This window comes from Streptomyces sp. NPDC005925 (assembly GCF_040638805.1).
Lineage (GTDB): Bacteria > Actinomycetota > Actinomycetes > Streptomycetales > Streptomycetaceae > Streptomyces.
In genome coordinates this window covers 1-57,671 of record NZ_JBEXVL010000011.1, presented here as the reverse complement: position 1 = coordinate 57,671, position 57,671 = coordinate 1, and the positions used below count along the sequence as shown (strand labels likewise).

The following is a 57,671-nucleotide window of genomic DNA, read 5'->3' as shown; positions in this document are numbered from 1 at the left end:
GTCAACGGGCCGCACGTCTACGCCGACGGACTCGCCATCGCGATGGACGGCGGGGTGACCATGGCCGGGAAGCTGCTGGTCCAGCAACTTCCCCTGGACATCTGAGCCCTCGCCGGGCCGACGCCCGGCACGGCTGGCCGGCGCGCCGACCGCGCGGGCCGGGACCCAATTTCTGCAAACCCCCTGTCACCACGCGCCGTCACCGCTCTACCATCGGCTTATCCGTAGCAGGCTCCCCTCCGTTTCTGCCCGACGGCTCGTCGGCATGCGAGCCCCAAGCCCTACGGAGCATCGGGGGATGCACATGAACAGCGTTCCGCAGCACCTGCTGAGCGAGGACCGCCAGGAGTACGAGCGGCTCCTCGATGAGGCGCTGCGCTCCGCACCACACCGCCCGGATCCGGCCGCTGGGCTCACCCCCGAACAGCTGCGCACCATGGCGCTGGGCGCCACCGCCTTCATCACGGCGGCCGCGGCGACCGAGTACCAGCACTACATCAAGGTCCGCGAGGAACTGCGCCGCCCGGTCCCCTCCGCCTCGTCATCCGGCCGCGACTCCGGCTCCGCCGAGTCGGGCTCGGCCGGCGTGGGGCCCAACACCGCGATGGGCGACGTCGCCGAGACCACCGGTGCGGGCGCGGCCGCAGTCGTCGCGGTTCTGGCGCCCGTCCTCGCGGGCACCGCCGCAGCGATCTTCCTGCTCGTCGGGTACCTCCTGAAGATGCTCACGCCCGAACCTGCGTTCGCCCGGACCATGCTCACCACCGGGTGGGTCTTCGGCGCCCTGACCGCGATCGCGATCCTCGTCGCCGCCGCGGGGCTGCTGCTGACCGCGCTGCGCAACAGGCCGCCGGACGACGCCGGTCTGTACGGCGCGCCGGACGCGGAAGTGACCAGGGCCCGGGAGGCATGGCTCGCGGCCCTGCTGGAGCGCGGCGTCCTGCCGTTCCTCCAGGAGGCCCTGACCGACCCGGGCTCGACGACCGTGCCGCGCGGTACGGCACCGCCCGCACCGACCAGCCGCATGCCCCGCCTCGGCTACGACCGTCCCGGGTTCAGCAGCCCCGGCGACGACGGAACCGGCCGACGCCCGCGCTTCTCCAGCCCGGACTACACAAGCCCGGACTTCGGAGGCCCGGACCATCAGCCGGAGTAGCCGTGACCGGCGCCGCCCGGAGGCCCTGAACGCCCAGGAACCTCCGGAACCGCCGCCGTCTCAGTCCGCTATCGGCAGGTACAAGCGGTTACCCGCTGCCGCGAACTCCTCCGACTTCTGATCCATGCCCGCCTCGATCTCGGTCCTGCTGCCGCCGTGTTCGCGCCGGATGTCCTGCGAGATTTTCATCGAACAGAATTTCGGCCCACACATCGAGCAGAAGTGGGCCGTCTTGGCCGGTTCGGCCGGCAGCGTCTCGTCGTGGAACTCCCGTGCCGTGTCCGGGTCGAGAGCCAGGTTGAACTGGTCCTCCCATCGGAACTCGAACCGGGCGTCGGACAGCGCGTCGTCCCACTCCTGCGCGCCGGGGTGCCCCTTGGCGAGGTCGGCCGCGTGCGCCGCGATCTTGTAGGTGATGACCCCGGTCTTGACGTCGTCCCGGTCGGGCAGGCCCAGGTGTTCCTTGGGCGTGACGTAGCAGAGCATTGCCGTGCCCCACCAGGCGATCATCGCGGCGCCGATGCCCGAGGTGATGTGGTCGTACGCCGGCGCGACGTCCGTGGTCAGCGGGCCGAGGGTATAGAACGGAGCTTCATCGCAGATCTCCTGCTGAAGGTCGATGTTCTCTTTGATCCTGTGCATCGGGACATGTCCCGGGCCCTCGATCATGGTCTGTACGTGAAAACGCTTCGCGACCCGGTTGAGTTCCCCGAGCGTGCGCAGTTCCGCGAACTGCGCCTCGTCGTTGGCGTCCGCGATCGAGCCCGGCCTGAGGCCGTCACCGAGGGAGTACGTGACGTCGTAGGCGGCGAGGATCTCGCAGAGTTCCTCGAAGTTCTCGTACAGGAACGACTCCTTGTGGTGTGCCAGGCACCAGGCGGCCATGATCGAGCCGCCGCGCGAGACGATGCCGGTCTTGCGGTGGGCCGTCAGCGGCACGTACGCCAGGCGCACCCCCGCGTGGACCGTCATGTAGTCCACGCCCTGCTCGGCCTGTTCGACGACCGTGTCCTTGTAGATCTCCCAGGTCAGCTCCTCCGCCCGGCCGTCGACCTTCTCCAGGGCCTGGTAGAGCGGGACCGTGCCGATCGGGACGGGGGAGTTGCGCAGGACCCACTCGCGGGTGGTGTGGATGTTGCGGCCGGTGGAGAGGTCCATGACCGTGTCGGCGCCCCAGCGGGTCGCCCACGTCATCTTCTCGACCTCCTCCTCGATGGAGGAGGTCACCGCCGAGTTGCCGATGTTGGCGTTGACCTTCACCAGGAACCGCTTGCCGATGATCATCGGTTCGGTCTCGGGGTGGTTGATGCTGGCGGGCAGTACGGCGCGGCCTGCCGCGATCTCCTCGCGGACCACCTCGGGTGACACGTTCTCCCGGATGGCCACGTACTCCATCTCGGGCGTGATCTCACCACGTCGCGCATACGCGAGCTGGGTGACCGCCCGGCCGTCCCGGCCGCGGCGCGGTTGGCGTGGACGGCCGGGGAAGACCGCGTCGAGGTTGCGCAGTCCTCCGCGCGGTGAGGTGTGCTTGATCCCGTCGTCCTCGGGACGGACGGGCCGGCCCGCGTATTCCTCGGTGTCCCCGCGGGCCACGATCCAGTTCTCGCGCAGCGGAGACAGCCCGCGGCGGACGTCGGTGTCGACGTCCGGATCGGTGTACGGGCCGGACGTGTCGTACAGCGTGACGGACTGCCCGTTGGTGAGGTGCACCTGACGGACCGGCACCCGCAGGTCGGGGCGCGAGCCCGCGACGTACGCCTTGTGCCCGCCGATGGGTTTCCCGGTCTGCGTGCCGCTCGATCCCTCGGCCGGTCCGACGGCCGCACCGTCGGACCGGGGCTGCTCGGAGGCAGGCGTGCGTGCGTCCTTGTCGGTCATGAGACCTAACTCCCTACGCCGGCATTACCCGGTAACAGGTTCGGCGGTCGACGCAGCGGTTTCCGTCTGCCGACGCTTCGTGGGGAACGTCACCCGACTTCGGTGATGTTTCCCGTGAAACATCGCTGGGACGGAGGTCAGCGCCCTCTCAGCCCGGTGCTCCGAGCTCCCGCGTGTACAAAAGGTGCCCCCACGCTAGCGGCAATTCGGGCGCGGTGAACAGAAGGGTCCCTTTGTTTCTTGCGATGATCGGTCGGTGACCACGACGCAGCATCCTCCGTACCCACCGTCCGAGCCCCCGCGCGGCACCGGCGGCGGCCGAGGCGCCAGCCCCGGACACGGGCACGGCTCAGGAGGTCACGGACACGGTCCCGAAGGACCCGGTCCGGGGGCCGGTGACGACGGCAAGGAGCCCGGGGCCGGGTCCAGTGCCGACGGGAACGGCCACGGCCACGGGCAAGCGCACAGCCATGCGCACGGTCCTGCGGCTCCGGCGTCCCGTCAGCTGCGCAAGGTCATCGCGGCCGTCCTCATCCCGTTCGCCGCGGCGGTGCTGGTCGGGCTCGCGGTGCTCTGGCCCGGTGGCGCCCCGCCGCACGAGCGCACCGGTGTCGGCTTCGACCGGCAGACGCAGCAGGCCACGGTCACCACGGTGGACAAGGTGAGCTGCGAGTCCGTCAACGTCTCGGGCGGCACGCCGACCGGCGACACCTCCACGGCCGAGGGTTCCTCAGCCCAGCAGCAGGCGACCGGCACCTGCAAGAAGGCGACCATCCGCATCGACTCGGGCAAGGACAGGGGCCGTACGTTCATCGAGATCGTGCAGCCGGACCAGTCACGGCAGTTGGAGCAGGGCCAAGAGGTCGTGGTCGCCTACGAGCCTTCCGCTCCGAAGGACCTGCAGTACTCGGTCACCGACGTCAACCGCCGATTCCCGATGGCGCTGCTCGCCGGGGTCTTCGCCCTCGCCGTCGTCGCCGTCGGTCGGCTGCGTGGCGTCATGGCGCTGGTCTCGCTGGCCATCAGCTTCCTGGTGCTCAACTTCTTCGTGCTGCCGGCGATTCTGCAGGGTTCGAATCCGCTGGCCGTGGCGGTGGTCGGGTCGAGCGCCATCATGCTGATCGCGCTGTACATGTGTCACGGTCTGTCGGCCAGGACGTCGGTCGCGGTGCTCGGCACCTTGATCTCCCTGCTGATCATCGGGGTCCTCGGCTCGCTGTTCATCGGCTGGGCCGCGCTCGCCGGCAACACCGACGACAACACCGGTCTCATCCACGGTCTCTATCCGTCGATCGACATGAGCGGCCTGCTGCTGGCCGGCGTCATCATCGGTTCGCTCGGTGTCCTGGACGACGTGACGGTCACGCAGACCTCGGCGGTCTGGGAACTGCACGAGGCCAACCCGTCGATGGGCCGGCGCGGGCTGTACCGCGCGGGCATCCGCATCGGCCGGGACCACATCGCGTCGGTCGTCAACACGCTCGTCCTCGCCTACGCGGGCGCCGCGCTGCCGCTGCTGCTGCTGTTCTCGATCGCGCAGAGCAGTGTGGGGACGGTCGCCAACAGTGAGCTGGTGGCCGAGGAGATCGTGCGCACGCTGGTCGGTTCGATCGGCCTGGTCGCCTCGGTGCCGGTCACCACGGGTCTCGCGGCTCTGGTGGTCTCCGCCGACCGGACGGAAACGGGCGGCGTCCCCCCGGCGCAGACGGCTGTTCCGGTCGCGGCCCGCAGCGGCGGACGGGGCCGGCGCCGCAAGCGGTGACGGCGGCCGGGCCCGTGACGCGGTCGCGGTGTGCGGTCGCGGTCGCGGTGACGGACCGCCCGGCGCGCGCAAACGGTGAGAGTGCCGGGACCGACCCGTGTCGGGCCCGGACGCTGACACGGATGCCGCAAGGAGCGGGGCGGGCGGTGGGCGGCCGGGGGGCGAGGCGGGTCACTCGCCGCCGGAAACCGTCCTGCCGCCCTTACCCACCCCGGTCTGATCGTTCCGTGCGTCCCTCCACGTCTGGCGAAGCGTTACGCCAACGCCAGGCTGTCGGGCGCCCTCAGCCGGCGCCCTGGTCCGCCAGGATGCGGTCCAGCGCCTCGTCGAGGTGGGCGTCGAAGTCGGCGAGTGCGCCCTCCTGTCCCAGCGGCACCAGCTTGTCGGTGCGGTCGAGGAAGGCCACCAGGGGCGCCGTGGACGAACGGAAGACCGCCTGGTCCCCGCCCACCTGAAGCCTGATCAGGACCTCGCCAAGGGACTCCGGTTCCGCCGGCGCGACCCGCACGTCCCCGTCCCCGCACGGCCGTCCCACCCCGTCGATCAGCAGCTCACGACCGAACGCCCACGTGACCGGCGCATCACCGGGCAGATGGAACGTCAGGCGGATGGCGTAAGGATCACAGGTCTCGTAGCGCAGCTCCACCGGGATGCGGAAGGAGAGCTCCTCGGACACGAGAAAACTCATCATGACCTCTGCCTGTACGGACTCACGCATCGTCTACCCCGTCGGTTGCCGTCGACTGGCCGGGAAGGAAACCCTGATTCTTATGGAATCTTGCTCAACGTACACGGCACATCACAAGGAGTGAGTTTTCAGATGCTGATAGAGATGGCCATCGAGCCGAAAAGCCGCCCCAGTCCACGCTGAAGCCGCTGCGTCAGGGGCAGCAGCCGGTCGGACTGATGAACGGGCATCGAAATCGCCATCGTCGCGGCCGTGGTGGCGACGGTGATCGGGACGGCGGCGCCCACGGTACCCAGCGCGTACTCCTGCCGCTCGTAGACGGGCTCCATGCGCCGGATCCGTTCCAGGCGCCGCAGCAGGCTGTGGCTGTCGCGCACGGTGTACGGCGTGAGCGGCCGCACCGGGTAACGCTCCAGGTGGTCGCGGCGGGCGGGTCCGTCGAGCTGGGACAGCAGGCACTGGCCCATGGCGTGGGCGTGCCCCGTCTCGCGGAAGTCGGCCCATTCCTGCACCGCCGGGCTGGACGGGGAGTCGGAGACGCACATGACGTCGATCTCGCCATCGCGGTACATGGCGTAGTACACGGGGACGCCGAGCACGTCGCGCCAGTGGGCGGTGGCTTCCACGATCGTGCTGCGACGTTTCTGCCGGGCCGCGCTGCTGCTCAGGCACTCCGTGGCGGGGCCGAGGAAGAACAGGCCCTTTTCCCGGCGCAGGTAGCCCTCGTAGACCAGCGTGCGCAGCAGGTGGTAGGTGGTGGGCAGGGCCAGGCCGGTCTCGCGGGCCAGTTGTTTGGCGGGGGCGCCGTGCTCGTGGGCGGCGACTCTCTCCAGCAGTCGTACGGCGCGCTGCACGGAGCCGATGAGGGTGGTGGAGGGCGGCTGTGTCGAAGCCGGTGCCGGGTCGGACGGAGCGGATGCCCGCGCGGGGGCCGGCTGAAGTGGGAGCCCCGGCCGCCCCGGTGATTCCGGCGGTACTGCCAGTCCGGTGTCGACCATGGCCAAGGGTCACTCCCGTAGCGCGAGGGGGCAGCCCGTGCGAGGTGACACGGGGGTGTACGCCGCTCACGGGGCGGTTCGACCCCGCGTCGAGTCCGGACTCTAACCGTCCGCCACCGCTCGCCGTCGTGCCTGCTGGGAAACTTCCCTCGCGCGAGGGAACTGGTGATTCCCGTTACCGGTCACCGGCTCCCGGCGTGCTCACCAGTCGCCGCGCGACGAGGAGCCCGCAGTGAACTTCCGTACGACGTAGATCAGGCCGCCGATCAGGGCCACGAAGATCAGCAGCTTGAAGAGGAGTCCGATCACGAAGCCGACGACGCTGGCGATCAGCCCGCCGAACACGACGAGGGCGACGACCGGCACCACGACCCATTTCACCCACCACGGCAGTCCCGCGAAAATCTCTCGCATCGCCCTTGTCCTCATCTCTCAGCCCGTCCGCAAGGCCGGGTTCCGTCGATCGGTCTGGCGCTCGAAGGGCCGTCAGTGTGCGCAGTCGGCCCCGCGAACTCCCGAAAGCCCTGGTTGTCCGGGCTTCCCACACTCGATGCTAGGGCCGCGAGGTGCCCGGTGGGGGGCCGCGCATCCCTTGTCTGCCCCTGACTGATCCCCTAGGGAACGCCGGGGCCGCGGCTCAGCTCTCGGGTGGAGAGAACACCACCAGGACCCTCAGGTCCTCGCTGATGTGGTGGAACTTGTGGGCGACGCCCGCGGGCACGTACACGACGCTGCCGCGTGCCACCTGCGTCGTCTCCATGCCGACGGTGATCGCGGCCCGGCCGCTGACGACGAAGTAGACCTCGTCCTGGTGGTGCGGCTTCTGCGGGTCCTGCCGGCCCGCGTCGAGGGCGTAGAGGCCGACCGACATGTTCCGCTCACGCAGGAACTGAAGGTAGGCACCCTCGTTGGCGGCCCGTTCGGCCTCCAGTTCGTCCAGCCGGAATGCCTTCACTGTGTCCGCCCTCGCCCCACTGATGGTTTTCGATCTCGTCTGCCACGATCAGACACATGATGAATTTCCTAGTCAAGACAATCGCCAACGCGGGCGCCCTGGCGGTCGCGGTGTGGCTGCTCGACAAGATCACGCTGACCGGTGACAGCACCGGCAGGAAGGCCTTCACCCTGCTGGTGGTCGCGCTGATCTTCGGCCTGGTGAACTTCCTGGTCAAGCCGCTGGTGAAGCTCTTCAGCCTGCCATTGCTCATCCTGACGCTCGGCCTGTTCACGCTGATCGTGAACGCGCTCATGCTGCTGCTGACCTCGTGGCTGGCCGACACGTTCGACCTGAACTTCCACGTCGAGGGCTTCTGGACCGCCGTGCTGGGCGGCCTGATCATCTCGGTCGTGTCGTGGGCTCTCAACGTCGTGCTGCCCGACGGGGACTGAGCGGGGATGCCCTACCGCGTCTGCTTCGTCTGCGCCGGCAACATCTGGCGGTTCCCGATGGCCGAGTCGGTCTTCCGGGCCCGCGTCGAGGAGGCCGGGCTCGATGGCCCGGTCGAGGTCGACAGCGCCGGCACGAACGGCTGGCACGAGGGGGAGGGCGCCGATCCGCGAACGGTCACCGTGCTGGCCGGGCACGGCTACGGCGCGGCTCACACGGCCCGCCGGTTCGAGGCGTCCTGGTTCTCCCGCCTCGATCTGGTTCTCGCCCTCGACGCCGGGCACCTCGGGGCGCTGCGGGGCCTGGCGCCGACGGAGCAGGACGCGCGGAAGGTCCACCTGCTGCGCTCCTACGACCCCGCCGTCGACAACGGCACCGACTTCGACGTACCGGATCCGTACTACGGGGGCGCGGCCGGTTTCGAGGAGTGTCTTGAGATGGTGGAGGCGGCGAGCGACGGTCTGCTCGTCGCGGTACGTGAGCAAGTGAGAGGACGGGCGGCATGAGCGATCCCGCTACGGGCAACGGGGGTGCCGGGTCCGCGGACGCCGGTGACGGCACGCGCGCGGTACGGGCGGGACTGCCCGAACCGGTCAAGCACGAGCCGACGCTGCCGGGGCCGGTTTTCGCCGCCCACTTCCACCTGCCGGGCGACCCTACGGGCCCGTACACCTACGGCCGGGACGAGAACCCCACGTGGACCCTGCTGGAGCGCGCCATCGGCGAGCTGGAGGCACCCGGGCAGGACGGTGCCGAGACACTCGTGTTCGCTTCCGGCATGGCCGCCATCTCGTCGGTGCTGTTCTCCCAGCTGCGCGCCGGGGACGCGGTCGTCCTTCCCGACGACGGTTATCAGGCGCTGCCGCTGGTGCGCGCCCAGCTCGAGGCGTACGGCGTCGAGGTGCGCACCGCGCCCACCGGCGGCAACGCCCAGCTCGACGTCCTCGACGGCGCGAAGCTGCTGTGGATCGAGACGCCGTCCAACCCGGGGCTCGACGTGTGCGACATCCGGCGGCTCGCCGAGGCGGCCCACGCGTGTGGCGCCCTGGTCGCCGTCGACAACACGCTCGCGACGCCACTCGGCCAGCGTCCACTGGAGCTCGGCGCCGACTTCTCGGTGGCCAGCGGCACCAAGCAGCTCACCGGCCACGGCGACATCCTCCTCGGTTACGTCACGGGCCACGACGCCGAGACGATGGCCGCCGTACGGCGCTGGCGGAAGATCGTGGGTGCCATCCCCGGGCCCATGGAGGCCTGGCTGGCGCACCGCTCGATCGCCACCCTCCATCTGCGCGTCGACCGGCAGAACACGACCGCTCTCAGGGTCGCCGAAACGCTGCGGGGGCGCCCCGAGGTGACGGGGCTGCGCCACCCGGGGCTGCCCGACGACCCCTCGCACGAGACCGCCTCGCGGCAGATGCGGCGCTACGGGTGTGTGGTCTCGTTCACTCTGCCCTCCCGCGCGCGGGCCGACCGTTTCCTCGACGCGCTGCGACTCGTGGACGACGCGACCAGCTTCGGCGGGGTGCGGTCCACGGCCGAGCGGCGCGGACGCTGGGGCGGCGACGCGGTGCCGGAAGGCTTCATCCGCCTCTCGGTCGGCGCCGAAGATCCTGAGGACCTGATCGCGGACCTGCTCCGCGCCCTCGACGAGTCGGTGAGCTGACCGGCTCCGGAGCCGGCGCCAGCAGACCGTGAGACCGCGCGAGCCGAGTGGCACAGCGTGCGGTAACGAGAAGGACGTTCCGAGTCACCGGCGGGAGCCTCGAACCGTCCGTCACGCCATCCGGGCGGTTGGTGGTCTGGCGGTCTCACGAGTCGGCTGGTCTCATAGGCTCGGTGATCGGGGTGATCGGGGTGATCGCGGTGATCGCGGTGATCGCGGGGTTCCGAGGTCCCGTGGGCTCGCGTGGTCGCTCCGGGCGGCGGTCGACGGGCGCTGGGCAGGGCCCGTGCGGCTCCCGGGCCGAAGGGCGCTCAGCGCGGCCCGCGAGGTTCTTACTCTCAGGACGCGTTCCGTGACGTTTGGCGATGTTTCACGTGGAACCAGCCGGGCCACATTCCTCCCATGACCGTCCGACCCGTGGTCAAGCGCACTGCCCGCGCCGTCCTGCTGGACGGTGACGACTTGATTCTGATCAAGCGCACCAAGCCCGGCGTCGATCCTTACTGGGTTACTCCTGGTGGCGGGGTCGAGCCGGACGACCCGACCGTCGTCGACGCCCTGCACCGCGAGGTGTACGAGGAGCTCGGCGCCAAGATCACGCATGTGGTGCCCTGTTTCGTCGACACCGTCGAGCACATCGGGGAGGACGAAGGGGCGACCGGCGTGAAGGTGCAGCACTTCTTCGTCTGCAACCTGGAGTCGATGGACCCGGCTCTGCGGCACGGTCCGGAGGTGGAGGAGCCCGCCGGCGAGTACGAGATCGTGCGGGTGCCGTTCACCCGGGTCGGCATCGCCTCCGTGCACCTCGTACCGCTGTCCCTGCGGCACTACCTCGACGGCAACATCGAAGGTGTGCGCGCCATGCACGCGCCCGACCTGGGCTGATCCCAGCCGCGCGCGTCAGGGGCCAACGAGTTCCTCGACCCTGTCGTGCCGTATGCGCTCCGTGGGGATGCCCATGTTCCTGAGGGAGTTCACGCCGCTGCGGATCATGCCGGGCGGGCCTGAGACATACGCGTCGTACTCGTACCACGGGCCGTAAGCACGGATCGCGTCGGGCAGTCGGCGGCGCGCCGGTTCGTCGATGACGGCGCGGACGGACAACCAGGAGTGGGCCTGCTGGAGTCGGAGCATCGTGTCGAGTTCGTACAGGTCGTGGTCGGTGCGGGCTCCGTAGAACACCTCCACCGGGCGCCGCTCACCGTGCCCGGCGACCTCTTCGACCAGTGCTTTGATGGGCGCGATGCCCGTGCCCCCGCCGAGGCAGAGCAGGCCGCTGTCGGTGGTGTGGTCGACGGTCATCGAGCCGGTCGGCGGGCCGAGCCGGATGATGTCGCCGGGGCACGCCCGGTGCACCAGAGCGTTGGATACCCAGCCGGCGGGAATCGCCTTCACGTGGAACGCGAGCAGTCCGTCGGAGCGGGGCGCCGAGGCGAAGGAGTACTGCCGCCACACGCGCGGCCACCAGGGAGTCTCCAGGCTCGTGTACTGCCCGGCCAGGAAGGGATAGGGCTGGTCCGGTCGGACCGTGATGACGGCTACGTCCGGGGTCCTGAGCTCGTGTGTGACGATCTCGGCGTGCCACCAGGCCGGGGCGCGCAGCTCGTCCTCGGCCGCCGCGTCGATCATGACCTGCGAGATCGTCGTGTACGTCCGGATCCAGGCCGCCTCCGTCTCAACGTCCCAGACGCTGGAGGCGTACGTGCTCAGTGCGGCGATGAGGGATTCGCCGAGGGCGGGGTAGTACTCGGGGCGCGTGCCGTACTTACGGTGTCCTCGGCCGAGTTTCCCCAGGTAGTCGACTAGGGTCTCGGTGTTGTCGATGTACTCGGCCGCGGTGAGCAGGGCCTTGAGCAGCCGGTCCCGCTGAATGTCCATCGCCGCCGGAAACAGCTCCCTCAGACCGGGATGGCGCACGAACAGCAGGGCGTAGAAGTACGAGGTCACCTCGTCGGCGACCGGGGTGACCTCCGCCAGGGTACGGCGGACGAGGATCGCATCCGGGGATCCCTTCTCGGCGGCGGACACTGATGGCAGTGCCGGACGCTGGGCGGCCACCCGAAGCTCGATGTCTGTCCCGACATCCCTTCCAGGGCTTCGCACTCCGCGGGGCATCGGCCTGCCCACCGGTCGTAAATCCACCGGCCTCAAATCCACCGGCTTTGAATCCATCGGTCGCAGGTCCACGGGTCGCAGGTTCGCTGGATGGCCTTGCCTGGTGCCTGCTTCAATGCCCGGACCCGTCGGCGGCTGGTGGCGTGATGTGAACCAGCCGCCCCCTTCGCCCGCGCCGTCGTCGGCCGACCTGGTGGTCGGAGCGTCCATGGTGTGCCTCGCCTCGAACATCTTTCGGTCGGTCTGCGCGTTTCTCAGTCGGAAGGTGCCTGCGCTCATCCGGTGGGCGGATCGCGTTCCGCCCGGATTCTCGGCCCATGCGGCCACAATCGCCCCGTATTTCCCCTGCAACCCGCGTTTCTGCCCCGTACGGTCAAGTGGGCGAGAGCGTGACGTGGCCGCGGCACCCGTCGCTGGTCCGCGCGGATGCGTCCCGTCCCTCCCGACGCGAACCGGAGTCGACCATACCGGGCGCCGCGGCGCACACAAGTCCGGTTGGGTTCTCACGATCCGACAACGCGAGGCTTACCTCGGTGTCAGCCAACTGCGAGTCTCGGCATGAGACCGAGGCGAGGACGCCCATTGCGGCCACGACCTGTTTCCGGGCCTCGGCGGAGCGCCCTCTGCGAGGCGGAGCGGAGTCAGCGCTCACCGTTCCTGGATGTTTCACGTGAAACACCCTGTAGCCGTAACCGCGGAACCCCGACCCGCGAGCACATGACCAAAACTCATGCGGATAGCCGGAAACAGGTGGACGCCGAAGGCTCGCTTCGTACAGCCTGACCTGCGTGCCGACTCCTTCCCTCGCCTCTCTTCCCATCCGCCGTCTGACGTTCCGCGATCTCGCCGCCTGCGCCGACTTGTCCGAGAATCGGGGGTGGCCACGCGAGGAGCAGAAGTGGAGCTTCCTTCTGACGGCCGGGACGGGCTACGGCATCGACGACCCCGAGGGCGGGCTCGTCAGCGCCTGCGTCGTCACTCGGTACGGGCCGCTGGAGCGCCCCACGCTCGCGGCCCTCGGCATGGTGCTGGTCGCTGATCGGCACGCCCGTCGGGGGGTGGGACGCCGACTTATGCGTCACGTCGTCTCCGAGTTGGGCACGACGCCTCTCACCCTGCACGCCACTCCGAACGGCATGCCACTCTACGAGGAGCTCGACTTCAAGGTCGCAGGGCGGGCCGAGATGGTACGCGGCCACTTCACACCCGAGGACCGGGAACCCGAGGTGGCCACCCGCCCGGCCACCGCCGAAGACCTCGGCGCGATCCTCCGGCTGGACGAAGAGGTCTTCGGCACCGACCGGACGCACATCATCACCCGGCTTCCCGCCTTCGCCGACCAGCTGCGCGTCGCCGTGGCCGACGGCCGACTGACCGGGTACGCGGCCATCTGGCCCAACATGCAGACTCACGTCGTGGGTCCGCTGATCGCCCGGGACACCGGCACCGCGAAGGCCCTCATCGCCTCGCTGGCAGCCCACACCGACCGCCCGCTGCGCACCGACATCGACGTACGGCACGAGGAGTTGCTGGTCTGGGCGAAAGAGCGCGGGCTGGAGTCGGTCGCCTTCAACGCGGTGATGACCCACGGGATCACGGAGCTGCCCGGGGATTGGCAACGGCGGTTCGCGCCGCTGACGGTGGCGGCCGGGTGACGCGCGTCGCGGGTCGTCGCTGAGACGCCACGCAGGCCGCCGCTCAGTGGCGGATCGCGGTGACGGGCTCGGCCGGGCGCGGAGCCCGTCACCACCGCGAGGGGGACACGGTCACGGCGCTCCAGAACGCGCACAGGACCGCGAGGAGCAGCGCTCCTCCGGCGACCGCCGCGCCGATCCCGTTGGGGGCGGTGTAGCGCAGGCCGGCCGCGGAGACGAGGCCGCCGAGCCAGGCGGGCCGGGCGTTGCCCCAGTAGAAGGCGCCGAGGTTCACAGCTGACGCGGGCGTCGGCGTGCCGTGTGCCCGTGAAGCACCTAACAGCGCCACCGCCAACCGGACTCGCCCCGACGGTCCCGCGCCGTTGAGTCGTGGAGTGCTGAGTCGCCGCACGTGTCCGCTTAGGGTCGAGGCATGACAGACCTCGACATACGCCCCGCCGTGGCTGACGACATTCCCGCCATCGTCGCCTTGCTCGCGGACGACCCGCTGGGCGCCCAGCGGGAGTCCCCGGACGACCTGACCCCGTACAGGGCGGCCTTGGAGCGACTGGCCCGTGATCCCAACCAGAAGCTCGTCGCCGCCGTACGGGAGGACCGTGTCGTCGGCACACTCCAGCTGACCATCGTCCCCGGGCTGTCCCGACGTGGTGCCACCCGCTCGATCATCGAAGCCGTACGCGTCCACGCCGACGAGCGGGGCAGCGGTCTCGGGACTCAGCTCATCGAATGGGCGATCGAGGAGTCGCGCAGGGAAGGGTGTCAGCTGGTGCAGCTGACCTCCGACAGCACCCGCAAGGACGCCCACCGCTTCTACGAGCGACTCGGATTCACAGGCTCGCACGTGGGCTTCAAGCTCTCGCTGTAACGCGTGAAGGGCCTGTTTCACGTGAAACAGGCCCTGGCGGGGCTTCAGGGAGACAGCGGCGGCTACCCGATCCCCCGCCAGCCCTCAGGGTCCACGCCGCCGGGCACAGGAGCGTCCTCGTCATACGGCAGGCGCGTGAACGTGAAGGAGCCCAGATCCAGGTGGCTGACGGTCCCGTCGGCGCGTCGCACCGCCTTCAGCAGCTCTCCGGCGTAGTACCCCTCCAGCCCGGTCCAGGTGCCGTCGCCGTTGGCCCGGAACCGCGAGGTGCGCCCGTTGCCGGACAGGGGCCCCAGGGACAGCAGGCCGTCGGCCATGAGCCGTAGGGCGAAGGAGTGCGTGCCCCAGTACCACTGGCCGGCAAGTTCAAGGGCCGGTCTGTCCGCCGCGCGCATGGGCCGCCAGGGCTCGGGGATGCGTGGTTCGGCGTCGGCGACGATACGGACGAGGTCTGCGGCGACCGTCGCCACGAGCGGCCCGGAAGTGCAGTTGGTCAGCACGACCGCCGCCACGTCGTCCTCCACACTGATCGTGAGGCCGGCGAGGAAGCCCGGCAGCGAGCCGCCGTGCCCGACCAGGACCCGCCCGTGCGAGTGACGCAGCTCCAGGCCGAGGCCGTACGCGTAACCGGCCCCCACGTCTGCGGCTTCGGGCGCCGGCGCCGAAGGCGTTCGCATCTCCCGCAACGACTCGGCGCTCAGCACACGCTCGTCGCCCCGGACCAGAAACACGGCAAAGCGCGCCAAGTCATTGGTCGTCGACCACAGTTGTCCGGCCGGCGCCATGCGCCCAAGGTCCTCGAGGGGTTCGGGCAGCATCACGTCCGCCCACGGGTGCACGGCCCAGCCAACGGCATGCGGTGCCAGGGGCTGCCCGCCGGTCCGGTCGAGGCCGAGGGGTTCGAGCACTTCCCGCCGGAGGACGTCCTCCCACGGAGCGCCACGCAGCTTTTCGACCAGCGCGCCCAGCAACGTGTAACCGGGGTTCGAGTAGTGGAACCGCCGACCGATCGGATGACGGTACGGCTGTTCACCGAGGACGTCGGCAAGTTCGGGACGCAGCGACCCGGGGGTGCGCTCCCACCACGGGCTCGGCGACTCGGCGGCCAACCCCGCGGTGTGCGACAGCAGTTCGGCGACCGTCGCCTCCCCCGCGCCGCTGTCCGGCAGATGCTTCTCCAGGGGGTCCGTGAGGTCGAGCAGGCCGTCGTCCCGCAGTCTCATCACCAGCACCGCGGTGAAGGTCTTGGTGATGGACCCGATCCGGTACTGCACCTTCTCGTCCGGCCCGTGCCCGTCCACCGAGGTGCGTGACCCGTGCCAGACGGTCCGCCCGTCCCGGACGACAGCCGCGACCAGTGACGGCGCCCGCCCTTCGGCCTGCGCGACGGCGATCCGGTGTGTCAGGGCACGACGGGTGCCCGGTAGGAGGTCTTGCTGGGTGGTCGTCATGCCCCCAGTCCACCCCGCGCCGGCCACGACGTCGAGCCCATTCCTGGAAGCGGGGCAACGGCACCCGCGGCCGTGACGCGGGATCTCAGCCGCCGCTGCACTCCCCCCACTCCGGTTGATCGGCCCGTCGCCCAACGACCAACGACGCTGTGAGGGCGGGCGCCGTGACCGTGGGGCGTCCTCAACGGCTGCTCAGCGGCTTGCCGTACTTCTGAGCCGTGGAAAGGTACGGGAGGCCGAGCGAGCGGGGCGAGAAGGCCGCCGAGCCGCCGGCCGAGCCCCTGGGGAGGAGCCATACGGCGCCCAGGGAGGCATTCTCGCCAGGGGATCCGACCGTGACATCCGGGACGCCGTCGGCGTTGCCGTCACCCGAGGCGACCGCCGCGCCGAAGGTGTCGCCCGCCTCGGCGACGCCCGGGACGCTGTCCGTGTCCTGGTTCCAGGCGACGGACAGGGCAGCGCCGTCGGCGTCGAGCAGGCCCTGAGCGCCGCCGTGGAGCAGCCAGGCGGCGCCCGCCCCCGCTTCGCTTCCGATGGCCTCACCGGGAGCACCCACGACCAGATCGTCACGGCCGTCGCGGTCGACGTCGGCGACGGCGAGGGCGGCGCCGAAGCGGTCGCCGTCCTCGCTCACGCCCGGGACACCCTCCGTGTCCTGGTTGAGAGTCTGGGCGCGGCCGCCGAACGAGCCGCCCGCCTGGTCTCCGTAGTGAATGTGGATGCCGCCGCCCTTGGCGAGTACTTCGGGGCCGCACGGGTCGTCGATGTTCTCGTCGGCGATCTCACGGCATTCGCCGAGGGCCAGGTCGTCGTGACCGTCGCCGTCGAAGTCGCCGGCGGCCAGGGTGCTCACACCGGCGTTGTCCGTGTTCCAGAAGTTGGCCATCGCGGCCTGGTCGGCGTCCCACTTCCACAGGCGCACGTGGGACTGCGTGGAGGGGTCGCCCGCCGTCCAGTACGCCACGGCCAGGTCCGCGGTGCCGTCGCTGTCGAAGTCGCCGGTGGCCAGGACCGGGGCGCGGCCACCCATGGGGGCGGAGACGACGGTGGTGACCATGCTGTCTTCACCCTGGGCGACACGAGCGACGACCTTGTCCGTGCCGCCGATCACGATCTCCTTGTTGCCGTCGCCGGTGAGGTCGGCTGCCGCGGCCGATCTGCCGTACGCGGCCGACGGCGACGGCCCGGTGAGCACCGTCGCCCCCGGCCCCGGCCCGTCCTTGGAGCCGCCTATGACGATGACCATGCCCGCGTCCGTACCGCGGTCGGTGACGTCCTCGCCGGGAACACCGACGAGCAGTTCCGCTATGCCGTCGCCGTTGAGGTCCGTCAGGGCCACGGATGCGCCGAAGCGGTCCCCCGCCTCCGGGCTGCCGGGAACCTCGGGGGTGGCCTGGGTGACACGGATGCTTCCGTAGGCGCCGATGCCCTTCGATCCGCCCCAGACGACGTTCACGTACCCGGCCTTGGCCTGGCCGCCAACCGTCCCGTCCGGGACGCCGACGGCGAGGTCCGCGTAGCCGTCGCCGTTGAAGTCGCTCGTGGCGGCACGGGGTGCGGCAGCGGTGGCACCGGACGGGAACACGAACCCGGCGGTGGCCGCAGCGGTGGCTGCGATGGCGTACGTCAGGATGCGGCGGCTGTATGGCACGGAGGCTCTCACTCGGTCGACGGGGCGCGGGTTGTCTGGTGTGACCGTCGAGGGGTGGAGCTGGTTGTACGGAGTTCGGCGGAGGTTGGCGCCGGGTTCGTGGTGGGCGGGCAAGGCACCCGGAACCCCCGCACAAGCCGGAGTTACGTCTGCGCCATGTCCACGAAGCGCGAGTAGTGCCCCTGGAAGGCGACCGTGATCGTCGCCGTGGGACCGTTTCGGTGCTTGGCCACGATCAGGTCGGCCTCGCCCGCGCGGGGCGACTCCTTCTCATAGGCGTCCTCGCGGTGCAGCAGGATGACCATGTCGGCGTCCTGCTCGATGGAACCGGACTCACGCAGGTCGGAGACCATGGGCTTCTTGTCGGTGCGCTGCTCGGGACCGCGGTTCAGCTGCGAGAGTGCGATGACCGGGATCTCCAGTTCCTTGGCCAGCAGCTTGAGGTTGCGGGACATGTCCGAGACCTCCTGCTGACGGCTCTCGGCGCGCTTGGATCCGCCGGACTGCATCAGCTGGAGGTAGTCGATGACGACCAGCCTGATGTCGTTGCGCTGCTTGAGACGGCGGCACTTGGCACGGATCTCCATCATCGACAGGTTGGGAGAGTCGTCGATGAAGAGCGGGGCGGCCGAGACGTCCGGCATCCGTCGGGCCAGGCGCGTCCAGTCCTCGTCCGTCATCGTGCCCGAGCGCATGTGGTGCAGGGCCACTCTGGCTTCGGCGGACAGCAAACGCATCGCGATCTCGTTGCGGCCCATCTCGAGCGAGAAGATGACGCTCGGCAGGTTGTTCTTGATCGACGCGGCCCGGGCGAAGTCGAGCGCGAGGGTCGACTTGCCCATGGCGGGACGCGCGGCGATGACGATCATCTGCCCCGGGTGCAGGCCGTTGGTGAGCGAGTCGAAGTCGGTGAACCCCGTCGGCACACCGGTCATCTCGCCGCTGCGGGAGCCGATCGCCTCGATCTCGTCGAGCGCGCCCTCCATGATGTCGCCGAGCGGCAGATAGTCCTCGCTGGTGCGCTGCTCGGTGACGGCGTAGATCTCCGCCTGGGCGCGGTTGACGATCTCGTCGACGTCGTCGTCGGCCGCGTATCCCATCTGCGTGATGCGGGTGCCGGCCTCGACCAGGCGGCGCAGGACGGCACGCTCGTGCACGATTTCCGCGTAGTACGCCGCGTTTGCCGCCGTCGGCACCGTCTGGACCAGCGTGTGGAGATACGAGGCACCGCCGACCTTGTTGATCTCGCCGCGCTTCGTCAGCTCGGCGGCGATCGTGATGGGGTCGGCAGGCTCGCCCTTGGCGTAGATGTCGAGGATCGCCTGGTAGATCGTCTCGTGAGCCGGCTTGTAGAAGTCGTGGCCCTTGAGGATCTCCACCACGTCGGCGATGGCGTCCTTGGAGAGCAGCATGCCGCCGAGGACGGACTGCTCGGCATCGAGGTCCTGGGGCGGCACGCGCTCGAACGCCGAACCTCCCCCGTCCCAGGCGCCGCTGTCCCCACCGCGGTCGTGCTGCTCGTCACGGCCGCGGCCTCCGTCGCCGCGGCGCCGGGAGGGCAGACGATCACTGGGACCGCTGTCGGCCCACGGGTCGTCCAAGGGCTCGGAAATACTCACCGAGCCACCTCCTCCCGTCCGCCGAGCGGACCTCGCCGTGCCCCTCAGTTCTACGGCACGGCACTGACAAATCGAGACGCCCAACTCCGGTTCTGGCGCGCCGGTTTTACGGTGTTTGCGAAACCGGCTGACGGAGCGGGCGCCGGTCCACCGTAGGCCCGTCGGCACCGTCAGCCAATCTGGTTATCCACAGGCCATGTGGACGACGGCCCGGATGCTGTGGAGAACTCCGCGAAACCTGTGCACGACCCGGTGGACAGCCCTGTGAACAAGCGTCGACCTGAGGTGACAGCATGGCTCTGACCTGCATATCTCCCGTCCACCGGCTGTGCAGAAGAAAAACTTTCCCAGTCAGGCCAAGATCCACGCGAGTGGCACACGGAGGGTCACACAACGAGAGCGTATGTAAGGGGTAACGAGGCTTTGCATCTCTTACCTGTGGACGATTAGATTGGTGCTCATGACACAGGCCCCCGCGCACTCCCCTGAGCTCCGCCGACGGCACGACCGGGAGATCGTCGCGCTTGCCCTCCCTGCTTTCGGCGCGCTCGTCGCCGAACCCCTCTTCGTCATGGTCGACAGTGCGATCGTCGGCCATCTGGGCACGGCACAACTCGCCGGACTCGGCGTCGCCTCCGCCCTCCTCGGCACCGCCGTGAGCATCTTCGTCTTCCTCGCCTACGCCACCACGGCGGCCGTCGCCCGTCGCGTCGGCTCCGGCGATCTGAAGGCCGCGATCCGGCAGGGCATGGATGGCGTATGGCTCGCCCTGCTGCTCGGTGCGGTCGTCATCGCCGTCGTCCTGCCCACCGCACCCGGCCTGGTCGACCTCTTCGGCGCCTCGGGAACAGCCGCCCCGTACGCCACCACCTATCTTCGGATCTCGTCGCTCGGCATCCCTGCCATGCTCGTCGTCCTCGCAGCGACCGGTGTCCTGCGCGGACTGCAGGACACCAGAACGCCGCTGTACGTCGCCGTCGGAGGCTTCGTCTCCAACGCCGCCCTCAACGTCGTCCTCGTCTACGGCGCCGACCTGGGGGTCGCCGGCTCTGCCTGGGGCACCGTCATCGCCCAGTGGGGCATGGCCCTGGTGTACCTCGCAGTGGTCGTCCGTGGCGCCCGTCGGCACGGCGCCTCCCTGCGGCCCGACGCCGCCGGGATCAGGGCCTCCGCCCAGGCGGGGGCACCTCTGCTGGTCCGCACCCTCTCGCTGCGCGCCATCCTGATGATCGCCACCGCCGTCGCGGCGCGCCTGGGGGACGCCGACATCGCGGCTCACCAGATCATCCTGTCCGTGTGGAGCCTGCTCGCCTTCGCCCTCGACGCCATAGCCATCGCCGGGCAGGCCATCATCGGGCGCTACCTCGGGGCGGGGGACGCCGAAGGAGCCAAGGTCGCCTGCCGCCGGATGGTCCAGTGGGGCGTGGCCGCCGGTGTCGTGCTCGGCGTGCTGGTGGTGCTCGCGCGTCCTGTCCTCCTGCCTCTGTTCACCAGTGACTCGGCGGTCACGGACACTGCCCTCCCGGCGCTGGTGATCGTGGCGCTCTCCCAGCCAATCAGTGGCGTGGTCTTCGTCCTGGACGGCGTCTTGATGGGCGCAGGAGACGGACCCTACCTCGCGTGGGCCATGCTGATCACCCTGGCGGTCTTCACCCCGGCGGCCCTGCTGATACCCGCCGTCGGCGGCGGGCTCACCGCACTGTGGGTCACCATGATGCTGATGATGACCGTGCGACTGCTGACTCTGTGGGCACGCAGCCGGTCGGGCCGTTGGATCGTCACCGGAGCGACTCGCTGACGCTCTCGTCGTTTCACGTGAAACGACGAAAGGGCCCGTGTTTCACGTGAAACAAGGGCCCGGCATGCGAGAGGGCCGCACCCCGGAGGATGCGGCCCCACTTGTCGCTACTGCGAGCACGGCACTCAGGCCGCGACGACCTCGATGTTGACCTTGGCGGCAACCTCGGGGTGCAGGCGCACGGACGTCTCGTGGGCGCCCAGCGTCTTGATCGCCGAGGTGACCTCGATGCGACGCTTGTCGACCTCGGGACCACCGGCAGCCTTGATCGCCGAAGCGATGTCGGCCTGGGTGACGGAACCGAAGAGGCGACCGGCGTCGCCCGCGCGGACAGCCAGGCGAACCTTGACACCCTCGAGCTGGGCCTTCACCTGGTTGGCCTGCTCGATGGTCTGGATCTCGTGGATCTTGCGAGCACGACGAATCTGCTCGACGTCCTTCTCGCCGCCCTTGGTCCAGCGGATAGCGAACTTCCGCGGGATCAGGTAGTTGCGAGCGTAACCGTCCTTGACGTCAACGACGTCGCCCGCGGCACCGAGGCCGGAGACCTCGTGGGTGAGGATGATCTTCATGTGTCGGTCACCCTTCCCTTATCGCGCGGTGGAGGTGTAGGGCAGCAGCGCCATCTCACGGCTGTTCTTGACGGCCGTGGCGACGTCACGCTGGTGCTGCGTGCAGTTGCCGGTCACGCGGCGGGCACGGATCTTGCCGCGGTCGGAAATGAACTTCCGCAGCATGTTCGTGTCCTTGTAGTCCACGTACGTGACCTTGTCCTTGCAGAAAGCGCAGACCTTCTTCTTCGGCTTGCGCACAGGCGGCTTCGCCATGGTGATTCTCCTGTGTGATCAAGAAGTGTGGGTACGGCCCACCTCGGCCGGCCGAGTCCGAAGACCCGGCCCTGAGGCCTAGAAGGGGGGCTCGTCCGAGTAGCCGCCACCGCCGCCGGAGCCGGAACCGCCGCCCCAGCCGCCGCCACCCTGCTGGCCGCCACCGGCGGGAGCGCCCGTGGCCCAGGGGTCGTCGGCAGGAGCACCGCCGGCCGGCTGACCGCCACCGGGGCCTCCGCCCCAGCCGCCGCCACTTTGCTGACCGCCGCCACCGCCGCCGTAACCGCCCTGGCCACCGCGGCCGGTGGTCTTGGTGACCTTGGCCGTGGCGTTGCGCAGGCTGGGGCCGACCTCGTCGACGTCCAGCTCGTAGACCGTGCGCTTGACGCCCTCACGGTCCTCGTAGGACCGCTGCTTCAGCCGGCCCTGCACGATGACGCGCATGCCTCGCTGGAGCGACTCGGCAACGTTCTCCGCCGCCTGACGCCAGACCGAGCAGGTCAGGAACAGGCTCTCGCCGTCCTTCCACTCGTTCGTCTGACGGTCGAAGGTGCGGGGGGTGGACGCGACACGGAACTTCGCGACGGCCGCACCGGACGGGGTGAAGCGCAGCTCGGGGTCGTCGACAAGATTGCCGATGACCGTGATGACGGTCTCGCCTGCCATGGGGGAACCTCTCGGCGGGTTTGCTGCTGGCTGCTGGTGCTGCTACTCGGAATCCCGGATCAGCTGAGCCGAAGCTCAGTGCATCTCGGGACGGAGGACCTTGGTCCGGAGGACCGACTCGTTCAGGTTCATCTGGCGGTCGAGCTCCTTGACGACCGCAGGCTCGGCCTGCAGGTCGATGACCGAGTAGATGCCCTCGGGCTTCTTCTTGATCTCGTACGAGAGACGACGACGGCCCCAGGTGTCGACCTTCTCGACCTTTCCGCCGCCGTCACGGACGACAGAGAGGAAGTTCTCGATCAGCGGGGAGACAGCACGCTCCTCGATGTCGGGGTCGAGGATGACCATCACTTCGTAGTGACGCATGTGGAACCCACCTCCTTTGGACTCAGCGGCCACGGTCGTTCCGTGGCAGGAGGGTCGTGATGCGTACGCAACAGTGCCCGTCAGTAAAACAGCCCCCACTGACAACGGGAGTTGTTCGGCGGTTTCCCAGGTCGGGCCGGGACGGATCCTGACGCGTGCCTGGCGCTGTCCGGGCAGACACCGGTGCAGACCGTACAGACTACCCGCACACCCGCCAGCGGTTGAAATCCGGCTGCCAACCCCGTCAATCTGTACACATCGGGTGTGTATGGCGCTACGATCCGCCGCCTTTCGCAGGAGGTGCCCCATGGCACAGGCAATGCGACCCAATACCGTCGGAGGCCTTTTCGCCACCGACGGCAAACCCCACCCCCTCCAGGACACGCTGCTCGCGGTGACCCTGGTGCTGGGCCTCACGTCGTTCGTCACCGCGATGTTCCACAGCCTGCACCTGCTGAGCTCGTGGACCGGCCTGGTGGGAATCGCCACCGGCGCCTACGGCCAGTGGGTCTCGGAGACGACACGTGAGCGCTTCGGCCTGATCCTGGGCCTCGGCGCCTCCGGAATCGGGTTCTTCCTCGCCATGGCGCACGGCGGACTCTTCGGCTGACGCGGCGGAAGTCCGCCACCTCTCCGGCACCGCACGACCCGCCCGGCCCTTCCCCCAGGGCCGGGCGAACGTGCCACGTGCCCAGTCGCGGCGCTCGCGGGGCCCAGTAGGCTTCGGCGCGAGAGCCGGAGCCCCTGTATCCATGGGGACACACCAGCCCGAGGAGCGCCCCGAATGAGCCTGACCCTGAGGACCATCAGTCGCGAGCAGCATCTGGCCTACCTCCAGAGCCTGCCGGCGGCGAGCCACATGCAGGTCCCGGCGTGGGCCGACGTGAAGGCCGAATGGCGCTCGGAGAATCTCGGCTGGTTCGACGAGCGCAACGGCGAGCTGGTCGGCGTGGGTCTGGTTCTCTACCGGCAGCTCCCCAAGATCAAGCGCTATCTCGCCTATCTGCCCGAAGGCCCGGTCATCAACTGGTTCGCGCCGAATCTGCAGGACTGGATCGAGCCGATGCTGGCGCATCTGAAGCAGCAGGGCGCGTTCTCCGTGAAGATGGGCCCGCCGGTGATCATCCGCCGCTGGGAGGCCGCCTCCATCAAGGCCGGGATTCAGAACCCGGACGTCAAGCGTCTGCGCGACATCGAGGCCGACCACATCGAGCCGCGCGCCTTCGAGGTCGCCGACAAGCTCCGGCGCATGGGCTGGCAGCAGGGCGAGGACGGCGGCGCCGGCTTCGGCGACGTCCAGCCGCGGTACGTGTACCAGGTGCCGCTGGCGAACCGCTCGCTGGAAGAGGTCCACAAGAATTTCAACCAGCTGTGGCGGCGCAACATCAAGAAGGCCGAGAAGGCTGGCGTCGAGGTCGTCCAGGGAGGTTACGACGACCTCCAGGAATGGCAGCGACTGTACGAGATCACGGCTGTGCGCGACCACTTCCGGCCGCGGCCGCTGTCGTACTTCCAGCGCATGTGGACGGCCCTCAACTCCGAGGACCCCAACCGCATGCGGCTGTACTTCGCCCGCCACAACGGCGTGAACCTCTCGGCGGCGACGATGCTGATCGTCGGCGGGCACGTCTGGTACTCCTACGGCGCCTCGGACAACATCGGCCGCGAGGTGCGGCCGTCGAACGCCATGCAGTGGCGGATGCTGCGCGACGCCTACGCGCTGGGCGCCACCGTCTACGACCTGCGCGGCATCTCCGACTCGCTGGACGAGTCCGACCACCTCTTCGGTCTGATCCAGTTCAAGGTGGGCACCGGCGGCCAGGCCGCCGAGTACCTCGGCGAGTGGGACTTCCCGCTGAACAAGCTGCTCCACAAGGCCCTCGACATCTACATGTCGCGGCGCTGACCCAGCCGTTCGCGCGGACGGCCCCACGGCTCCACCGACCGGCTTCCAGAGCTTCCCCCCACCACAACCGCAGCCACGAGAAAGGTTCCAGGTCCGGCCATGGCGCTCACGCTCTACGTCGACACCGCGCGCTGGCGGGCGCATCACAAGCACGTGCAGGATCAGTTTCCGAGCCTGGTCCCCGTCTGCAAGGGCAACGGCTACGGCTTCGGCCACGAGCGGCTGGCGGAGGAGGCCACACGGCTCGGTTCCGACATGCTCGCCGTCGGCACGACCTACGAGGCCGCCCGCATCAAGGACTGGTTCGGCGGGGACCTGCTGGTGCTGACGCCGTTCCGGCGCGGCGAGGAGCCGGTGCCGCTGCCCGACCGGGTGGTGCGCTCGGTGTCGTCGATAGACGGCGTGTACGGTCTCGTGGGCGCCCGTGTGGTCATCGAGGTGATGTCCTCGATGAAGCGGCACGGCATCAGCGAGCAGGACCTTCCGCAGCTGCACGCGGCCATAGAGAACGTCCGCCTCGAGGGCTTCGCCATCCATCTGCCGCTGGATCGCACCGACGGCTCGGACGCCGTCGAGGAGGTCATCGGCTGGATGGACCGGCTGCGCGCGGCCCGGCTGCCGTTGCACACGATGTTCGTCAGCCATCTCAAGGCCGGGGAACTCGCCCGGCTCCAGCAGCAGTTCCCGCAGACCCGGTTCCGCGCCCGTATCGGCACGCGGCTGTGGCTGGGGGACCACGAGGCCACCGAGTACCGCGGCTCCGTGCTGGACGTCACCCGCGTCTCCAAGGGCGACCGCTTCGGCTACCGGCAGCAGAAGGCCGCCTCGGACGGCTTCCTGGTGGTCGTGGCGGGCGGTACGTCGCACGGGGTGGGCCTCGAGGCTCCGAAGGCGATGCACGGCGTGATGCCTCGCGCCAAGGGAGTCGCCCGTGCCGGCCTCGCGACGGTCAACCGGAACCTCTCGCCGTTCGTCTGGGCGGGCAAGCAGCGCTGGTTCGCCGAGCCGCCACACATGCAGGTCTCGATCCTGTTCGTGCCCTCGGACTCGCCGGAGCCGAAGGTCGGCGACGAGCTGGTGGCCCATCTGCGGCACACCACCACGCAGTTCGACCGCATCCTGGACCGCTGACCCGCGGTCCGGCGTCGGCATCCGCCGGACAAGCGCGGCAACAGCGGCCGAATGGCCGTACACGGGAGGTTCCGTGTACGGCCATTCGCCTGCCGGGCGCGGCCTGTGACCGGCCGCGGTGCACGTTGTTCGCTCAGAGCGAACCATCCGTCGTCTCCTGCTCGCCCCACCGCACCCGCGGCGCCTCCGCCGCCTCGAAGTGCGCCGCGTGCCGCGGGGGATGGGCAGCGGGGCCGAACACGACGACGTCCTCAGCCCCGTCGAGGACACCGCCCGACGGGTCGTCGTCGCCGCCGCGGCGCACCGGATCGCGCTCCGGCATGAGGATGTCCCGTACGACGACGGCGCACAGGTACAGCGTCCCGACCAGATGGGCGGCAATGGCCCAGTGGTAGCCGTCCTGGGGCAGTCCCTTGTGGGCGTCACCGCTGGTCGTGTACGCGAGGTACAGCCAGATTCCGAGGAAGTACGTCACCTCGCAGGCCTGCCAGATCAGGAAGTCCCGCCACTTCGGCCGGGCCAGCGCCGCCAGCGGGACCAGCCACAGGACGTACTGCGGGGAGTAGACCTTGTTGGTGAGGATGAACGCCGCGACGATCAGGAAAGCCAGTTGGGCGAAGCGCGGCCGGCGCGGCGCCATCAGCGCGAGTGCGGCGACGCCCGCGCAGCACACCAGCATGAGCACCATGGCGAGGGTGTTGACGGTCTCGGTGCTGAGCGGGTCCTTCGAGTTCTGGGCCATGATCAGCCAGAAGGAGCCGAAGTCGACGCCCCGCTCCTGGCTGAATGTGTAGAACTTCGACCAGCCCTCGAAGGCGAACAGCATCACCGGCACGTTCACCACGAGCCAGGCGATCACCGCGCCGCCCAGTGCCACCCCGTACTCCCGCCAGCGGCCCGCGCGCCAGCACAGCACGAGCAGGGCGCCCAGGAGCAGGAAGGGATAGAGCTTGGCGGCCGTGGCGAGCCCCAGGAGGACACCGAACGCGAGGGAGCGGCCCCGCGCCCACATCAGCATCGCTGCGGCCGTCAGAGCGATCGCCAGCAGGTCCCAGTTGATGGTGGCGGTCAGAGCCGCGGCGGGCGCCAGGGCGACCAGCAGGGCGTCCCAAGGGCGCCGGCTGTGGGTCCGGGCCACGCAGACGGCGATGACGGCCGCGCACACCATGAGCATCCCGGCGTTGACCATCCAGTACCACTGTTCCTGGTGCTGGATGCTGCCGCTGCCGGGCGTGAGCCAGGCCGCCACCTCCATGAACACGCCGGTCAGCACCGGGTACTCGAGGTACTGCATGTCACCGGGCAGCTTGTCGAAGTACGGCACGAGCCCCTCGGAGAAGCCGCGCCCCGCGTACAGGTGCGGGATGTCCGAGTAGCAGGCATGGGTGTACTGCGAGCCGGCTCCGAAGAACCAGGCGCCGTTGTAGCAGGGCGCCTTCTGGATCAGGCCGAGGGCGAACATGCCGATCGCCACGAGCGTGACCACCCGCACGGGCGTCCACCAGGACGTCCCGAGCAGGGCACGCCGTCCCACCGGGCCGCCGAACAGTTCGCTGCCGGCTGCGGCGACCTCGTCCTCCCGGGTCGGCCGCACCGGGTCCGGCTCGTGCACGCTCGCTTGCGTCGATTCTGCACTGGGCATGTCGCCCATCCTGCCGTACACCCCAGCAGAACGCGGAGGGCCGCCGCACCCGAGGTGCGGCGGCCCACGTTTCACGTGAAACACCCCGGCAAGGGTGTTTCACGTGAAACACCCTTGCCAGACGATAAGGCGGTTAACCGGTGCCTCCGAAGAGGCCTCCATTGCCGTTGCCTCTGCTGTTCCCGGGATCGTCCGTCGCGGTTCCTGTCGGCGTGGGCGTCACCCCGCCGCCTCCGGTGTCGGCTCCTCCGTTGCTGTTGCCACCGGTCTCCTCGCAGTCGAAGTCCCACGGACTGCACGTCCCGGACGTCGACGGCGTCGGAGGCAGACTGGGCCCGGTCGGAGACGCGCTCGGCGACTCGCTCGCCGACTGGCTGGGCGACGCCGTGGCGCTCGGGCTCGGGGAGGGTGCGCCCGGCTGGTCCGCGATCTCACCGATCTTGGTGGCTTCCGGGAAGCCCGGGTCGGGCTTGTCGGCCAGCGCGGCCTTCATGTACTCGGTCCACACCGATGTCGGGATGTCACCACCGTGGATGGAGTCCACGCCCGCCGTGCCGTTCATGGAGAGCAGCTTGTGGCTCTCCGGGTCCTCACGGAACATGGCGACCGAGGTCGACAGCTGCTGGGTGTAGCCGACGAACCAGGCGGACTTGTTCTCGTCGGTGGTACCGGTCTTGCCGGCCGCCGTACGGCCCAGGGCGAGCGCGTTCTTACCCGTACCGTTCTTGATCACGTTCTGCAGTACGTCGGTGACGTTGTTGGCCACGTTCTCCGGCATCGCCTGCGCGGCTTTGGGCTTGTCGAAGCCTTCGAGCTCCTGGCCCCCCTCCTTCACGGATTTCACCGAGTAGGGCGCGGTCTGCTTGCCGGAGGCCGCGAACGTGGCGTACGCGTCGGCCATACGGATCGCGCTGGGAGTCGACGTACCGAGCGCGAAGGACGGATTGAGATAGGCGAACGACTGGTCCAGGATGCCGGACGCCTTCGCCACGTCCCGTACCTTCTCCATTCCCACGTCCACGCCCAGCTGGACGAACGGCGTGTTGATGGACTGCTCCATGGCCTTGCGCAGGGTGATGTATCCCCAGCGATGATCCGACTCGTTCTCCTGGTAGAAGACCGAGTTGTCCTTGCGCAGGTAGTAGCTGCCGTCCGGCTTGCGGACCTTCAGGTGATCGTTGCCGTTGTACTTGCTCAGCGGCGAGATGCCTTCACCGTTGGTCTCGTACGTGCCGTGCTCCATGGCCGCGGCGAGAACGAAGGGCTTCCACGTCGATCCGACGGGGACACCGGACGTGTCCGCGTTGTTGTTGAAGTGGTTGTTCTCGTAACCCGCACCACCGTAGAGGGCGACGATCGCACCGTCGTTGGGCTTCACCGAGGCCGCACCGAACTGGACGTGCTTGTCCAGCTCGCGCTTCGGGTTGATCTTCTGCTTCTCGATCTTCCTCACGGCCTTGTTGAGCGCCTCGACCTTGTCCTTCTCGAAGGTCGTGTAGATCTGGTAGCCGCCCTGGTCGAACTTGGCCTCACTGATGTTCGAGTGGTTCAGGACGTACTTCTTGGCCGTGTCGACCAGGTAGCTGGTCTGCCCGGTCATGCCCTTGATCGCCTTGCGCCCCTGGGGGGTCGGGTACTTCTTGATCGCCTTCTGGTACTGGGCCTCCGAGATGCCATGGTCCTTGCGCATCTCGCCCAGGATCCAGCCCCAGCGCGCCTCGGACCGCTTGCGGTTGGCCTCGGCGGTGGCCGTGCGGTCGAGGTTCTCGTTGCCCGCCGGGTCGTAGTACGTCGGGCCCTTGAGCAGAGCGGCGAGGAAGGCGCACTCACTCGTGTTGAGCTTGACCGCGTCCTTGCCGTAGTAGGTCTGGGCGGCGGCCTGGATGCCGTAGGCCCCACGACCGTAGTACGAGGTGTTCAGGTAGCCCTGGAGGATCTCGGGCTTGGAGAGTTTCGTGCCCACCTTGACCGAGATGAACAGTTCCTTGAACTTACGGGTGAGGGTCTGGTCCTGGCTCAGGTAGGTGTTCTTCACGAACTGCTGGGTGATGGTCGAACCACCCTGCGTGTCCCCGCCCCGGGCCATGTTGGCCAGAGCCCGGGCGATACCCATGGGGTCGACGCCCGAGTCCTCGTAGAACGACTTGTTCTCGGCCGAGATCACCGCCAGCTGCATCTCCCTGGGGATCCGGTCGATGGTGACGTTCTGCCGGTTCTGACCGGCGCCGGTGGCGACCATCTGACTGCCGTCGGCCCAGTAGTAGACGTTGTTCTGCGACAGCGCGGCGGTGTTCTCCTCGGAGGGGACGCTCACGATCGCGTAGCCGACGCCGACCGCCGTGACCAGGCTGCCGAAGAAGAACAGGCACAGGCCGGAGACGAGCTTCCAGGACGGCATCCAGCGCCGCCACCCGTCCTTGCCGTGGCGTGGATAGTCGATCATGCGCTTGGCGCCGGGTGCGGCGCCTGCGCGGCCCCGGCCGTTCGGACCGCCCGGCGCGCTGCGCCGGCCTCCGCGTCCCGGTTCTGCCGCTCTGCGGCGTCCTCCTCCATTGCGCTGGGCCGCACGACGGGCCTCGGCGCGTCCGCCGTACGGACGCTCCTCGCCCTCCGTCTCGTACGCGCCGGACGGAGACCCGGTGTCGCCTCGCGGTGCCGCGCGGCGGCCGGAAGACGCGCCGGACTGGCCACGTCGGGCTGCGGCACGTCCGCCCCCCTGCGGCTGCGGCGGTTTGCGACGGTGCTCGCTCATCGAACGACTACTCCTCGGGCAGGCGCACCTTTGCGCGCCTGGAAACGGCGACTGGTTTCCGGTCCCCCCGACATACGGATGCAGTCAGTTGCTCATTCACCCGTACTGCACCGAGGACGACGACGCCCTCACGCCTCACTCGGTTCCCGGTGGTGTGCATGCCGCACAGACTACGCACCGCCAAAACCCGCCTAGCCCAGAACTTCCCCTCAAAACAGGCAAGTCGCCTGCGATGAATCGTTGATGTGATCCCGTTCACCACTATCCCTCTTGTCCCATCCGGAGGGGCGTTCTATCGTCTGGATGTATCGAGTCGATACATCAGCCCGGCATATAGCAGGGCTCAAGCAGGGTGCGAGCCCGTCACGGCACGACCGCGGCAGAGAGGAGGCGACGATGAGCCGGCGTTCCGGGATCCTCGAGTTCGCTGTCCTCGGCCTGCTCCGCGAGTCCCCGATGCACGGCTATGAGCTGCGCAAACGGCTCAACACGTCACTGGGTGTGTTCCGGGCTTTCAGCTACGGAACGCTGTACCCGTGCCTCAAGACGCTGGTCACGAACGGCTGGTTGACCGAGGAGCCGGGAAACACCAGTGAGGACGCCCTCGCCGCTCCGCTCACCGGACGCCGCGCCAAGATCGTTTACCGGTTGACGGCGGAAGGCAAGGAGCACTTCGAGGAACTGCTCTCCCAGACGGGACCGGACGCCTACGAGGACGAGACCTTCGCCGCTCGCTTCGCCTTCTTCGGGCAGACGTCACGGGACGTCCGCATGCGCGTGCTGGAGGGCCGCCGCAGCCGGCTGGAGGAGCGGCTGGAGAAGTTGCGCCTCTCGCTGACGCGCACCGGGGAGCGCCTCGACGACTACACACTTGAGCTCCAGCGCCACGGGATGGAGTCCGTGGAGCGCGAAGTGCGCTGGCTGAACGAGCTCATTGAGAGCGAGCGGGCCGGACGGGACCTGCGGCGTTCTGCCTCAGGAGGGTCCGCTCAGCACGACACCACATCTGGAGCGACGGGCGGCCTGCCCCGGTCCGGGGACGATCCCCGGCCGGATACGCCCGGCGACACCGCCACGTGAGAGCCGCCGAGCGGCCTCACTCGTACACACAGGGAGCAACCGGAATGGGTTCGGTTCGCGTAGCCATCGTCGGTGTGGGCAACTGCGCCGCATCGCTGGTGCAGGGAGTCGAGTACTACAAGGACGCCGACCCGACGGGCAAGGTCCCCGGACTCATGCACGTGCAGTTCGGTGACTACCACGTCCGCGACGTCGAGTTCGTCGCCGCCTTCGACGTGGATGCCAAGAAGGTCGGTCTGGATCTCGCGGACGCCATCGGCGCCTCCGAGAACAACACCGTCAAGATCTGCGACGTGCCGAACACCGGTGTCCAGGTCCAGCGCGGCCACACCCTCGACGGTCTCGGCAAGTACTACCGCGAGACCATCGAGGAGTCCGCGGAGGAGCCCGTCGACGTCGTCGAGGTCCTGAAGGACAAGCAGGTCGACGTCCTGGTCTGCTACCTGCCGGTCGGCTCCGAGGCCGCGGCGAAGTTCTACGCCCAGTGCGCCATCGACGCGAAGGTCGCCTTCGTCAACGCCCTGCCGGTCTTCATCGCCGGTACGAAGGAGTGGGCGGACAAGTTCACCGAGGCGGGCGTGCCGATCGTGGGTGACGACATCAAGTCGCAGGTCGGCGCCACCATCACGCACCGCGTCATGGCGAAGCTGTTCGAGGACCGGGGCGTCGTCCTGGACCGCACGATGCAGCTGAACGTCGGCGGCAACATGGACTTCAAGAACATGCTCGAGCGTGACCGCCTCGAGTCGAAGAAGATCTCCAAGACGCAGGCCGTCACCTCCCAGATCCGGGACCGGGACATGGGCGAGAAGAACGTCCACATCGGCCCGTCCGACTACGTCGCCTGGCTCGACGACCGCAAGTGGGCGTACGTCCGCCTGGAGGGCCGCGCGTTCGGTGACGTCCCGCTGAACCTGGAGTACAAGCTCGAGGTCTGGGACTCCCCGAACTCCGCGGGTGTCATCATCGACGCCCTGCGCGCCGCGAAGATCGCCAAGGACCGCGGTATCGGCGGCCCGATCCTGTCGGCGTCCTCGTACTTCATGAAGTCCCCGCCGGTCCAGTACTTCGACGACGAGGCCCGCGAGAACGTCGAGAAGTTCATCCAGGGCACGGTCGAGCGCTAACGGCCGCTGCAGCAACATGCGTTGAGGGTCCCCGGGTCGCATGTCCCGGGGACCCTTCCCGTATGTGAGGCTGGACCTCATGGCCGTCGTCCGTGACCTGCGTGTTCTGCTGCGCTTCCAGGGCTTCAGGCGGCTTCTCGCCGTACGGCTCCTCTCCCAGGGTGCCGACGGCGTCTACCAGATCGCGCTCGCCGCCCACGTCGTCTTCTCCCCGGAGCGGCAGGCGTCGCCCGGCGCGATCGCCTCGGCCATGGCGGTACTGCTGCTGCCGTACTCCCTCGTCGGTCCGTTCGCCGGCGTGCTGCTGGATCGCTGGCGCCGCCGCCAGGTGCTGCTGTACGGCAACGTGCTGCGCGCCGGGCTCGCGTCCGCCACGGTCGTCCTGATGCTCGGCGAAGCCCCGGACTGGCTCTTCTACGCCTCTGCGCTGTGCGTCACCGCCGTGACCCGCTTCGTCCTCACGGGCCTGTCCGCCGCGCTGCCGCGCGTGGTCGACGCCGAGCGCCTCATGATCGCCAATTCCCTGTCCCCGACCGCGGGGACGCTCGCCGCGACCGCGGGCGCCGGTCTCACCTTCGTCGTACGGATCATGGGCGCCGACTCCGACGCCGTCGTGGTGCTACTGGGGGCGGCCCTGTACCTGTGCGCGGCGCTGGCGTCGCTGCGCATGGCGCGCGAACTGCTGGGCCCCGACCGTGCGTTGGTGCGGCCGCGCCTGACAGCGGCGGTGGCCGAGGCCGCGCGCGACCTGATCGCGGGGGTCCGTCATCTCGCCGCGCCGCCGCGCCGGGAGGCGGCCCGGGCGCTCGCGGCGATGTCGCTGATGCGGTTCTGCTACGGCGCCCTGCTCGTCATGCTGCTGATGCTGTGCCGCTACGCCCTGGCCTCGGAGCGGGGCGAAGGGCTCGCGCTGCTGGGCCTGGCGCTCGGGGTGTCCGGGGCCGGCTTCTTCGCTGCGGCCGTGGTGACGCCGTGGGCGGCCGGACGGCTCGGGCCCGGCCGGTGGATCGCCGTGTGTGCCGGGACGGCCGCGGTGCTGGAGCCTGCCCTCGGCCTGCCCTTCGCGACCGTGCCGCTGCTGATCGCCACGTTCGTGCTGGGCCTGACCACCCAGGGTGCGAAGATCGCGACGGACACCGTGGTACAGGCCACGGTCGAGGACGGTTTCCGTGGCCGGATTTTCTCCGTTTACGACGTGCTGTTCAATGTCGCGTTCGTCGGCGCCGCCGGAGTGGCTGCCCTGATGCTGCCGCCGGACGGCCGTTCGACCCCGCTGGTTATTACGGTTGCCGTTACCTACACGTCAGTAGCTGTAGCTATGGCCCGTTTTGGGCGCCAGTAAGTGTCACATCAACGACACAGAGCCCGCTCTCGGCTACAAGGTTGTCAGTGGGGGCCGGTAGCTTACTTTCGTCTTACTCGCGCCATGTCCGCGTCACTTCTTCGCGCCATGATCGCGTCATCACGAACTATGTTTCTAGGGGGACCCCCAAGTGTCGACTCCGCCCCAGGGCCAGAACCCGTTCGCCCAGGGCCAGCAGCCCTACGGCCAGCCTCAGGGCCAGGCCCCGCACGCGCCTCAGGGCGGCTTCCCGCAGCAGGCCGGGCAGCCGGGCTTCCCCCAGGGTGGCGCGCCGTACGCCCCGGTCCCGCCGGAGCAGCCGCGCCGCAAGCTCAGCTTCAAGACGATCAAGAACATCGTCGTCGGCGTGATCATCGTCGGCGTGGCCGTGGGCGGCTACATCGCCAGCCGTGACGACGCCGCCCAGGCGAAGGTCGGGGACTGCATGAGCATCTCGGACCCGAACAGCACGACCGACCCGGGCCTCGAGGTTGTCGAGTGCACGGACTCCGCGGCGAAGTACAAGGTCGCCGAGAAGAAGGACGGCACGTCCCAGGGCTGCGACCGCACCAAGTACAGCGAGTACACCGAGACCGGCGGCGGTGACGACTTCACCCTCTGCCTTGAGGACTACTCCGCGAAGTAGTACAGACGATGCGGGAGGGGCGTTGTTTCACGTGAAACAGCGCCCCTCCCGCATGTTTCACGTGAAACATGCGCTCGCTTCCCGGGTCAGCCCTCCTGCCCGGCCCACCACTCCTTGAGCGCGCTCACCGCCGCCTCATGACCCATCGGCCCGTGCTCCAGGCGGAGTTCCAGCATGTGCTTGTAGGCCTGACCCACGGTGGGCCCCGGACCGATGTCCAGGATCTCCTGGATCTGGTTGCCGTCGAGGTCCGGACGGATGGCGTCCAGCTCCTCCCGCTCCTGCAGCTTGGCGATCCGCTCTTCCAGGCCGTCGTACGCGCGCGACAGCGCGGCGGCCTTCCGCTTGTTCCGGGTGGTGCAGTCGGAGCGCGTCAGCTTGTGCAGCCGGTCGAGGAGCGGACCCGCGTCCCGTACGTAGCGGCGCACGGCGGAATCGGTCCACTCGCCGGTGCCGTAGCCGTGGAAGCGCAGGTGGAGTTCGACCAGACGTGAGACGTCCTTCACGAGGTCGTTGGAGTACTTGAGCGCCGTCATGCGCTTCTTCGTCATCTTCGCCCCGACCACCTCGTGGTGGTGGAACGAGACCCGCCCGTCCTTCTCGAAGCGACGGGTCCGGGGCTTGCCGATGTCGTGCAACAGGGCGGCCAGCCGGAGCGGTAGGTCGGGACCGTCCTCCTCCAGCGCCATTGCCTGCTCCAGGACGATCAGCGTGTGGTCGTAGACGTCCTTGTGCCGGTGGTGCTCGTCGCTCTCCAGGCGCAGAGCGGGCAGCTCGGGCAGCACGTGCTCGGCGAGCCCGGTGTCCACCAGCAGCGTCAGGCCCTTGCGCGGGCAGGCGGACAGGATCAGCTTGTTCAGCTCGTCCCGCACCCGCTCGGCCGAGACGATCTCCAGCCGCCCGGACATCTCCGTCATGGCCGTGACGACCTCGGGGGCCACCTCGAAGTCGAGCTGCGCGGCGAAGCGAGCGGCCCGCATCATCCGCAGCGGGTCGTCGGAGAAAGACTCTTCGGGAGTACCGGGCGTACGCAGCACCCGCTCGGCGAGGTCGTCGAGACCACCGTGCGGATCGATGAACCTCTTCTCCGGCAGTGCGACGGCCATCGCGTTCACGGAGAAGTCCCGGCGGACGAGGTCCTGCTCGATGGAGTCGCCGTACGACACCTCGGGCTTGCGCGAGGTGCGGTCGTAGGCCTCCGACCGGTAGGTGGTCACCTCGATCTGGTAGCCGTCCTTCTGCGCACCGACCGTGCCGAAGGCGATTCCGACCTCCCAGACCGCGTCCGCCCAGGGCCGGACGATCTTCAAGACGTCCTGTGGTCGGGCATCGGTCGTGAAGTCCAGGTCGTTCCCGAGCCGGCCGAGCAACGCGTCCCGGACCGACCCACCGACCAGGGCGAGAGAGAACCCCGCCTTCTGGAATCGACGGGCGAGGTCGTCGGCGACCGGGGCGACCCGCAGCAGTTCACTCACCGCGCGGAGCTGCGCCTGGCTCAGGGCACTGGGGTTGTCTTCGTTGACGTTCGGCACAACAGAAGAGGGTACGTGGCGCGGGCTACCACGAGCGCACCCCTCAGAGGCCCAGACACTCCTCCTATACACGCACAAAACCTGCCCTCGAGTCATTGCGGGGAGGTCTCTTCCATACACGGATATACAGGACAGCCTGCCCGCTTTCCTTGATCTTGTGGAGCGGTCCGCGGCACTTCCTCTCAGCGCGCATCGTTACCATGCGTGGACGCACATTCCGACGACCACTGACGACGACGAGGGACGGGCGAGCGCGTGGCCGAGGCGGCAGACTTCCAGGAGACAGCTCCCTCTCCTGCCCGCCGGTGGTTGCGGCGGACGGGATCCCTGCTCACGGCAGCGCCTCTGCTGGCCGGTCTTCTCCAGCTCCCCGCCGCCGCTCCGGCGGCCGCCGCGGGCCAGGACGCTCCGCGGGCCGCAGCCGGCTCCGGTGCGGTGGCCGTCTCCGTCAACACCCTCACCCCCAGCACGCCCACCGACGACGACACCCTCACGGTGGCCGGCACGGTGACCAACAAGGGCAAGCAGACGGTCACGGACGCACAGGTCGATCTGCGCGTGGGAGCGCCGGTCGGCACCCGCTCGGCCATCGACACCGCCGCCAAGTACAGCAGCGACGTCCAGGGAACAGTCGGCTCGGCGATCGGCGGCAAGTACGTCGAGGAGTTCACCAAACTCACGCCCGGGGTCGCCCACCCCTTCAGCATCGAGGTGCCGGTCGACAAGCTGAACCTCGCCCAGGACGGGGTCTACGAGTTCGGCGTCTCCCTCTCCGGGCAGACCTCGGCGCAGCCCTGGACACAGGTGCTGGGCGTCCGGCGGACGTTCCTGCCGTACCAGTCCGGGGAGGCCGACACCCGGACCCGGACGACGTTCCTGTGGCCGCTGATCTCCGGCGTCCACATGATGGCCGAGACGGGATCCAACGAGCAGCAGACGCCGGTTTTCCTCAACGACGACCTGACCCAGGAGATCTCGCCGGGTGGCCGCCTGGACCAGATGGTCTCCCTGGGCAAGGAACTCGACGTCACCTGGGTCGTCGACCCCGACCTGCTGGCCTCCGTCGACGCCATGACGCGCACGTATCAGGTCCGCGGCGAGAACGGCACCACCAGCGTCGGCACCCACCAGGCGGTCGCCAAGCGGTGGCTCGCGGCGGTACAGGAGGCGGTGGCGGACAAGGAAGTCGTCGCCCTCCCGTTCTCCGACCCGGATCTGGCCTCCCTCGCGCACAACGGGACCAACGTCCCGGGCGCGCTGAGGAACCTCAAGGAAGCCACGGACGTCGTCGCCAACACGGTCGAGCCGATCCTCCACGTGAAACCCCTCACTGACTTCGCCTGGCCGGTGGAGGGCGCGATCGACCCGTCGATCGTCAAGGTCGCGACCTCTGCGGGCGCCGACAAGGTGATCGCCCGCAGCGACAGCCTCCAGGAGAGCCGGAGCCTGCCCTACACCCCGTCCGCGGCCCGTCCCATCGGCGCCGGAACGACGGCGGTCGTCGCGGACGCGGGGCTGTCCACGGCCTTCCAGGGCGACCTGCTGAGGGCCTCCGCCTCCACCCTCGCGGTGCAGCGGTTCCTCGCCCAGAGCCTGACCCTGAACCTCCAGAGCGACAAGCAGCGCAGTGTCGTGATCGCCCCGCAGCGCACGCCGACCGCCGGCCAGGCCCGGACGATGGCCGAGGCCCTGACCGCGTTGCAGGACGGCCCCTGGTCGGAGGCGCAGAAGCTCGCGGCGGCCGCCTCCGCCAAGCCGGACCGCGCCGCCACGGCGCGGATCCCCTCCGCCCGCGCGTATCCGAAGGAACTGCGCAAGCGCGAACTGCCGCGGTCGGCGTACGAGCAACTCGTGCGGACCGAGGGCAAGCTGGACAATTTCAAGGTCATCCTCACCAGCCAGTTCCGGGTCGTGACCCCGTTCGGCCGGGCCATGAACCGCGAGATGTCCACCTCGTGGCGCGGCCGGCCCGGCGAGGCGATGTCCTTTCGCACGGGCGTGGAGATCTACCTCCAGGGTCTCGCCAAGCAGGTCAGGCTGATCGAGAAGTCGGAGACGAAGCTCTCCGGGCGTAGCGCCACGATCCCGGTGACCGTGCAGAACAACCTGGTCCAGGACGTCGACCGCCTCGTGCTGCGGCTCACCTCCGTCAACCCGACCCGCCTCAAGATCGGCGGCAAGCCGTACTGGCAGCAGCCCGTCACCGTCTCGGGCGGCCACAGCCAGTCGGTGAAGTTCACCACGTCGGCCAACGCCAACGGCCGCTCGTCGGTGATCGCCCAGCTCTACACGCAGGACGGCCGGAAGTACGGCGACCCGGTCAGGTTCGACGTGAAGGTCACCGAGATCACGGCCACCGTGATGCTGGTCATCGGCGGCGGTGTCCTGCTCCTCGTGCTGGCCGGCTTCCGCATGTACACCCAGCGCAAGCGCGCCGCAGCCCGTGAGGCGGCCGAGACCGACGAGAACGCCACGCGGCCGGACGCCGACGAGGACAGTGACAGCGATGGCGACAGCGAGCAGACCGAGGAAGCGTCCGACGAGCGTCTCGGGGAGGAGTCCTCGGAGGGCTCCCGGGGCGACGGCGCGGAGCAGCCGAGTGACCCCGCACCGGACACCCCAGCGGAAAACGCCGACCCGTCCGGAACGGGTGAGAGAGTGGACCGTTGAGGATGTCGTGGCCCGTGGGCCGGGGACGATGAGGTGGGGTACGCATGAACGCGCCGTACGACGGTGACCAGGGCCGGCCCGGTGACGGCCGCCCCGAGGTGCCGCCTCCGGGGCAGGACCGGACGCCGACGCACCCGCCCGCGGACATGTACCTCCAGGACGCCTACGACCAGGACCCGTACCGCGCGCAGGACCTGACCGCCCAGGATCCGGTCACCGAGGCCCTCTACGACCGAGCGGCGCACCCGCCGCGTCCGGGCGCGCACGAGCCGCAGCAGCCGCTGTACGGCGGGCCACCGCAGTCGCCGTACGTCCCCGACCCGCGGGTGTGGGCCCGCCCGCCGGTGCCGGAGCACGACGGTCCCACCCAGTACCCGCCCTACGGCGACGACGTCCGCACCACGCGCTATGCGGGCGTGGACGACCTGGTCCCCGAGGCCGCCGAGGAGCGCCACGAACCGGACGCCTTCGCGCACCTGTTCCGGGACCAGCAGCAGGGCGCCGGACACCCGGGCCGGGACTCGGGCGACGGGTATCAGGACCCTCCGCAGGGCGCCGCACAGCCGCAGTCTCCGTACCCGTCCCAGCCCTCGGTGCCCGGCCCCGCACCGTCGCCGGGCGCGCCCGCGATGTTCCCGCCGCCCGCCTCCGAAACGCTCGCACCGGCGCCCGCCCCGGCCGCCGCGCCCAAGAAGAGCGGCCGCGCCTCCGGCCTGCTGAAGTCGAGTGCTCTGATGGCAGCGGGCACCATGGTGTCCCGCCTCACGGGCTTCGTCCGGTCCGCGATGATCGTGTCGGCGCTGGGTCTCGGGATGCTCGGCGACACGTTCCAGATCGCCTACCAGCTGCCGACGATGATCTACATCCTGACCGTCGGCGGCGGACTGAACTCCGTCTTCGTGCCGCAGCTGGTGCGCGCGATGAAGGAGGACGACGACGGCGGCGAGGCGTACGCGAACCGTCTACTGACCCTGGTCATGGTCGCCCTGGCCGCGCTGACCGCAGTGGCGATGTTGGGGGCGCCGCTCCTGGTCCGCATGCTGTCGAACCCGATCGCGAGCAACCCCGGGGCCAACGAGGTCGCCGTCACCTTCACCCGCTACTTCCTGCCTTCGATCTTCTTCATGGGCCTGCACGTGGTGATGGGGCAGATCCTCAACGCCCGCGGCAGGTTCGGCGCGATGATGTGGACCCCGGTCCTCAACAACATCGTCATCATCGTGACGCTGGGCATGTTCATCTGGGTCTACGGCACCGCCGGTGACTCCGGGATGAAGGTCACGAACATTCCGGCGGAGGGCCAGCGGCTCCTCGGCATCGGCATCCTGCTCGGCCTCGTGGTCCAGGCCCTGGCGATGATCCCCTACCTGCGGGAGACCGGCTACAGGCTGCGGCTGCGCTTCGACTGGAAGGGCCACGGCCTCGGCAAGGCCGCGATGCTCGCCAAGTGGACCATCCTCTTCGTCCTCGCCAACCAGGCCGGAGCGCTGGTCGTGACCCAGCTGGCCACGGCCTCGGCGATCCCCACCCAACCAGGCACCGGCTTCAGCGCCTACGCCAACGCCCAGCTGATCTGGGGCCTGCCGCAGGCCATCATCACGGTGTCCCTGATGGCCGCGCTGCTGCCGCGCATCTCCCGCTCGGCCGCCGAGAACGACGCGGGCGCCGTACGCGACGACATCTCCCAGGGCCTGCGCACCACGGCGGTCGCCATCGTGCCGGTCGCCTTCGGGTTCCTCTCGCTCGGCGTCCCGATGTGCACGCTGATCTTCGGCTCCTCGGGCACCGGCGCTTCCACCAACATGGGCTTCATGCTGATGGCGTTCGGCCTCGGCCTGATCCCGTACTCGGTGCAGTACGTCGTGCTGCGCGCCTTCTACGCCTACGAGGACACCCGGACGCCGTTCTACAACACGGTCATCGTGGCGGCCGTCAACGCCGGCGCGTCGGCGCTGTGCTACCTCGTGATCCCGGCCCGCTGGGCCGTGGTGGGCATGGCCGCCGCGTACGGCCTGGCCTACGCGATCGGTGTCGGCGTCGCCTGGAACCGGCTGCGCAAGCGGCTCGGCGGCGACCTGGACGGTGCCCGCGTCATGCGCACGTACGCCAGGCTCTGCATCGCATCAGTCCCGGCCGCCCTGCTCAGCGGCGCCGCCTGCTACGGCATCGCCCGCTCGCTCGGCCAGGGTGCGCTGGGCTCGTTCGCCGCGCTGATCGCCGGCGGGGCCGTGCTGCTGGGCGTCTTCTTCGTCGCCGCCCGCCGTATGCGCATCGAGGAAGTCAACTCGCTGGTCGGCATGGTGCGCGGTCGCCTGGGTCGATGACGCGGCACGGGGTAGGTGCACAACCATCGTTCGCTGCGGTGTGTCGTGCATAGCGGCCGACTGTGGGCACAATTGGTTTCGGCGTCGGACGGCGCGCAGCGGATGTCGACCGGCGCGCAATGGATGGGGAGGCAGGAACGACGGTGGCGGATCGGAGCACAGCTGCCGTCGACGTGGCAGACGACAGCGGCGAGCAGTCGCTGACCGCGGAGGCGGACCAGTCCACGGCCGACGGGGTGGCCAAGAACCGGGAGCGGGACACGGACAGCGACGACGCACAGGAGGGCGCAGGGCCGGCGAGTTCCGGAAAGGCTTCACCGCCCGAACTGCACAGCGGGCACAAGCTCGCCAGGCGCTACCGCCTCGAGGAGTGCGTCACCCGTCTGGACGGATTCAGCAGCTGGCGCGCGATGGACGAGAAGCTGCGGCGTGCCGTCGGCGTCCATCTCCTGCCTGCGGATCACTCACGTGCCCGTTCGGTCCTGGCCGCGGCCCGTTCCTCGGCCCTGCTCGGCGATCCCCGCTTCGTCCAGGTGCTGGACGCGGTCGAGGAGAACGACCTCGTCTACGTCGTCCACGAGTGGCTCCCCGACGCCACCGAACTCACCACGCTCCTCGCTTCCGGCCCGCTGGAGGTCTACGAGGCGTACCAGATGGTCAGCCAGGTGTCGGCCGCCATGGCCGCCGCCCACCGCGAGGGTCTGGCCCATCTGCGTCTGAACCCAAACGCCGTGCTGCGGACGTCGACGGGCCAGTGGCGCATCCGAGGACTCGCCGTGAACGCCGCGCTGCGCGGCATCAGCTCCGACACCCCGCAGCGCACCGACACGGAGTCGATCGGCGCCCTGCTGTACGCGACGCTCACTCAGCGCTGGCCGTACGAGAGCGACGCCTACGGCCTGTCGGGGCTGCCCAAGGACATCGGTCTGATCGCGCCCGACCAGGTGCGGGCCGGCGTCCACCGCGGGTTGTCCGAGCTGGCCATGCGGGCCCTGGCCAACGACGGTGCCACCGCGTCCCGACACGAGTCCCCGTGCACCACGCCCGAGGAGCTGGTGAAGGCGATCAGCGAGATGCCACGCATCCGCCCGCCCGAGCCGGCGTTCACCGCCCCGCCGGACTACCAGCGCACGACGTACCAGCAGGGCACGTACGGCCGTCAGGCCCCGCGCCCCGGCGCCACGCGGGTCATCCCGGCGCCACCGCCCCCGCTGCAGAGCCGCACCGGAAAGGCTCTGAAGTGGGCCGTCTCCGCGCTCCTCATCGCGGCACTGGGCCTCGGCAGCTGGCAGCTCGCCGACGCCCTCATGGACCAGGGGAAGTCCGGCGACACGGACCGGACACAGACGTCGGACAACGGAGAGAAAGGCGGCGAGGGCAGACCGGCCAAGCCGCTCACGATTCGGGGCGCGCAGGAGTACGTCGCGAAGGGCCTGGCGCAGGCACCCGCCGACGTCCCGAACACCTACGACGCCAACCACTCGACGTACTGGCGCACCAAGCGCTACACCGAGGGCCCGGAGCTCGCGCCCTACAAGCCGGGCGTGGGCATCGTCTACGACCTCGGTGCGACGAAGGACATCTCGACGGCGTCAGTAGGCTTGCGGTACGCAGGTGACCGCACGACCGTGAAGCTCTACGCCACCGACGGGCTGTCGCCGGCGACGGGTATCGACGGGATGAAGGAGATCGGCACCGCCACCACCAGCGGTACGTCCCTGACCGTCAAGGTGTCGAAGTCCGCGAAGACGCAGTACGTGCTGCTGTGGATCACGGCGGTGCCGAGCGCGCCTGCCGACAGCTACAGCAGCGCCGGCTACAAGCAGGCCATCACCGACGTGCAGTTCAAAGGCTGACGGTTTTCGCTACCGCACCAGGGGAGGGGGTCCGATGGCGGATGACACCGCTTACGACGGCGTCGGCGATAAGGATCTCCTGACGCGCCATGTGGAGGGCGACCCCGACGCCTTCGGCGAGCTCGTACGGCGGCACCGTGACCGGCTGTGGGCGGTCGCTCTGCGGACTCTGGGAGACCGCGAGGAGGCCGCTGACGCGGTCCAGGACGCGCTTGTCTCCGCCTACCGCGCCGCCCACACCTTCCGGGGCCAGGCGGCCGTCACCACCTGGCTGCACCGCATCACGGTGAACGCCTGCCTCGACCGGGTCCGCAAGGCGGCCTCCCGCCGAACATCGCCGGTGGACGACACCGAGCGCCTGGAGACTCTGCTGGAGCCGCACGAGTCGGCCTCGGCACCCGCCGAGCGCAACGATGTGCACCGCCAGCTCATCAAAGCCCTGCGCACCCTGCCCCCCGACCAGCGTGCCGCGCTCGTCCTGGTCGACATGCAGGGGTACCCGGTCGCGGAGGCGGCGCGCGTCCTCGACGTGCCGGTCGGTACGGTCAAGAGCCGGTGCGCCCGCGGCCGAGCGAGACTCCTGCCGCTGCTCACCCATCTCCGCCCTGGAGCCGCAAGCGACGAGAAGCCCGGCAGGAGACGGAACCGGGCGCCGGGGACATCCGTCCCACCCGCAGCGGGAGCGCGTGGATCGGGCCCCCCGACGGGTAAAGAACCGAGCGACTCAACTGCTGTGAAGGGCGGAGGTGGGCGAGCGTGACATCGACAGATACGGCCGGGCACCCGGACGTCGCGGAGATTTCCGATCTCACCGAAGGCCTGCTCCCGCCCTCCCGGACCGCCGACATACGGCAGCACCTGGACGCGTGCGACCTGTGCGCTGACGTCCACACGTCGCTGGAGGAGATCCGGAGCCTGCTCGGCACGCTGCCGGGCCCCGTCCACATGCCTGCCGATGTCGCGGGTCGTATCGACGCCGCACTCGCGGCGGAGGCCCTCCTGAGCGCCACCGCTCCGGAGACTCCCACCGGGGAGGCGGCGAGCGCCACGTCCCGGTCCACGGCACCGGACTCCGCGGCCGAGCCCACGGACGGGACGACTGACCCGGCTACGGACGCCGATCAGTCCGCCCATGTTTCACGTGAAACAGCCCCCGCGACAGACCGGCCCGTCGGACGCGCGCGCACTGCCACCACCGGCCCCGGCCGCAAAAACCGCAAGCGGTCCGGCCGCCGCAGGATCGCCGTCCTGGGCACCGCGTTCACCGTGGCCGCTCTGGGCCTCGGCTCCGTGCTGCTGTCGACGCTGGACAACGGGACGCAGTCCGACGACACGGCGCACGGACAGCAGTCCACCCCCGCGGACACCTTCTCCGAGGGGAAGCTGGAGGGCCAGGTCGCCCGCCTCCTGTCCACCAACGGGCACAAGGACAGCGGGCCCCGGACTCCCGACACCTTCAGCTCGGAGTCCAACCCCGGCAACAATGAACCGAAGATCCTCAAGGAGCCCGCGGTACCCACGTGCGTGCGTAAGGGCATCGGACGCAACGACATCGCCCTGGCCGCCGAAGAGGGCACCTTCCGGGGCACCGAGGCGATGCTCGTGGTCCTGCCCGATGCCTCGGACGCCACCCGGGTCACCGCCTACATCGTCGAGGCGACGTGCGTGGACCAGCCCTCGCCATCCGCGAAGGCGAAGGTGTTCCTGAAGGAGACCTACCGGCGTTCCTGAACCTCGGTCTCCGTCTCGGGGTGTGCCCGACCACAGCGGGAATGCACGCCCCTTAGGATCCGTTGGGTGGGGTGAGAGCTCTGAGGAAGACTCCCACCGGACCTAACGACGCAGTCCAGAGACGAGGAACAAGCCGTGAGCGACGTCCGAAACGTGATCATCATCGGCTCCGGGCCCGCCGGCTACACGGCGGCGCTCTACACCGCGCGCGCGTCGCTGAAGCCCCTGGTGTTCGAGGGCGCCGTCACCGCCGGTGGCGCCCTGATGAACACCACTGAGGTCGAGAACTTCCCGGGCTTCCAGGAAGGCATCATGGGCCCCGAGCTCATGGACAATATGCGGGCCCAGTCCGAACGCTTCGGTGCCGAGCTGATCCCGGACGACATCGTCTCCGTCGACCTGACCGGTGAAATCAAGACCGTGACGGACACCGCCGGGACCGTCCACCAGGCGAAGGCCGTCATCGTCACCACCGGCTCCCAGCACCGCAAGCTCGGACTGCCGAACGAGGACGCTCTCTCGGGCCGCGGTGTCTCCTGGTGCGCCACCTGTGACGGCTTCTTCTTCAAGGACCAGGACATCGCCGTGATCGGTGGCGGCGACACCGCGATGGAGGAGGCCACGTTCCTCTCCCGATTCGCCAAGTCCGTGACCATCGTCCACCGCCGCGACACCCTGCGCGCATCCAAGGCGATGCAGGAGCGTGCCTTCGCCGACCCGAAGATCACGTTCATCTGGGACAGCGAAGTCGCCGAGATTCAGGGTGACCCGAAGCTCTCGGGCCTGAAGCTGCGCAACCTCAAGACCGGTGAGCTGTCCGACCTCCCGGTCACGGGCCTGTTCATCGCGATCGGCCACGACCCTCGTACGGAACTCTTCAAGGGCCAGCTGGAGCTGGACGAGGAGGGCTACCTCAAGGTCGAGGCCCCGTCGACCCGTACGAACGTGACCGGTGTCTTCGCCGCCGGTGATGTGGTCGACCACACCTACCGTCAGGCGATCACCGCAGCCGGCACCGGCTGTTCCGCCGCTCTCGACGCCGAACGCTTCCTTGCCGCTCTTGCGGACGAGGAGCCGGCCGAGCCCGAGAAGACCGCTGTCTGACCCCCTCTTCCGCACCCCACGCACCAACCAGTTAAGGAGCCCAGCCGTGGCCGGCACCCTGAAGAATGTGACTGACGACTCCTTCGAGCAGGACGTCCTCAAGAGCGACAAGCCCGTCCTGGTGGACTTCTGGGCCGCCTGGTGCGGTCCGTGCCGCCAGATCGCCCCGTCGCTCGAGGCCATCGCCGCCGAGTACGGCGACAAGATCGAGGTCGTCAAGCTCAACATCGACGAGAACCCGGGTACGGCTGCCAAGTACGGGGTCATGTCCATCCCGACGCTGAACGTGTACCAGAGCGGCGAGGTCGCCAAGACCATCGTCGGTGCGAAGCCCAAGGCGGCCATCGTGCGCGACCTTGAGGACTTCATCGCCGAATGACACCGGCGAGAGTTTCGCGGCGTCGCCCGCGGAGACGATGTTTCACGTGAAACATGAATGGGCCGACCCGGAAGGGCCGGCCCATTCTCATGCCCGTGACACCATCAGAGCGGCCTCAGTGCGGGCTCCTTCTGGACGGCACCGAGGAGTCGGTCGATCGCCATCTCCACGTCTTCCTTCCAGGACAGCGTCGACCGCAGTTCCAGCCTCAGCCGCGGATACGCCGGATGCGGCCGAACGGTCTTGAAGCCCACCGCCAGCAGGTGATCAGCGGGCAACACACAGGCTGGTTCCTTCCAGCGAGCGTCCCCGAAGGCCTCGATCGCCTTGAAGCCACGCCGCAGAAGATCCTTGGCGACCGTCTGGACCATCACGCGACCCAACCCCTGCCCCTGGTAGCCCGGCATGATGAACGCGGTCATCAGCTGCACCGCGTCGGGCGAGACCGGGCTTGTGGGGAACGCCGTCGAGCGCGGGACGTAGGCAGGCGGAGCGTAGAGCACATACCCCACAGGCACATCGTCGACGTAGACCACCCGGCCGCAGGATCCCCATTCCAGCAGGACAGCGGAGATCCAGGCTTCCTTCTCCAGCGCGGGTGTGCCCGCCCTTACCGCTGCCTCGCCACTGACGGGGTCCAGCTCCCAGAAGACACATGCCTGGCAGCGCTCGGGAAGGTCCTGAAGGTTGTCCAGCGTGAGCGGTACGAGCCGACGCCCCATGGAAGCTGTCCCTCGCTTTCTACGCCTGCGGCCACACGGGCGGCTGTCAGAGCATTCCGTTCCGTGAGCAGACCGCCAAGGAACCCGCCGACCACGCCGAGCCCCAGGCCCGCGCTCACCAGTGCGGTGCGCCTCATCGTTCGCATGACCCCTGCCTCCTAGACCTACTGTCCGGTGGAGCGCCATACCTGATCGCATCGTATCCGCGATGCGTTTGCGTCGAAACCGACAGAAAGCAAAAGGCGGACCGCTTTCCGGTACACACCGGACGCGGCCCGCCCGCCGTCGGCGGGCGGCGCGAATCTACCGCCCCGCCCGCCGATGGCTCAGGACTCCGTTTCCTCGGAGTCGTCCTCCACCAGTCCTTGCTGCAGGACCGGCCCCTCGCCGGGGGCGAGCGAGCCGAGGATGCGCTCCAGATCCTCCATCGAGGCGAACTCGACGGTGATCTTGCCCTTCTTCTGGCCGAGGTCGACCTTCACCCGGGTCTCGAAGCGGTCCGAGAGGCGCGTGGCGAGCTCGGTCAGCGCCGGGGAAACCAGGGCGCCGGCCCTCGGCCCCTTGGCCCGCTGGGGCTTCTGCGGCCGGGACGCCATAAGGCTCACGATCTCCTCGACGGCCCGCACCGACAGCCCCTCGGCCACGATCCGGTGGGCGAGGCGATCCTGCTCCTCCGAATCCTCCACGGAGAGCAGCGCACGCGCATGTCCGGCGGAAAGGACCCCGGCGGCCACACGACGCTGAACCGTCGGGGACAGCTTCAGCAGACGCAAGGTGTTGGAGACCTGCGGGCGTGAACGACCGATGCGGTCTGCCAGCTGGTCATGCGTGCAGTTGAAGTCCTTCAGCAGCTGGTCGTAGGCAGCGGCCTCCTCCAACGGGTTCAGCTGGGCCCGGTGCAGGTTCTCCAGCAGCGCGTCCAGGAGGAGCTTCTCGTCCTCCGTGGCCCGCACGATCGCCGGGATCGCCTCCAGGCCGGCCTCACGGCAGGCCCGCCAGCGGCGCTCACCCATGATGAGCTCATAGCTCCCGGCGCCCATCTGCCGTACGACGACGGGCTGGAGAAGGCCGACCTCCTTGATGGAGGTGACAAGCTCCTGTAGCGCGTCCTCGTCGAAGACCTCACGCGGCTGGCGTGGGTTCGGCTTGATGGAGTCGAGCGGGACTTCGGCGAAGTGCGCGCCCATCGGAGACGCGGTGGTCTCCACGCTCGCCGTCGAGTCCTGTGTTTCACGTGAAACAGGCGGCTGGGGCAGCGACGCCACCTTGGCCGCGGCCACGCCACGCTCGCTCGTCAGGACCGGTACACCGGTGGGCGACGAGGAAGCGGCGCCTCCCGCGGCCGGAGCCACCGTCTTCTCTGTCGGGGCAGCAGGGATCAGCGCGCCAAGACCACGGCCCAACCCCCTCCGTCGCTCGCTCACTGAATCCCCTCCACCAGGTTCGGATCATTCTGTGCACCGGCGTGCGCGTTCGATGCGTCATAGCTGACGCCGACGCCCCGCAGCGCGATCTCTCGTGCAGCCTCAAGATAGGACAGGGCACCGCTCGATCCAGGATCGTAAGTCAGCACCGTCTGCCCATAGCTCGGCGCCTCGGAGATACGGACCGAGCGCGGGATGCTCGTCCGCAGTACCTCGTCGCCGAAGTGGCTGCGCACCTCGTCCGCGACCTGCGACGCGAGTCGCGTCCGGCCGTCGTACATGGTGAGCAGGATGGTCGACACATGCAGCGTGGGGTTGAGGTGCCCCCGTACCAGGTCGACGTTGCGCAACAGCTGCCCCAGACCTTCCAGCGCGTAGTACTCGCACTGGATGGGGATGAGGACCTCCTGGCCCGCGACCAAGGCATTGACGGTAAGCAGACCGAGCGAGGGCGGGCAGTCGATGAGGATGTAATCCAGCGGCTGCTCGTACGCCTGGATCGCACGCTCCAGACGGCTCTCTCTCGCTACCAGGGACACCAGCTCGATCTCAGCACCGGCGAGATCGATCGTGGCGGGAGCGCAGAAGAGACCCTCGACATCAGGGACCGGCTGAACCACTTCTGAAAGCGGCCTGCTGTCGACCAAGACGTCATAGATCGACGGGACCTCCGCGTGGTGGTCGATACCCAGGGCAGTGGAGGCGTTGCCCTGAGGGTCGAGGTCAATCACCAGGACACGACCGCCGTGCAGAGCCAACGATGCGGCAAGGTTGACGGTGGTCGTCGTCTTGCCCACACCGCCCTTCTGGTTGGCGACCACCACGACCCGGGTCTGCTCGGGCCGCGGCAGACCCTCGCCGGCGCGGCCCAGAGCATCCACCGCCACTTGGGCAGCACGACCGATGGGAGTGTCGTCCATTGGAGGCGGTGTTTCACGTGAAACATCCGCCCCCATCGACTCGGTACGGGGACCGGGGACCGGATCGGTCATCGGTCCCGCGATGTTGGCGTCGGACCGCAAGGATTCACTCTCCTCGACTTCAGGCTCGCAATGAACAGAGCCTCCCATGCCTTCGGGGTCGCGAACCAGTGAGGCCTGGCGTTCTGTGGAGAAATCCACCTCTGTGGACAACTCCGTGACCTCTACGGAGGACGGAGTTGTGTCAGAAGCAGCGTTTCCCTCACGGGACCTGAGGGATCCCAGAGGCTTGCGATCTCGGGGTTCGGCCGCAGCGCGGCCCCGACTGATGATGCCGTGCAGCAGTGAGCGACGTTTCACGTGAAACACGATGCACAGCGGCCGAGACCGGATTGCCGCGACACTCCGGTCACATGGGCAGGGCAGCTTGTGTGGAGTACGGGATCAGCCGCGACGGCGGCGTGCACGCCCTGTCCGGGCGGCCTTGGCCCGCTTGGCGGCGAAACGCACACCGCCCGGACTCTCGCCCACCTCGACCCGCACCACGGTGGACATCGGGTCGACCACTCCCTCACCGACGTGCAGGATCGACGTCTCCACGGCACCGAGCTTGCTCAATGCCGTGGCGGCACTCTTGAGCTCTTCCTCGGCGGTGTCGCCCTTGAGGGCGAGCATCTCCCCGTAGGGACGCAGAAGCGGGATCCCCCAGCCGGCCAGGCGGTCCAGTGGTGCCACGGCGCGAGCCGTCACCACGTGGACCGGCGGAAGCTGCCCCATGACCTCCTCGGCGCGACCGCGCACGACGGTCACATGGTCGAGACCCAGCAGCTCCACGACCTCGGTGAGGAAGTTGGTGCGTCGCAGCAGCGGCTCCAGCAGCGCGATCTTCAGATCCTCCCGGACCAGTGCGAGGGGAATCCCCGGCAGGCCGGCACCAGAACCGACATCGCACACCGTCACCCCCTCGGGCACGACCTCGGAGAGCACCGCGCAGTTCAGCAGATGTCGCTCCCACAGGCGGGGCACTTCACGCGGGCCGATGAGCCCTCGCTGCACACCTGCCTCGGCGAGCAGCTCCGCGTAGCGGACCGCGTCGGCGTACCGATCGCCGAACACCTCACGCGCCTGTTCGGGAACAGGGGGAAGCTCCGCTGCCTCCGTCACGGGGGACCGTCCTTCCGTACGGCACCGGCGGGGACGCCGGGCACCAAGAACCACCAGAACTATCAGGCTGACAAAGTTCCGGCCCCGCCTGCGCAACAGACGGGGCCGGAGAGAACGGGGACCGTTCAGGCGGGAAGGACGACGACGAAGCGCTGCGGCTCCTCGCCCTCGGACTCGCTGCGCAGGCCCGCGGCCTTGACCGCGTCGTGCACGACCTTGCGCTCGAACGGCGTCATCGGGTTCAGCTTCACGGGCTCGCCGCTGTTCCTGACGTCGGCAGCGGCCTTGGCGCCCAGCTCGGAGAGCTCGGCGCGCTTGCGGGCCCGGTAGCCCGCGACGTCGAGCATCAGCCGGCTGCGGTCGCCGGTTTCCCGGTGCACGGCCAGGCGCGTGAGCTCCTGGAGCGCCTCCAGCACCTCACCGTCCCGGCCGACCAGCTTCTGCAGCTCACGGGTGCCTGTGTCGCTGATGATCGAGACGGAGGCACGGTCGGCCTCGACGTCCATGTCGATGTCGCCGTCGAGGTCGGCGATGTCGAGCAGACCCTCCAGGTAGTCCGCCGCGATCTCGCCCTCTTGCTCCAGGCGGGACAGGGTGTCTGCACCCTCGGCAGCGGCGGAGGTGGTGCCTTCCGTCACGGGATGGACTCCTTCTTACTTCTTGGAGGGGGACTTGGGCCGCTGCGGACCCTTGCGCTGACCGGACTGGGCCTTGCTGCGGCCGTTGGACCCGGCCTTCTTCTCGCCACCGGCGGGCCTGCTGTCCTGAGGGCTCTCGGACTTGGTCAGCGAGGTCTTGGCCTCGGCCTCGTCTGCCGCCTTGGCGGCCTGACGCTGGGCCTTGCTCTGCCGCTTGGGCTGCTGACGCCTGGGCGTGACGTCGGTCGGCGTACCGTCCTCGGTCTCGACGGCGACCGTGCCGGCCTCGCTCTTCACGACGCCGCCGTCGGGCTGGGCCGCCAGGCCCGCCTTGCTCAGGCCGTTGATGAACTTCCGCTCGAAGTCGTTGCGGTCGCGGCCCTTGGCGACGATGGCCTTGACGATGGCGCGCTCACGGCGGTTGCGGGTCTTGCCGTGACTCGTCACGTGCTTGAGCAGGCGCTCCAGGTAGGCGGCCTGGGCCTTGGAACCCGGGGTCGGGTTGTTGTGGATGACGTACATCTGCTGGCCCATGGTCCACAGGTTCGTGGTCAGCCAGTAGACGAGGACACCGACGGGGAAGTTGATGCCGAAGATGGCGAACATGACCGGGAAGACGTACATCAGCATCTTCTGCTGCTGCATGAACGGCGTCTTCACCGTGGTGTCGACGTTCTTCGTCATCAGCTGGCGCTGCGTGTAGAACTGCGACAGCGACATCAGGATGATCATGAGGGCGGTGACGACCCGGACGTCGGTGAGCGACGAACCGAGCGCCTCGACCTTCGACGAGCTGTCCGTGAACTTCGCCGCCAGCGGGGCCCCGAAGATGTGGGCCTTCTGCGCGCTCCGGAGCAGGCTCTCGTTGATCACGCCGATGGTGTCGTTCGACGCGATGCCGTTCAGCACGTGGTACAGAGCGAAGAAGAACGGCGACTGCGCCAGGATGGGCAGGCACGAGGAGAGCGGGTTGGTACCCGTCTCCTTGTACAGCTTCATCATCTCTTCGGACTGGCGCTGCCGGTCGTTCTTGTAGCGCTCCTGGATCTTCTTCATCTCCGGCTGGAGCGTCTGCATGGCGCGCGTCGCCTTGATCTGCTTCACGAACAGCGGGATCAGGCAGATGCGGATCAGGATCACCAGGGACACGATCGACAGGCCCCAGGCCCACCCGGAGTCGGCACCGAAGAGGGCGCCGTACACCTTGTGGAACTGGACGATGACCCAGGAAACCGGTGTCGTGATGAAGCTGAAAAGGCTGGCAATCGTGTCCACTAATCATGCTCCTTGCGCATGGGACGAGGTCTCTGCGGCCGGGCTCGAGGGAGCCTGCCCCTCGGTGGCCGGTTCGGCGGCGGAGTGCCCGCCCTTGCGCGTCCGCCAGGCGTCACGCAGCCTTTCGTGCCACCGCGGACGCTTGCGTGGCGGTACATGGTCCACCCCGCCGAGCGACCACGGATTGCACCGCAGGAGGCGCCAGGCGGTGAGGGCTGTTCCCTTGATCGCACCGTGCCGGTCGATGGCCGTGTAGCCGTAGCGGGAACACGACGGGTAGTACTTGCAGACCGGCCCCAGCAGTGGACTGATCGTCCACTGGTACAGCTTGATCAGAGCCAGCAGCGGGTACTTCATCGCGCGCCCCCTCCCAGCAGACGCTGCAGCGCGGCGTCCAGGTCTCGGGCCAGTTGTGCATGGTCGGCGTCACCCGCGCCGGGCAGCGCTCGTACGACTACCAGGCTACCGGGGGGAAACAGGTCGACTCGGTCGCGCATCAGATGGCGAAGTCTGCGCTTCACCTTGTTGCGTACCACCGCGCCGCCCACGGCCTTGCTCACGACGAAACCCGCACGCGTCGGGGGAGCGCTCTCCCCAGGCGCGTGCGGGTCCGTGGAACCGCTACGAAAATGGACGACGAGGCTCGGGCGACCGGCCCTGCGACCTCGTCGTACCGCGGTCGCGAAGTCCTCGCGCCGCCTCAGCCGGTTCTCGGTGGGCAGCACGATGTCATGACCTGACCGGGATCAGGCGGACAGACGGGCGCGACCCTTGCCACGGCGGGACGCAAGAATCGCGCGGCCGGCACGGGTGCGCATACGCAGCCGGAAGCCGTGGGTCTTCGCGCGACGACGGTTGTTCGGCTGGAAGGTGCGCTTGCTCACTCGGGGGCTCCAGTAAGAAATCGATGTTTTGCGGGTGCCGTCCTGGCTGTCACCGTGCGCCCACGAGTAGCTCGCGTCACGCCCGAGTGCACCGCTGACCGATCACCGTGCGTGATCTGTGCCCATCGGAGGCAGGCGGCAGCAGCCATCGACAACTCGACCTGGTTACGGTACGCGCGGCTTCGCCGTTCGGTCAAACCAAGGGGATGGCGAGACACTGTCCACAGCCTGGGGACAACAACTTGAACCGTACCCGCTGCCCTGACTACCGTGACTGGACTCCGATTCGTTCCCTCGTCGCCCGCCCCAGCGGCTCTGCCCGCGACGACCGCCCGGATGACCCGACCGTCCCGCGAACCACACGTTCGAGGGACCCCGTGAGAGAGCGTGCCCTGTGGCTGACGTACCTGCCGATCTTGCCGCAGTGTGGCCACGTGTACTGGAGCAGCTACTCGGTGAGGGCCGCGGACAGGGTGTGGAGTCGAAGGACGAGCACTGGATCCGGCGCTGCCAGCCGCTCGCGCTGGTCGCCGACACCGCGCTGCTCGCCGTACCCAACGAATTCGCGAAGAACGTACTCGAGGGCCGGCTCGCGCCGGTGGTCAGCGAGACGCTGAGCCGCGAGTGCGGCCGGCCGATCCGTATCGCGATCACCGTCGACGACTCCGCCGGCGAACCGCCGACCCCCGTCCGCCGGCAGCCGCGCTACGACGACTCCGAGGCCCCGTCCTCCGGGGACGGCCAGAGTCGCGACGGCTACGACCGGGGCCGGGACGGTTACGACCAGGGCGGCCGCGACAGCCGCGAGCGGGACGGCCGCGAGGGATACGGCCGGCACCGCGCCGAGCCGCACCCGGGCACGTCCGGCGATCAGCTGCCGACCGCCCGGCCCGCGTACCCGTCCGAGTACCAGCGCCCCGAGCCGGGCGCATGGCCGCGGCCCTCGCAGGACGAGTACGGCTGGCAGCAGCAGCGGCTCGGCTTCCCCGACCGCGACCCCTACGCCTCACCGTCGCAGGACGCGTACGGCTCCTCCCAGGACCCCTACGGCCCACCCGGCCACGACTCCTACGGGGCCCCGTCGCACGAGTACCGCCCCCAGCCGATGGACCGCGGAGGCTACGACGGGCAGCGCGGCGAGTACGCGCAGGCCCGCGACGGCCGCCGGGACCTGCCCGAGCCGCAGGCCGGCTCCGGGCACGTGCACCGCGGCGGACCCGTCGGCCCGAACCTGCCGACGACCGGCGCGCCCGGCCCACTGGCCGCACAGCCCGCCCCGGCGACCGGCCCCGGCGAGCCGACCGCGCGGCTGAACCCGAAGTACCTCTTCGACACGTTCGTCATCGGCGCCTCCAACCGGTTCGCGCACGCGGCCGCGGTGGCTGTCGCCGAGGCGCCGGCCAAGGCGTACAACCCCCTGTTCATCTACGGGGAGTCGGGGCTCGGCAAGACGCACCTGCTGCACGCGATCGGGCACTACGCGCGCAGCCTCTACCCGGGCACGCGCGTGCGGTACGTGAGCTCGGAGGAGTTCACCAACGAGTTCATCAACTCCATCCGCGACGGCAAGGGCGACAGCTTCCGCAAGCGGTACCGCGAGATGGACATCCTGCTCGTCGACGACATCCAGTTCCTGGCGGACAAGGAGTCGACACAGGAGGAGTTCTTCCACACGTTCAACACGCTTCACAACGCCAACAAGCAGATCGTGCTCTCCAGTGACCGGCCGCCCAAGCAGCTGGTCACGCTGGAGGACCGGCTGCGCAACCGCTTCGAGTGGGGTCTGATCACCGACGTCCAGCCGCCCGAACTGGAGACGCGTATCGCGATCCTGCGCAAGAAGGCGGTCCAGGAGCAGCTCAACGCCCCGCCGGAGGTGCTGGAGTTCATCGCGTCCCGGATCTCGCGGAACATCCGTGAGCTGGAGGGCGCGCTGATCCGGGTGACGGCGTTCGCGTCGCTCAACCGGCAGCCGGTGGACCTGGGCCTGACGGAGATCGTCCTCAAGGACCTGATGCCCGGCGGCGAGGACTCCGCCCCCGAGATCACCTCGACGGCGATCATGGGCGCGACCGCGGACTACTTCGGGCTCACCGTCGAGGACCTCTGCGGCACCTCGCGCGGACGTGCGCTCGTGACCGCCCGGCAGATCGCCATGTACCTGTGCCGCGAGCTGACGGACCTGTCTCTGCCGAAGATCGGCGCGCTGTTCGGCGGCCGGGACCACACGACGGTCATGCACGCCGACCGCAAGATCCGCAATCTGATGGCCGAGCGACGCTCCATCTACAACCAGGTGACGGAGCTGACCAACCGCATCAAGGCGGGCTGAACGCCGCGGAGTTGCGCCACCGAGGGCGTCCCTGGGGAACATCCCGGGGGCGCCTTTCCCATGCCTCCGGGCGCCTGCGGACGTCCCCTCGGAGACACGCGACAGGCCCTCTGGAGACCTCTCTGTGCTCGGAGGGTCCGGACGGTCTTCCCGAGACCGCGGTACGCCCCGACCCGTCCGCGGAGGACCCGGACGGCCCCGGGGCGACCGCCAGGGCCTGCGCGAGAGCCCGAAACGTCCTCCCGGGGCCACCGTGAGGCCCTGCGGCGGCCCCGGGAGACCCCCCGCAGGCGCTCGCGCAGGTCTCGACGCCGTAACCCCTTGTTCGATTGGCCGCCGGGTTACGGTCTCCCTCCACAGATTGGGCGACTTTTTCGCGTCCACATGCTGGGGATCGGGAAGTTGTCCAGATTCTGTCCACAGCGCACGGTGGTGAATGATCATCAGACCAGGTCAACAGCCTGTGGATTGGTGGACAAACTTTGTCCACAGGCTGTGGACAGCAAAACGATCCACAGCCTGTGCACAGAGTTGTCCACGGGCAACCCACAGGCCGGGGCGGGTTGTCCCCAGTGATCGCGGGCTTCTCCACATGCCTGTCCACTGTTCGGCAACATGACGCGCCTTCTCACCGGCCCGAGTGAAAGGCGTCACACAAAGCTGCCGGGTTGGGCTGTGGGAAAGGCGGGTAAAGCTGGGGACGGCCCTGGGGAGAACTCGCCCCTTCCTGTGCATGGGGTGTGCAGAACTTTCTGTTCTCCACAGAAGACCCCGGTTGTCCACCGCCGTCACCCACAGGACCGGTGGACAAAATTGTGGCCCTGAGCTGGGAAAACGGGGTTATCCACGGTATCCACAGGCCCTACTACTACTGCCGACCATAGAGAGCCAGGAAACCGTTTCGAAGTGGGTCCTGTGCACAACTCGCCGTCTCGAGCCCGGCTGCCCGCCGGTACGACTTGACCCCGAGGGGCACCTACTGTCAGTGCGGTGCGTCAGACTGTTCCCCGGTGTCCTCCCCCTGCCAGGGACCGACGACACCAGTCAGACGACGAAGGCGAAGCAGGGCGCGAACGCCGGCAACAGCAGGAGGCGGCTTAGGTGAAGATCCGGGTGGAACGCGACGTACTCGCGGAGGCAGTGGCCTGGGCGGCTCGCAGCCTCCCGGCCCGTCCGCCGGCGCCTGTCCTCGCCGGCCTGCTCCTGAGGGCCGAGGAGGGGGCGCTGAGCCTCTCCAGCTTCGACTACGAGGTCTCGGCACGGGTGTCCGTGGACGCGGAGGTCGACGAGGACGGCACGGTGCTCGTCTCCGGCCGCCTGCTCGCGGACATCTCGCGCGCCCTCCCCAACCGGCCCGTGGAGATTTCCACAGACGGTGTACGGGCGACGGTGGTGTGCGGCACCTCGCGCTTCACCCTCCACACCCTGCCCGTGGAGGAGTACCCGGCCCTGCCGCAGATGCCGAACGCGACGGGCACGGTCCCGGGCGAGGTCTTCTCGTCGGCCGTGCAGCAGGTCGCCATCGCGGCCGGCCGCGACGACACGCTGCCCGTCCTGACCGGTGTGCGCATCGAGATCGAGGGCGACACGGTGACGCTGGCGTCCACCGACCGCTACCGCTTCGCGGTCCGCGAGTTCCTGTGGAAGCCGGAGAACCCGGAGGCGTCCGCGGTTGCCCTGGTCCCCGCCAAGACCCTGCTGGACACGGCCAAGGCGCTGACCAGCGGAGACCAGGTGACGCTGGCGCTGTCCGGCTCGGGCGCCGGTGAGGGCCTGATCGGTTTCGAGGGCGCGGGCCGCCGTACGACGACGCGCCTGCTGGAGGGTGACCTCCCGAAGTACCGCACGCTGTTCCCGACGGAGTTCAACAGCGTCGCCGTCATCGAGACCGCCCCTTTCGTGGAGGCCGTCAAGCGCGTGTCCCTGGTCGCCGAGCGCAACACCCCGGTGCGGCTCAGCTTCGAGCAGGGCGTGCTGATCCTGGAGGCCGGCTCCAGCGACGACGCACAGGCTGTGGAAAGGGTCGACGCCCAGCTCGAGGGCGACGACATCTCGATCGCCTTCAACCCGACGTTCCTGCTGGACGGCCTGAGCGCGATCGACTCCCCGGTCGCCCAGCTGTCGTTCACGACGTCCACGAAGCCCGCGCTGCTGAGCGGCAGGCCCGCGGTGGACGCCGAGGCGGACGACGCCTACAAGTACCTGATCATGCCGGTGCGCCTCAGCGGCTGACGTACGGTCCCGCCGGTTGTCCACAGCGCCCCCGTGGCCGGTGGACAACTGGGCCCACCGGCGAAGCCGCAGGTCGGGGCCTACGTATGAGCGCGTATGCCCACAGGTGTGCGACACCGCCCGGGTTTAGGCTCGGACAGGTACGCAAGTGCCGTAACGCCACCTCGCACACCTAAGGAACACAACTGATGGAGCTCGGTCTCGTCGGCCTCGGCAGGATGGGCGGCAACATGCGCGAGCGGATCCGCCGCGCGGGCCACACCGTCGTCGGATTCGACCGCAACCCGGACCTCGCCGACGTCCACAG

Annotated in this window: 52 protein-coding genes, 1 pseudogene and 1 riboswitch (1 of these 54 running past the window's edge); of the genes and pseudogenes, 27 read left to right on the top strand and 26 right to left on the bottom strand. The window is 69.0% G+C overall.

The features are described from left to right. Both ABZ354_RS15820 and ABZ354_RS15815 read left to right on the top strand, forming a co-directional pair. Positions 1–105, top strand: the 3' portion of a protein-coding gene (locus ABZ354_RS15820) for a metallophosphoesterase (RefSeq protein WP_358657001.1). The gene continues 999 nt to the left of window position 1, outside the view; the window shows 105 of its 1,104 coding nt (coding positions 1,000–1,104); its start codon lies off the left edge, out of view; its stop codon occupies positions 103–105. Positions 106–298: 193 nt separating this feature from the next. After that, complete coding sequence (locus tag ABZ354_RS15815) at positions 299–1,156, top strand: hypothetical protein (RefSeq protein WP_358656999.1); 858 nt, start codon at positions 299–301, stop codon at positions 1,154–1,156. Positions 1,157–1,216: 60 nt separating this feature from the next. On the opposite strand, the gene thiC is transcribed toward ABZ354_RS15815, so the two are convergent. Next, positions 1,217–3,037: a phosphomethylpyrimidine synthase ThiC gene (gene thiC, locus ABZ354_RS15810; protein ID WP_358656997.1), complete on the bottom strand. Its 1,821-nt coding sequence runs from the start codon at positions 3,035–3,037 to the stop codon at positions 1,217–1,219. Further along, a riboswitch (TPP riboswitch) is annotated at positions 3,031–3,220 on the bottom strand. (Overlaps the previous gene by 7 nt.) Before the next feature lie 73 nt (positions 3,221–3,293). Between thiC and ABZ354_RS15805 the strand changes: the two genes are divergently transcribed. Continuing rightward, positions 3,294–4,799 carry a YibE/F family protein gene (locus tag ABZ354_RS15805; protein ID WP_358656995.1) on the top strand — a complete coding sequence of 502 codons (1,506 nt, stop codon included), beginning with the start codon at positions 3,294–3,296 and terminating at the stop codon, positions 4,797–4,799. Positions 4,800–5,082: 283 nt separating this feature from the next. Here the strand turns inward: ABZ354_RS15805 and ABZ354_RS15800 are convergent, their stop codons facing one another. From ABZ354_RS15800 to ABZ354_RS15785, 4 genes are all read right to left on the bottom strand, one after another. Beyond that, positions 5,083–5,517 (bottom strand): SsgA family sporulation/cell division regulator, encoded by a 435-nt coding sequence (locus ABZ354_RS15800; RefSeq protein WP_358656994.1) that lies wholly within the window; start codon positions 5,515–5,517, stop codon positions 5,083–5,085. Between the two features lie 98 nt (positions 5,518–5,615). Continuing rightward, the gene (locus ABZ354_RS15795; RefSeq protein ID WP_358656992.1) at positions 5,616–6,341 is read right to left on the bottom strand and encodes an IclR family transcriptional regulator C-terminal domain-containing protein; all 726 of its coding nucleotides are present in this window, start codon (positions 6,339–6,341) and stop codon (positions 5,616–5,618) included. Between the two features lie 345 nt (positions 6,342–6,686). Continuing rightward, a complete protein-coding gene (locus tag ABZ354_RS15790) occupies positions 6,687–6,899 on the bottom strand; it encodes a DUF5326 family protein (protein ID WP_358656991.1) in 213 nt (70 codons plus the stop codon). A gap of 223 nt (positions 6,900–7,122) precedes the next feature. Continuing rightward, entirely contained in the window at positions 7,123–7,440 is a 318-nt protein-coding gene (locus ABZ354_RS15785; RefSeq protein ID WP_358656989.1) for a cupin domain-containing protein, read from the bottom strand. Between the two features lie 56 nt (positions 7,441–7,496). On the opposite strand from ABZ354_RS15785, the gene ABZ354_RS15780 reads away from it, so the two are divergent. From ABZ354_RS15780 to ABZ354_RS15765, 4 genes are all read left to right on the top strand, one after another. After that, positions 7,497–7,874, top strand: a complete 378-nt coding sequence (locus ABZ354_RS15780) for a phage holin family protein (RefSeq protein ID WP_358656987.1) — start codon at positions 7,497–7,499, stop codon at positions 7,872–7,874. A gap of 6 nt (positions 7,875–7,880) precedes the next feature. Then, positions 7,881–8,378 carry a low molecular weight protein-tyrosine-phosphatase gene (locus ABZ354_RS15775; RefSeq protein ID WP_358656985.1) on the top strand — a complete coding sequence of 166 codons (498 nt, stop codon included), beginning with the start codon at positions 7,881–7,883 and terminating at the stop codon, positions 8,376–8,378. Continuing rightward, the gene (locus ABZ354_RS15770) at positions 8,375–9,538 is read left to right on the top strand and encodes a cystathionine gamma-lyase (RefSeq protein ID WP_358656983.1); all 1,164 of its coding nucleotides are present in this window, start codon (positions 8,375–8,377) and stop codon (positions 9,536–9,538) included. The genes ABZ354_RS15775 and ABZ354_RS15770 overlap by 4 nt, the downstream gene beginning before the upstream one ends. 402 nt (positions 9,539–9,940) lie before the next feature. After that, complete coding sequence (locus ABZ354_RS15765) at positions 9,941–10,423, top strand: NUDIX hydrolase (protein ID WP_358656981.1); 483 nt, start codon at positions 9,941–9,943, stop codon at positions 10,421–10,423. A gap of 15 nt (positions 10,424–10,438) precedes the next feature. Here ABZ354_RS15765 and ABZ354_RS15760 read toward each other — a convergent pair whose 3' ends face one another. Then, positions 10,439–11,884, bottom strand: a complete 1,446-nt coding sequence (locus tag ABZ354_RS15760) for a globin domain-containing protein (RefSeq protein WP_358656979.1) — start codon at positions 11,882–11,884, stop codon at positions 10,439–10,441. 557 nt (positions 11,885–12,441) lie between these two features. Here ABZ354_RS15760 and ABZ354_RS15755 point away from each other — a divergent pair. Next, positions 12,442–13,308, top strand: coding sequence for a GNAT family N-acetyltransferase (locus ABZ354_RS15755; protein ID WP_358656977.1), 867 nt, complete (start codon positions 12,442–12,444; stop codon positions 13,306–13,308). 74 nt (positions 13,309–13,382) lie between these two features. Here the strand turns inward: ABZ354_RS15755 and ABZ354_RS15750 are convergent. After that, positions 13,383–13,615, bottom strand: a pseudogene (locus tag ABZ354_RS15750) (MFS transporter); the annotation flags it as partial. Between the two features lie 105 nt (positions 13,616–13,720). On the opposite strand from ABZ354_RS15750, the gene ABZ354_RS15745 reads away from it, so the two are divergent. Next, a complete protein-coding gene (locus tag ABZ354_RS15745) occupies positions 13,721–14,173 on the top strand; it encodes a GNAT family N-acetyltransferase (RefSeq protein ID WP_358656975.1) in 453 nt (150 codons plus the stop codon). Positions 14,174–14,235: 62 nt separating this feature from the next. Here ABZ354_RS15745 and ABZ354_RS15740 read toward each other — a convergent pair whose 3' ends face one another. From ABZ354_RS15740 to dnaB, 3 genes are all read right to left on the bottom strand, one after another. Next, positions 14,236–15,624: a serine hydrolase domain-containing protein gene (locus ABZ354_RS15740; protein WP_358656973.1), complete on the bottom strand. Its 1,389-nt coding sequence runs from the start codon at positions 15,622–15,624 to the stop codon at positions 14,236–14,238. Between the two features lie 181 nt (positions 15,625–15,805). After that, positions 15,806–17,275, bottom strand: coding sequence for an FG-GAP-like repeat-containing protein (locus ABZ354_RS15735; protein WP_358656971.1), 1,470 nt, complete (start codon positions 17,273–17,275; stop codon positions 15,806–15,808). Positions 17,276–17,418: 143 nt separating this feature from the next. Then, the gene (gene dnaB, locus ABZ354_RS15730; protein WP_358656969.1) at positions 17,419–18,894 is read right to left on the bottom strand and encodes a replicative DNA helicase; all 1,476 of its coding nucleotides are present in this window, start codon (positions 18,892–18,894) and stop codon (positions 17,419–17,421) included. A 451-nt stretch (positions 18,895–19,345) separates the two neighbouring features. Between dnaB and ABZ354_RS15725 the strand changes: the two genes are divergently transcribed. Then, positions 19,346–20,692: an MATE family efflux transporter gene (locus ABZ354_RS15725; protein ID WP_358656967.1), complete on the top strand. Its 1,347-nt coding sequence runs from the start codon at positions 19,346–19,348 to the stop codon at positions 20,690–20,692. A 125-nt stretch (positions 20,693–20,817) separates the two neighbouring features. Here the strand turns inward: ABZ354_RS15725 and rplI are convergent, their stop codons facing one another. From rplI to rpsF, 4 genes are all read right to left on the bottom strand, one after another. Next, the gene (gene rplI / locus ABZ354_RS15720; protein ID WP_358656965.1) at positions 20,818–21,264 is read right to left on the bottom strand and encodes a 50S ribosomal protein L9; all 447 of its coding nucleotides are present in this window, start codon (positions 21,262–21,264) and stop codon (positions 20,818–20,820) included. Between the two features lie 18 nt (positions 21,265–21,282). After that, a complete protein-coding gene (gene rpsR, locus ABZ354_RS15715) occupies positions 21,283–21,519 on the bottom strand; it encodes a 30S ribosomal protein S18 (RefSeq protein WP_003949403.1) in 237 nt (78 codons plus the stop codon). Between the two features lie 78 nt (positions 21,520–21,597). Next, on the bottom strand, positions 21,598–22,185 hold the full coding sequence (locus ABZ354_RS15710) for a single-stranded DNA-binding protein (RefSeq protein WP_358656963.1): 588 nt from the start codon (positions 22,183–22,185) through the stop codon (positions 21,598–21,600). A 75-nt stretch (positions 22,186–22,260) separates the two neighbouring features. After that, on the bottom strand, positions 22,261–22,551 hold the full coding sequence (rpsF, locus tag ABZ354_RS15705) for a 30S ribosomal protein S6 (RefSeq protein WP_358656961.1): 291 nt from the start codon (positions 22,549–22,551) through the stop codon (positions 22,261–22,263). Positions 22,552–22,858: 307 nt separating this feature from the next. Between rpsF and ABZ354_RS15700 the strand changes: the two genes are divergently transcribed. From ABZ354_RS15700 to ABZ354_RS15690, 3 genes are all read left to right on the top strand, one after another. After that, complete coding sequence (locus ABZ354_RS15700) at positions 22,859–23,161, top strand: hypothetical protein (protein WP_358656959.1); 303 nt, start codon at positions 22,859–22,861, stop codon at positions 23,159–23,161. Between the two features lie 174 nt (positions 23,162–23,335). Next, entirely contained in the window at positions 23,336–24,457 is a 1,122-nt protein-coding gene (gene femX, locus ABZ354_RS15695; RefSeq protein WP_358656957.1) for a peptidoglycan bridge formation glycyltransferase FemX, read from the top strand. A gap of 99 nt (positions 24,458–24,556) precedes the next feature. Continuing rightward, entirely contained in the window at positions 24,557–25,588 is a 1,032-nt protein-coding gene (locus ABZ354_RS15690) for an alanine racemase (protein ID WP_358656955.1), read from the top strand. 133 nt (positions 25,589–25,721) lie between these two features. Here ABZ354_RS15690 and ABZ354_RS15685 read toward each other — a convergent pair whose 3' ends face one another. Together ABZ354_RS15685 and ABZ354_RS15680 are read right to left on the bottom strand one after the other, a co-directional pair. Next, complete coding sequence (locus ABZ354_RS15685; protein WP_358656953.1) at positions 25,722–27,239, bottom strand: glycosyltransferase 87 family protein; 1,518 nt, start codon at positions 27,237–27,239, stop codon at positions 25,722–25,724. Positions 27,240–27,363: 124 nt separating this feature from the next. Continuing rightward, on the bottom strand, positions 27,364–29,628 hold the full coding sequence (locus tag ABZ354_RS15680; protein ID WP_358657175.1) for a transglycosylase domain-containing protein: 2,265 nt from the start codon (positions 29,626–29,628) through the stop codon (positions 27,364–27,366). A 750-nt stretch (positions 29,629–30,378) separates the two neighbouring features. On the opposite strand from ABZ354_RS15680, the gene ABZ354_RS15675 reads away from it, so the two are divergent. From ABZ354_RS15675 to ABZ354_RS15660, 4 genes are all read left to right on the top strand, one after another. Further along, the gene (locus tag ABZ354_RS15675; RefSeq protein ID WP_358656951.1) at positions 30,379–31,062 is read left to right on the top strand and encodes a PadR family transcriptional regulator; all 684 of its coding nucleotides are present in this window, start codon (positions 30,379–30,381) and stop codon (positions 31,060–31,062) included. Positions 31,063–31,106: 44 nt separating this feature from the next. Beyond that, positions 31,107–32,189, top strand: coding sequence for an inositol-3-phosphate synthase (locus ABZ354_RS15670; protein WP_358656949.1), 1,083 nt, complete (start codon positions 31,107–31,109; stop codon positions 32,187–32,189). 79 nt (positions 32,190–32,268) lie between these two features. Then, positions 32,269–33,531, top strand: a complete 1,263-nt coding sequence (locus ABZ354_RS15665; protein ID WP_358656947.1) for an MFS transporter — start codon at positions 32,269–32,271, stop codon at positions 33,529–33,531. A gap of 151 nt (positions 33,532–33,682) precedes the next feature. After that, a complete protein-coding gene (locus ABZ354_RS15660) occupies positions 33,683–34,177 on the top strand; it encodes a hypothetical protein (protein WP_358656945.1) in 495 nt (164 codons plus the stop codon). An 86-nt stretch (positions 34,178–34,263) separates the two neighbouring features. On the opposite strand, the gene ABZ354_RS15655 is transcribed toward ABZ354_RS15660, so the two are convergent. Then, the gene (locus ABZ354_RS15655; protein ID WP_358656943.1) at positions 34,264–35,709 is read right to left on the bottom strand and encodes a CCA tRNA nucleotidyltransferase; all 1,446 of its coding nucleotides are present in this window, start codon (positions 35,707–35,709) and stop codon (positions 34,264–34,266) included. Between the two features lie 255 nt (positions 35,710–35,964). Between ABZ354_RS15655 and ABZ354_RS15650 the strand changes: the two genes are divergently transcribed. The 7 genes from ABZ354_RS15650 to trxA all read left to right on the top strand — a co-directional run bounded on the left by ABZ354_RS15650 (position 35,965) and on the right by trxA (position 45,773). Next, complete coding sequence (locus ABZ354_RS15650) at positions 35,965–38,379, top strand: DUF6049 family protein (protein WP_358656941.1); 2,415 nt, start codon at positions 35,965–35,967, stop codon at positions 38,377–38,379. A gap of 44 nt (positions 38,380–38,423) precedes the next feature. Then, positions 38,424–40,703, top strand: a complete 2,280-nt coding sequence (gene murJ / locus ABZ354_RS15645; RefSeq protein ID WP_358656939.1) for a murein biosynthesis integral membrane protein MurJ — start codon at positions 38,424–38,426, stop codon at positions 40,701–40,703. Positions 40,704–40,846: 143 nt separating this feature from the next. Beyond that, positions 40,847–42,559: a protein kinase family protein gene (locus ABZ354_RS15640; protein ID WP_358656937.1), complete on the top strand. Its 1,713-nt coding sequence runs from the start codon at positions 40,847–40,849 to the stop codon at positions 42,557–42,559. Between the two features lie 34 nt (positions 42,560–42,593). After that, positions 42,594–43,319, top strand: a complete 726-nt coding sequence (gene sigM, locus ABZ354_RS15635) for an RNA polymerase sigma factor SigM (RefSeq protein ID WP_358656935.1) — start codon at positions 42,594–42,596, stop codon at positions 43,317–43,319. Further along, a complete protein-coding gene (locus ABZ354_RS15630; RefSeq protein WP_358656933.1) occupies positions 43,316–44,290 on the top strand; it encodes a hypothetical protein in 975 nt (324 codons plus the stop codon). Before sigM ends, ABZ354_RS15630 begins: the two co-directional genes overlap by 4 nt. A gap of 135 nt (positions 44,291–44,425) precedes the next feature. Continuing rightward, complete coding sequence (gene trxB / locus ABZ354_RS15625; protein WP_358656931.1) at positions 44,426–45,394, top strand: thioredoxin-disulfide reductase; 969 nt, start codon at positions 44,426–44,428, stop codon at positions 45,392–45,394. 46 nt (positions 45,395–45,440) lie between these two features. Beyond that, on the top strand, positions 45,441–45,773 hold the full coding sequence (gene trxA / locus ABZ354_RS15620) for a thioredoxin (RefSeq protein WP_161066965.1): 333 nt from the start codon (positions 45,441–45,443) through the stop codon (positions 45,771–45,773). A gap of 104 nt (positions 45,774–45,877) precedes the next feature. Here the strand turns inward: trxA and ABZ354_RS15615 are convergent, their stop codons facing one another. The 9 genes from ABZ354_RS15615 to rpmH form a co-directional block, all read right to left on the bottom strand. Beyond that, the gene (locus tag ABZ354_RS15615; RefSeq protein ID WP_358656929.1) at positions 45,878–46,495 is read right to left on the bottom strand and encodes a GNAT family N-acetyltransferase; all 618 of its coding nucleotides are present in this window, start codon (positions 46,493–46,495) and stop codon (positions 45,878–45,880) included. 326 nt (positions 46,496–46,821) lie between these two features. Beyond that, a complete protein-coding gene (locus tag ABZ354_RS15610) occupies positions 46,822–47,919 on the bottom strand; it encodes a ParB/RepB/Spo0J family partition protein (RefSeq protein ID WP_358656927.1) in 1,098 nt (365 codons plus the stop codon). Continuing rightward, positions 47,916–48,989 carry a ParA family protein gene (locus ABZ354_RS15605; RefSeq protein WP_358657173.1) on the bottom strand — a complete coding sequence of 358 codons (1,074 nt, stop codon included), beginning with the start codon at positions 48,987–48,989 and terminating at the stop codon, positions 47,916–47,918. Before ABZ354_RS15605 ends, ABZ354_RS15610 begins: the two co-directional genes overlap by 4 nt. A gap of 294 nt (positions 48,990–49,283) precedes the next feature. Further along, entirely contained in the window at positions 49,284–50,003 is a 720-nt protein-coding gene (rsmG, locus tag ABZ354_RS15600; RefSeq protein ID WP_358656925.1) for a 16S rRNA (guanine(527)-N(7))-methyltransferase RsmG, read from the bottom strand. 125 nt (positions 50,004–50,128) lie between these two features. Further along, positions 50,129–50,641 carry a R3H domain-containing nucleic acid-binding protein gene (locus tag ABZ354_RS15595; RefSeq protein ID WP_358656923.1) on the bottom strand — a complete coding sequence of 171 codons (513 nt, stop codon included), beginning with the start codon at positions 50,639–50,641 and terminating at the stop codon, positions 50,129–50,131. A 15-nt stretch (positions 50,642–50,656) separates the two neighbouring features. Continuing rightward, the gene (gene yidC / locus ABZ354_RS15590; protein ID WP_358656921.1) at positions 50,657–51,916 is read right to left on the bottom strand and encodes a membrane protein insertase YidC; all 1,260 of its coding nucleotides are present in this window, start codon (positions 51,914–51,916) and stop codon (positions 50,657–50,659) included. A gap of 3 nt (positions 51,917–51,919) precedes the next feature. Next, complete coding sequence (gene yidD / locus ABZ354_RS15585; RefSeq protein WP_358656919.1) at positions 51,920–52,273, bottom strand: membrane protein insertion efficiency factor YidD; 354 nt, start codon at positions 52,271–52,273, stop codon at positions 51,920–51,922. After that, positions 52,270–52,641, bottom strand: a complete 372-nt coding sequence (gene rnpA, locus ABZ354_RS15580) for a ribonuclease P protein component (RefSeq protein WP_358656917.1) — start codon at positions 52,639–52,641, stop codon at positions 52,270–52,272. The genes yidD and rnpA overlap by 4 nt, the downstream gene beginning before the upstream one ends. A 21-nt stretch (positions 52,642–52,662) precedes the next feature. Beyond that, complete coding sequence (rpmH, locus tag ABZ354_RS15575) at positions 52,663–52,800, bottom strand: 50S ribosomal protein L34 (RefSeq protein WP_003949374.1); 138 nt, start codon at positions 52,798–52,800, stop codon at positions 52,663–52,665. A 394-nt stretch (positions 52,801–53,194) separates the two neighbouring features. Here rpmH and dnaA point away from each other — a divergent pair, with 394 nt between their 5' ends. From dnaA to ABZ354_RS15560, 3 genes are all read left to right on the top strand, one after another. Then, a complete protein-coding gene (gene dnaA, locus ABZ354_RS15570; protein ID WP_358656913.1) occupies positions 53,195–55,132 on the top strand; it encodes a chromosomal replication initiator protein DnaA in 1,938 nt (645 codons plus the stop codon). Positions 55,133–56,233: 1,101 nt separating this feature from the next. Further along, positions 56,234–57,364, top strand: a complete 1,131-nt coding sequence (gene dnaN / locus ABZ354_RS15565; protein ID WP_358656911.1) for a DNA polymerase III subunit beta — start codon at positions 56,234–56,236, stop codon at positions 57,362–57,364. A 188-nt stretch (positions 57,365–57,552) separates the two neighbouring features. After that, the coding region (locus tag ABZ354_RS15560) for an NAD(P)-binding domain-containing protein (protein ID WP_358657171.1) at positions 57,553–57,671 on the top strand (119 nt) is incomplete at its 3' end.

Coding starts and splice junctions, on each gene's coding strand:
- ABZ354_RS15815 (WP_358656999.1), top strand. CDS start 299: ATGCACATGAACAGCGTTCCGCAGCACCTGCTGAGCGAGGACCGCCAG.
- thiC (WP_358656997.1), bottom strand. CDS start 3,037: ATGACCGACAAGGACGCACGCACGCCTGCCTCCGAGCAGCCCCGGTCC.
- ABZ354_RS15800 (WP_358656994.1), bottom strand. CDS start 5,517: ATGCGTGAGTCCGTACAGGCAGAGGTCATGATGAGTTTTCTCGTGTCC.
- ABZ354_RS15790 (WP_358656991.1), bottom strand. CDS start 6,899: ATGCGAGAGATTTTCGCGGGACTGCCGTGGTGGGTGAAATGGGTCGTG.
- ABZ354_RS15780 (WP_358656987.1), top strand. CDS start 7,497: ATGATGAATTTCCTAGTCAAGACAATCGCCAACGCGGGCGCCCTGGCG.
- ABZ354_RS15775 (WP_358656985.1), top strand. CDS start 7,881: ATGCCCTACCGCGTCTGCTTCGTCTGCGCCGGCAACATCTGGCGGTTC.
- ABZ354_RS15770 (WP_358656983.1), top strand. CDS start 8,375: ATGAGCGATCCCGCTACGGGCAACGGGGGTGCCGGGTCCGCGGACGCC.
- ABZ354_RS15765 (WP_358656981.1), top strand. CDS start 9,941: ATGACCGTCCGACCCGTGGTCAAGCGCACTGCCCGCGCCGTCCTGCTG.
- ABZ354_RS15760 (WP_358656979.1), bottom strand. CDS start 11,884: ATGTTCGAGGCGAGGCACACCATGGACGCTCCGACCACCAGGTCGGCC.
- ABZ354_RS15745 (WP_358656975.1), top strand. CDS start 13,721: ATGACAGACCTCGACATACGCCCCGCCGTGGCTGACGACATTCCCGCC.
- ABZ354_RS15740 (WP_358656973.1), bottom strand. CDS start 15,624: ATGACGACCACCCAGCAAGACCTCCTACCGGGCACCCGTCGTGCCCTG.
- rplI (WP_358656965.1), bottom strand. CDS start 21,264: ATGAAGATCATCCTCACCCACGAGGTCTCCGGCCTCGGTGCCGCGGGC.
- rpsR (WP_003949403.1), bottom strand. CDS start 21,519: ATGGCGAAGCCGCCTGTGCGCAAGCCGAAGAAGAAGGTCTGCGCTTTC.
- ABZ354_RS15710 (WP_358656963.1), bottom strand. CDS start 22,185: ATGGCAGGCGAGACCGTCATCACGGTCATCGGCAATCTTGTCGACGAC.
- rpsF (WP_358656961.1), bottom strand. CDS start 22,551: ATGCGTCACTACGAAGTGATGGTCATCCTCGACCCCGACATCGAGGAG.
- ABZ354_RS15700 (WP_358656959.1), top strand. CDS start 22,859: ATGGCACAGGCAATGCGACCCAATACCGTCGGAGGCCTTTTCGCCACC.
- femX (WP_358656957.1), top strand. CDS start 23,336: ATGAGCCTGACCCTGAGGACCATCAGTCGCGAGCAGCATCTGGCCTAC.
- ABZ354_RS15690 (WP_358656955.1), top strand. CDS start 24,557: ATGGCGCTCACGCTCTACGTCGACACCGCGCGCTGGCGGGCGCATCAC.
- ABZ354_RS15685 (WP_358656953.1), bottom strand. CDS start 27,239: ATGGGCGACATGCCCAGTGCAGAATCGACGCAAGCGAGCGTGCACGAG.
- ABZ354_RS15680 (WP_358657175.1), bottom strand. CDS start 29,628: ATGCCGTCCTGGAAGCTCGTCTCCGGCCTGTGCCTGTTCTTCTTCGGC.
- ABZ354_RS15675 (WP_358656951.1), top strand. CDS start 30,379: ATGAGCCGGCGTTCCGGGATCCTCGAGTTCGCTGTCCTCGGCCTGCTC.
- ABZ354_RS15670 (WP_358656949.1), top strand. CDS start 31,107: ATGGGTTCGGTTCGCGTAGCCATCGTCGGTGTGGGCAACTGCGCCGCA.
- ABZ354_RS15665 (WP_358656947.1), top strand. CDS start 32,269: ATGGCCGTCGTCCGTGACCTGCGTGTTCTGCTGCGCTTCCAGGGCTTC.
- murJ (WP_358656939.1), top strand. CDS start 38,424: ATGAACGCGCCGTACGACGGTGACCAGGGCCGGCCCGGTGACGGCCGC.
- sigM (WP_358656935.1), top strand. CDS start 42,594: ATGGCGGATGACACCGCTTACGACGGCGTCGGCGATAAGGATCTCCTG.
- ABZ354_RS15615 (WP_358656929.1), bottom strand. CDS start 46,495: ATGGGGCGTCGGCTCGTACCGCTCACGCTGGACAACCTTCAGGACCTT.
- ABZ354_RS15605 (WP_358657173.1), bottom strand. CDS start 48,989: ATGGGAGGCTCTGTTCATTGCGAGCCTGAAGTCGAGGAGAGTGAATCC.
- yidD (WP_358656919.1), bottom strand. CDS start 52,273: ATGAAGTACCCGCTGCTGGCTCTGATCAAGCTGTACCAGTGGACGATC.